56 protein-coding genes and 1 riboswitch (2 of these 57 cut by a window edge) are annotated in these 56270 nt (G+C 59.0%); of the genes, 44 read left to right on the forward strand and 12 right to left on the reverse strand.

Annotated elements, in window-relative coordinates:
* From hemE to K7A42_RS10000, 8 genes are all read left to right on the forward strand, one after another.
* Positions 1 to 414 carry the end of a uroporphyrinogen decarboxylase gene (gene hemE, locus K7A42_RS09965; RefSeq protein WP_282455097.1) on the forward strand. The gene continues 621 nt to the left of window position 1, outside the view, so only the last 414 of its 1035 coding nucleotides appear in the window; its start codon lies off the left edge, out of view; the stop codon is at positions 412 to 414.
* The gene (hemJ, locus tag K7A42_RS09970; RefSeq protein WP_282455098.1) at positions 411 to 956 is read left to right on the forward strand and encodes a protoporphyrinogen oxidase HemJ; all 546 of its coding nucleotides are present in this window, start codon (positions 411 to 413) and stop codon (positions 954 to 956) included. Before hemE ends, hemJ begins: the two co-directional genes overlap by 4 nt.
* 186 nt (positions 957 to 1142) lie before the next feature.
* Complete coding sequence (gene rho / locus K7A42_RS09975) at positions 1143 to 2408, forward strand: transcription termination factor Rho (protein WP_004444236.1); 1266 nt, start codon at positions 1143 to 1145, stop codon at positions 2406 to 2408.
* Positions 2409 to 2495: 87 nt separating this feature from the next.
* Entirely contained in the window at positions 2496 to 3821 is a 1326-nt protein-coding gene (mnmE, locus tag K7A42_RS09980; protein WP_282455099.1) for a tRNA uridine-5-carboxymethylaminomethyl(34) synthesis GTPase MnmE, read from the forward strand.
* Positions 3822 to 3877: 56 nt separating this feature from the next.
* Positions 3878 to 5761 carry a tRNA uridine-5-carboxymethylaminomethyl(34) synthesis enzyme MnmG gene (gene mnmG, locus K7A42_RS09985; RefSeq protein ID WP_282455100.1) on the forward strand — a complete coding sequence of 628 codons (1884 nt, stop codon included), beginning with the start codon at positions 3878 to 3880 and terminating at the stop codon, positions 5759 to 5761.
* 11 nt (positions 5762 to 5772) lie between these two features.
* Complete coding sequence (rsmG, locus tag K7A42_RS09990) at positions 5773 to 6390, forward strand: 16S rRNA (guanine(527)-N(7))-methyltransferase RsmG (protein ID WP_045533494.1); 618 nt, start codon at positions 5773 to 5775, stop codon at positions 6388 to 6390.
* Between the two features lie 19 nt (positions 6391 to 6409).
* Positions 6410 to 7204 carry a ParA family protein gene (locus tag K7A42_RS09995; protein ID WP_006700257.1) on the forward strand — a complete coding sequence of 265 codons (795 nt, stop codon included), beginning with the start codon at positions 6410 to 6412 and terminating at the stop codon, positions 7202 to 7204.
* 30 nt (positions 7205 to 7234) lie between these two features.
* Positions 7235 to 8119 (forward strand): ParB/RepB/Spo0J family partition protein, encoded by an 885-nt coding sequence (locus tag K7A42_RS10000; RefSeq protein ID WP_004444225.1) that lies wholly within the window; start codon positions 7235 to 7237, stop codon positions 8117 to 8119.
* 59 nt (positions 8120 to 8178) lie between these two features.
* Here the strand turns inward: K7A42_RS10000 and K7A42_RS10005 are convergent, their stop codons facing one another.
* Positions 8179 to 8379, reverse strand: coding sequence for a DUF1674 domain-containing protein (locus K7A42_RS10005; RefSeq protein WP_004444223.1), 201 nt, complete (start codon positions 8377 to 8379; stop codon positions 8179 to 8181).
* 131 nt (positions 8380 to 8510) lie between these two features.
* Here K7A42_RS10005 and htpX point away from each other — a divergent pair, with 131 nt between their 5' ends.
* The 4 genes from htpX (at position 8511) to purH (ending at position 14417) form a co-directional block, all read left to right on the forward strand.
* Complete coding sequence (htpX, locus tag K7A42_RS10010) at positions 8511 to 9476, forward strand: zinc metalloprotease HtpX (RefSeq protein WP_045533492.1); 966 nt, start codon at positions 8511 to 8513, stop codon at positions 9474 to 9476.
* Positions 9473 to 10858 (forward strand): RsmB/NOP family class I SAM-dependent RNA methyltransferase, encoded by a 1386-nt coding sequence (locus K7A42_RS10015; RefSeq protein ID WP_282455101.1) that lies wholly within the window; start codon positions 9473 to 9475, stop codon positions 10856 to 10858. Before htpX ends, K7A42_RS10015 begins: the two co-directional genes overlap by 4 nt.
* Before the next feature lie 125 nt (positions 10859 to 10983).
* Entirely contained in the window at positions 10984 to 12651 is a 1668-nt protein-coding gene (locus K7A42_RS10020; protein ID WP_072495212.1) for a heparinase II/III family protein, read from the forward strand.
* A 149-nt stretch (positions 12652 to 12800) separates the two neighbouring features.
* The gene (gene purH, locus K7A42_RS10025; RefSeq protein ID WP_006700260.1) at positions 12801 to 14417 is read left to right on the forward strand and encodes a bifunctional phosphoribosylaminoimidazolecarboxamide formyltransferase/IMP cyclohydrolase; all 1617 of its coding nucleotides are present in this window, start codon (positions 12801 to 12803) and stop codon (positions 14415 to 14417) included.
* An 84-nt stretch (positions 14418 to 14501) separates the two neighbouring features.
* Here purH and K7A42_RS10030 read toward each other — a convergent pair whose 3' ends face one another.
* Together K7A42_RS10030 and K7A42_RS10035 are read right to left on the reverse strand one after the other, a co-directional pair.
* Positions 14502 to 16034, reverse strand: coding sequence for a UxaA family hydrolase (locus tag K7A42_RS10030; RefSeq protein ID WP_282455102.1), 1533 nt, complete (start codon positions 16032 to 16034; stop codon positions 14502 to 14504).
* Between the two features lie 42 nt (positions 16035 to 16076).
* Positions 16077 to 16769 carry a FadR/GntR family transcriptional regulator gene (locus K7A42_RS10035; protein WP_004444212.1) on the reverse strand — a complete coding sequence of 231 codons (693 nt, stop codon included), beginning with the start codon at positions 16767 to 16769 and terminating at the stop codon, positions 16077 to 16079.
* A 254-nt stretch (positions 16770 to 17023) separates the two neighbouring features.
* On the opposite strand from K7A42_RS10035, the gene K7A42_RS10040 reads away from it, so the two are divergent.
* From K7A42_RS10040 to K7A42_RS10080, 9 genes are all read left to right on the forward strand, one after another.
* A complete protein-coding gene (locus tag K7A42_RS10040) occupies positions 17024 to 18589 on the forward strand; it encodes a sugar ABC transporter ATP-binding protein (protein WP_282455103.1) in 1566 nt (521 codons plus the stop codon).
* An 8-nt stretch (positions 18590 to 18597) separates the two neighbouring features.
* Positions 18598 to 19620, forward strand: a complete 1023-nt coding sequence (locus tag K7A42_RS10045) for an ABC transporter permease (protein ID WP_278067096.1) — start codon at positions 18598 to 18600, stop codon at positions 19618 to 19620.
* 75 nt (positions 19621 to 19695) lie between these two features.
* Positions 19696 to 20637: an ABC transporter substrate-binding protein gene (locus K7A42_RS10050; protein WP_004444202.1), complete on the forward strand. Its 942-nt coding sequence runs from the start codon at positions 19696 to 19698 to the stop codon at positions 20635 to 20637.
* A 66-nt stretch (positions 20638 to 20703) separates the two neighbouring features.
* Positions 20704 to 21717, forward strand: coding sequence for an aldo/keto reductase (locus K7A42_RS10055; RefSeq protein ID WP_022557032.1), 1014 nt, complete (start codon positions 20704 to 20706; stop codon positions 21715 to 21717).
* A gap of 4 nt (positions 21718 to 21721) precedes the next feature.
* Positions 21722 to 22543 carry an amidohydrolase family protein gene (locus K7A42_RS10060; protein WP_282455104.1) on the forward strand — a complete coding sequence of 274 codons (822 nt, stop codon included), beginning with the start codon at positions 21722 to 21724 and terminating at the stop codon, positions 22541 to 22543.
* Between the two features lie 3 nt (positions 22544 to 22546).
* Positions 22547 to 23557 (forward strand): zinc-binding alcohol dehydrogenase family protein, encoded by a 1011-nt coding sequence (locus K7A42_RS10065; protein ID WP_282455105.1) that lies wholly within the window; start codon positions 22547 to 22549, stop codon positions 23555 to 23557.
* Positions 23554 to 24687: a mannitol dehydrogenase family protein gene (locus K7A42_RS10070; protein WP_184288709.1), complete on the forward strand. Its 1134-nt coding sequence runs from the start codon at positions 23554 to 23556 to the stop codon at positions 24685 to 24687. Before K7A42_RS10065 ends, K7A42_RS10070 begins: the two co-directional genes overlap by 4 nt.
* A gap of 11 nt (positions 24688 to 24698) precedes the next feature.
* Positions 24699 to 25028, forward strand: coding sequence for an L-rhamnose mutarotase (locus K7A42_RS10075; RefSeq protein WP_006700267.1), 330 nt, complete (start codon positions 24699 to 24701; stop codon positions 25026 to 25028).
* A gap of 36 nt (positions 25029 to 25064) precedes the next feature.
* The gene (locus K7A42_RS10080) at positions 25065 to 26342 is read left to right on the forward strand and encodes an L-fuconate dehydratase (protein WP_107340711.1); all 1278 of its coding nucleotides are present in this window, start codon (positions 25065 to 25067) and stop codon (positions 26340 to 26342) included.
* On the opposite strand, the gene cobD is transcribed toward K7A42_RS10080, so the two are convergent.
* The gene (gene cobD / locus K7A42_RS10085; protein ID WP_282455106.1) at positions 26324 to 27370 is read right to left on the reverse strand and encodes a threonine-phosphate decarboxylase CobD; all 1047 of its coding nucleotides are present in this window, start codon (positions 27368 to 27370) and stop codon (positions 26324 to 26326) included. The two genes, K7A42_RS10080 and cobD, sit on opposite strands and share 19 nt — an antisense overlap.
* Here cobD and cbiB point away from each other — a divergent pair.
* Positions 27369 to 28334: an adenosylcobinamide-phosphate synthase CbiB gene (gene cbiB, locus K7A42_RS10090; RefSeq protein WP_072495204.1), complete on the forward strand. Its 966-nt coding sequence runs from the start codon at positions 27369 to 27371 to the stop codon at positions 28332 to 28334. The two genes, cobD and cbiB, sit on opposite strands and share 2 nt — an antisense overlap.
* Here cbiB and K7A42_RS10095 read toward each other — a convergent pair.
* Together K7A42_RS10095 and cobO are read right to left on the reverse strand one after the other, a co-directional pair.
* Positions 28321 to 29778, reverse strand: coding sequence for a cobyric acid synthase (locus tag K7A42_RS10095; protein WP_282455107.1), 1458 nt, complete (start codon positions 29776 to 29778; stop codon positions 28321 to 28323). The two genes, cbiB and K7A42_RS10095, sit on opposite strands and share 14 nt — an antisense overlap.
* A 1-nt stretch (position 29779) precedes the next feature.
* Positions 29780 to 30397 (reverse strand): cob(I)yrinic acid a,c-diamide adenosyltransferase, encoded by a 618-nt coding sequence (gene cobO, locus K7A42_RS10100; protein WP_282455108.1) that lies wholly within the window; start codon positions 30395 to 30397, stop codon positions 29780 to 29782.
* A 132-nt stretch (positions 30398 to 30529) separates the two neighbouring features.
* Positions 30530 to 30747: riboswitch (cobalamin riboswitch) on the forward strand.
* 117 nt (positions 30748 to 30864) lie between these two features.
* On the opposite strand from cobO, the gene K7A42_RS10105 reads away from it, so the two are divergent.
* The 7 genes from K7A42_RS10105 to K7A42_RS10135 are packed head-to-tail and all read left to right on the forward strand — an operon-like array spanning position 30865 to position 39180.
* Positions 30865 to 31290 (forward strand): DUF1636 family protein, encoded by a 426-nt coding sequence (locus tag K7A42_RS10105; protein ID WP_004444176.1) that lies wholly within the window; start codon positions 30865 to 30867, stop codon positions 31288 to 31290.
* The gene (gene cobW / locus K7A42_RS10110; protein WP_153776856.1) at positions 31287 to 32324 is read left to right on the forward strand and encodes a cobalamin biosynthesis protein CobW; all 1038 of its coding nucleotides are present in this window, start codon (positions 31287 to 31289) and stop codon (positions 32322 to 32324) included. The genes K7A42_RS10105 and cobW overlap by 4 nt, the downstream gene beginning before the upstream one ends.
* 2 nt (positions 32325 to 32326) lie before the next feature.
* On the forward strand, positions 32327 to 35677 hold the full coding sequence (gene cobN, locus K7A42_RS10115; RefSeq protein ID WP_282455109.1) for a cobaltochelatase subunit CobN: 3351 nt from the start codon (positions 32327 to 32329) through the stop codon (positions 35675 to 35677).
* Positions 35677 to 37029, forward strand: a complete 1353-nt coding sequence (gene cobG / locus K7A42_RS10120) for a precorrin-3B synthase (protein WP_045533473.1) — start codon at positions 35677 to 35679, stop codon at positions 37027 to 37029. Before cobN ends, cobG begins: the two co-directional genes overlap by 1 nt.
* Positions 37026 to 37658: a precorrin-8X methylmutase gene (locus tag K7A42_RS10125; RefSeq protein ID WP_004444167.1), complete on the forward strand. Its 633-nt coding sequence runs from the start codon at positions 37026 to 37028 to the stop codon at positions 37656 to 37658. The genes cobG and K7A42_RS10125 overlap by 4 nt, the downstream gene beginning before the upstream one ends.
* Complete coding sequence (locus tag K7A42_RS10130; protein ID WP_037090084.1) at positions 37655 to 38422, forward strand: precorrin-2 C(20)-methyltransferase; 768 nt, start codon at positions 37655 to 37657, stop codon at positions 38420 to 38422. Before K7A42_RS10125 ends, K7A42_RS10130 begins: the two co-directional genes overlap by 4 nt.
* Positions 38419 to 39180 carry a precorrin-3B C(17)-methyltransferase gene (locus K7A42_RS10135; protein ID WP_004444163.1) on the forward strand — a complete coding sequence of 254 codons (762 nt, stop codon included), beginning with the start codon at positions 38419 to 38421 and terminating at the stop codon, positions 39178 to 39180. Before K7A42_RS10130 ends, K7A42_RS10135 begins: the two co-directional genes overlap by 4 nt.
* Here the strand turns inward: K7A42_RS10135 and K7A42_RS10140 are convergent.
* Positions 39147 to 39929: a cobalt-precorrin-6A reductase gene (locus K7A42_RS10140; RefSeq protein WP_142186886.1), complete on the reverse strand. Its 783-nt coding sequence runs from the start codon at positions 39927 to 39929 to the stop codon at positions 39147 to 39149. The genes K7A42_RS10135 and K7A42_RS10140 overlap by 34 nt on opposite strands.
* Between K7A42_RS10140 and cbiE the strand changes: the two genes are divergently transcribed.
* From cbiE to cobM, 3 genes are read left to right on the forward strand one after another with little or no spacing between them, the layout of a single operon-like run.
* Positions 39928 to 41187: a precorrin-6y C5,15-methyltransferase (decarboxylating) subunit CbiE gene (gene cbiE, locus K7A42_RS10145; RefSeq protein ID WP_142186884.1), complete on the forward strand. Its 1260-nt coding sequence runs from the start codon at positions 39928 to 39930 to the stop codon at positions 41185 to 41187. The genes K7A42_RS10140 and cbiE overlap by 2 nt on opposite strands.
* Positions 41181 to 41603: a cobalamin biosynthesis protein gene (locus K7A42_RS10150; protein ID WP_004444156.1), complete on the forward strand. Its 423-nt coding sequence runs from the start codon at positions 41181 to 41183 to the stop codon at positions 41601 to 41603. Before cbiE ends, K7A42_RS10150 begins: the two co-directional genes overlap by 7 nt.
* On the forward strand, positions 41600 to 42373 hold the full coding sequence (cobM, locus tag K7A42_RS10155; RefSeq protein WP_184288693.1) for a precorrin-4 C(11)-methyltransferase: 774 nt from the start codon (positions 41600 to 41602) through the stop codon (positions 42371 to 42373). The genes K7A42_RS10150 and cobM overlap by 4 nt, the downstream gene beginning before the upstream one ends.
* Here the strand turns inward: cobM and K7A42_RS10160 are convergent.
* Positions 42328 to 43458 carry a cobalt-precorrin-5B (C(1))-methyltransferase gene (locus tag K7A42_RS10160; protein WP_269842374.1) on the reverse strand — a complete coding sequence of 377 codons (1131 nt, stop codon included), beginning with the start codon at positions 43456 to 43458 and terminating at the stop codon, positions 42328 to 42330. The two genes, cobM and K7A42_RS10160, sit on opposite strands and share 46 nt — an antisense overlap.
* A gap of 57 nt (positions 43459 to 43515) precedes the next feature.
* Here K7A42_RS10160 and cobA point away from each other — a divergent pair, with 57 nt between their 5' ends.
* From cobA to K7A42_RS10175, 3 genes are all read left to right on the forward strand, one after another.
* Positions 43516 to 44304, forward strand: coding sequence for a uroporphyrinogen-III C-methyltransferase (gene cobA / locus K7A42_RS10165; RefSeq protein ID WP_035208016.1), 789 nt, complete (start codon positions 43516 to 43518; stop codon positions 44302 to 44304).
* Positions 44301 to 45617, forward strand: a complete 1317-nt coding sequence (locus K7A42_RS10170; protein WP_282455110.1) for a cobyrinate a,c-diamide synthase — start codon at positions 44301 to 44303, stop codon at positions 45615 to 45617. Before cobA ends, K7A42_RS10170 begins: the two co-directional genes overlap by 4 nt.
* 199 nt (positions 45618 to 45816) lie before the next feature.
* The gene (locus K7A42_RS10175; protein ID WP_282455111.1) at positions 45817 to 47064 is read left to right on the forward strand and encodes a cytochrome-c peroxidase; all 1248 of its coding nucleotides are present in this window, start codon (positions 45817 to 45819) and stop codon (positions 47062 to 47064) included.
* Here the strand turns inward: K7A42_RS10175 and leuB are convergent.
* The 3 genes from leuB to K7A42_RS10190 all read right to left on the reverse strand — a co-directional run bounded on the left by leuB (position 47045) and on the right by K7A42_RS10190 (position 49425).
* Positions 47045 to 48157: a 3-isopropylmalate dehydrogenase gene (gene leuB, locus K7A42_RS10180; protein WP_045533463.1), complete on the reverse strand. Its 1113-nt coding sequence runs from the start codon at positions 48155 to 48157 to the stop codon at positions 47045 to 47047. The two genes, K7A42_RS10175 and leuB, sit on opposite strands and share 20 nt — an antisense overlap.
* 270 nt (positions 48158 to 48427) lie before the next feature.
* Positions 48428 to 49033: a 3-isopropylmalate dehydratase small subunit gene (gene leuD / locus K7A42_RS10185; RefSeq protein ID WP_006698323.1), complete on the reverse strand. Its 606-nt coding sequence runs from the start codon at positions 49031 to 49033 to the stop codon at positions 48428 to 48430.
* Positions 49034 to 49194: 161 nt separating this feature from the next.
* Positions 49195 to 49425, reverse strand: coding sequence for a hypothetical protein (locus tag K7A42_RS10190; protein WP_006698322.1), 231 nt, complete (start codon positions 49423 to 49425; stop codon positions 49195 to 49197).
* 110 nt (positions 49426 to 49535) lie between these two features.
* On the opposite strand from K7A42_RS10190, the gene K7A42_RS10195 reads away from it, so the two are divergent.
* Together K7A42_RS10195 and K7A42_RS10200 are read left to right on the forward strand one after the other, a co-directional pair.
* Positions 49536 to 50447: an HpcH/HpaI aldolase/citrate lyase family protein gene (locus K7A42_RS10195; protein WP_022557014.1), complete on the forward strand. Its 912-nt coding sequence runs from the start codon at positions 49536 to 49538 to the stop codon at positions 50445 to 50447.
* Positions 50444 to 50650, forward strand: coding sequence for a DUF1737 domain-containing protein (locus tag K7A42_RS10200; RefSeq protein ID WP_003505258.1), 207 nt, complete (start codon positions 50444 to 50446; stop codon positions 50648 to 50650). Before K7A42_RS10195 ends, K7A42_RS10200 begins: the two co-directional genes overlap by 4 nt.
* A gap of 19 nt (positions 50651 to 50669) precedes the next feature.
* Here the strand turns inward: K7A42_RS10200 and K7A42_RS10205 are convergent, their stop codons facing one another.
* Entirely contained in the window at positions 50670 to 51110 is a 441-nt protein-coding gene (locus K7A42_RS10205) for a metallopeptidase family protein (RefSeq protein WP_003520258.1), read from the reverse strand.
* Positions 51111 to 51443: 333 nt separating this feature from the next.
* On the opposite strand from K7A42_RS10205, the gene rplU reads away from it, so the two are divergent.
* From rplU to K7A42_RS10240, 7 genes are all read left to right on the forward strand, one after another.
* Positions 51444 to 51758 (forward strand): 50S ribosomal protein L21, encoded by a 315-nt coding sequence (gene rplU / locus K7A42_RS10210; protein WP_003492690.1) that lies wholly within the window; start codon positions 51444 to 51446, stop codon positions 51756 to 51758.
* Positions 51759 to 51798: 40 nt separating this feature from the next.
* On the forward strand, positions 51799 to 52068 hold the full coding sequence (gene rpmA / locus K7A42_RS10215) for a 50S ribosomal protein L27 (protein WP_004444127.1): 270 nt from the start codon (positions 51799 to 51801) through the stop codon (positions 52066 to 52068).
* Between the two features lie 131 nt (positions 52069 to 52199).
* On the forward strand, positions 52200 to 52832 hold the full coding sequence (locus K7A42_RS10220; protein ID WP_004444125.1) for a GNAT family N-acetyltransferase: 633 nt from the start codon (positions 52200 to 52202) through the stop codon (positions 52830 to 52832).
* Positions 52829 to 53422 carry a GNAT family N-acetyltransferase gene (locus K7A42_RS10225; protein WP_244456067.1) on the forward strand — a complete coding sequence of 198 codons (594 nt, stop codon included), beginning with the start codon at positions 52829 to 52831 and terminating at the stop codon, positions 53420 to 53422. Before K7A42_RS10220 ends, K7A42_RS10225 begins: the two co-directional genes overlap by 4 nt.
* A gap of 169 nt (positions 53423 to 53591) precedes the next feature.
* Complete coding sequence (gene obgE, locus K7A42_RS10230; RefSeq protein WP_004444121.1) at positions 53592 to 54659, forward strand: GTPase ObgE; 1068 nt, start codon at positions 53592 to 53594, stop codon at positions 54657 to 54659.
* Entirely contained in the window at positions 54656 to 55825 is a 1170-nt protein-coding gene (gene proB / locus K7A42_RS10235) for a glutamate 5-kinase (protein ID WP_282455112.1), read from the forward strand. The genes obgE and proB overlap by 4 nt, the downstream gene beginning before the upstream one ends.
* Positions 55818 to 56270: the start of a glutamate-5-semialdehyde dehydrogenase gene (locus tag K7A42_RS10240; RefSeq protein WP_282455113.1), read on the forward strand. 834 nt of this gene lie beyond the right edge of the window; only the first 453 of its 1287 coding nucleotides appear in the window; its start codon is at positions 55818 to 55820; its stop codon lies beyond the right edge, outside the window. Before proB ends, K7A42_RS10240 begins: the two co-directional genes overlap by 8 nt.

Genomic DNA, 56270 nt, shown 5'->3' on the forward strand with positions numbered 1-56270 from the left:
GTGCTCGGCGAAAAGGAGTTCGAGAATTACGCGATAAAACCGGTTGCCCGTATCATTGCTTCGGTGCGCGCGCGGCGTCCCTCCGCGAAAATAATCGCTTTCGCGAAGGGGGCGGGTTATCTTCTCAAGGACTATCGTCGTAAGACCGGTGCAGACGCGATCGGGCTGGATTGGTCCGTGCCGTTCAGCTTCGCCAAGGATTTGCAGAAGGAAGGGCCCGTGCAGGGCAATCTCGACCCAATGCTGATGGTGGCGGGCGGGAGGGCTCTGCAGGATGGTATCGACGCCGTGCTGCAGGCCCTTGGGCAGGGTCCGTTGATCTTCAATCTCGGTCACGGCATCACGCCGCAGGCTGATCCGGACAATGTGACCCGGCTGGTCGAGCGGGTGCGTGCGGGTGTGACCGTGCCATGAATGACGAAAAACAGACTTCTGCGCGATCAGGAAACAGGGCCGCCCTGCGGGCTGGCGTCGGGCTGGGCGTTTTCATCGCAGTCGTCGCCCTGTTCTTTTACGTGGATCCTGCCGATCTCTATCTCTGGATCAAGGCGTTTCACATTATTGCTGTGATCTCATGGATGGCGGCGATCTTTTATCTGCCAAGGCTCTTCATCTATCATACCGATGCGCAGGCAGGTTCGCAGCAATCCGAAACCTTCAAGGTAATGGAGCAGCGGCTGATCAAGGTCATCATGAACCCGGCGATGATGATAAGCTGGGTGCTCGGACTTTATCTCGCCTGGTCGGCCTACGGTTTTTCTGGTGGCTGGCTGCACGCAAAAATCGCTATGGTCGTGCTTCTGACTGCGACCCATGTTTATTTCACGCGTAGTGCGAAACGGTTCGCCCGGGATGAAAATACCAGGCCTGCCCGTCACTGGCGGTTGATGAATGAGGTTCCAACGTTACTGATGATCTTCATCGTCATACTTGTGGTTGTGAAACCCTTCGGTTAGAGCGGTGTAACGATAAATTTCGCGGAATTCGTGCTTTCCTCTTGCAGCAGCGATGTTCAATCGCTATTTTCGGGCCACTCATCTTCGTGGCATGTGAATTATTCAGTCATCTGCGGTCTTTCCCACAGCATCTGATTCGCGAACACGCCCTCCCCCGACATTACATTATTAAACGGTCTTCTCTTCATGGCTGAAATGAAGCTTCAGGAACTTAAGAGCAAATCGCCTACCGACTTGCTGACTTTTGCCGAATCCCTGGAAGTTGAAAATGCGAGCACCATGCGCAAGCAAGAGCTCATGTTCGCAATCCTCAAGGTTCTCGCGAGCCAGGACATCGAAATCATCGGCGAAGGCGTCGTTGAAGTCCTGCAGGACGGTTTCGGGTTCCTGCGATCCGCAAACGCAAACTATTTGCCGGGTCCGGACGATATTTACATCTCTCCCTCGCAGATCCGTCGGTTTTCGCTGAAGACCGGCGATACGGTTGAAGGACCGATCCGCGGTCCCAAGGAAGGTGAGCGCTACTTCGCTCTTCTGAAGGTCAACACGATCAATTTCGACGATCCCGAAAAGATCCGCCACAAGGTCCATTTCGATAATCTGACGCCGCTCTATCCGAACGAGCGGTTCAAGATGGAGCTTGATGTTCCGACATCCAAGGATCTGTCGTCGCGGGTTATCGATCTCGTCGCACCGCTCGGCAAGGGCCAGCGTGGCTTGATCGTTGCACCGCCACGTACCGGTAAAACGGTTCTGCTGCAGAACATTGCCCATTCGATCACGGCAAATCACCCGGAATGTTACCTCATCGTTCTTTTGATCGACGAGCGTCCGGAAGAAGTCACCGACATGCAGCGTTCGGTCAAGGGAGAGGTTGTATCCTCCACCTTCGATGAACCAGCGGTACGCCACGTACAGGTCGCTGAAATGGTCATCGAAAAGGCGAAGCGTCTCGTTGAACATGGCCGCGACGTCGTCATTCTGCTCGATTCCATAACCCGTCTTGGTCGCGCCTATAACACCGTCGTTCCCTCTTCCGGCAAGGTTCTGACCGGTGGTGTGGACGCCAACGCCCTGCAGCGGCCGAAGCGCTTCTTTGGCGCCGCCCGTAATATCGAAGAAGGCGGCTCGCTGACGATCATTGCGACCGCGCTGATCGACACTGGCAGCCGTATGGATGAAGTCATCTTCGAAGAGTTCAAGGGTACGGGTAACTCGGAAATCGTGCTTGACCGGAAGGTAGCAGACAAGCGTATCTTCCCGGCGCTGGATATTCTGAAATCTGGTACCCGTAAGGAAGACCTTCTGGTGCCGCGCCAGGATTTGCAGAAGATTTTTGTTCTTCGCCGTATTCTCGCGCCGATGGGAACGATGGACGCCATCGAGTTCCTCATCGATAAGCTGAAGCAGACTAAAAACAATTCGGATTTCTTCGAATCGATGAACACCTGAACCGGAAATTAGCCGGATTCATCTGAGGTCGTTAAAGCCGCATTCGTTTATTCGAATGCGGCTTGACTGTTTTGATCGAGGTGCGCCATGCCTTCCCCTGATACGATATATGCACTTTCGAGCGGCGCCCTCCCGGCGGGGGTGGCCGTCGTGAGGATCAGCGGACCCATGTCTTTCGCCATGCTGACAGCATTGACCGGACGAGAGCTTCCAGCGCCACGAAAAGCCAGGCTGAGTTTGGTTCGGAATCGAAACAATGAGACCATCGACCAGGCACTCGTTATGTCGTTCCCGGCACCACATTCCTTCACAGGTGAGGACTGCGTTGAAATCCAATGCCATGGAAGCCGCGCAGTCATTGCCTCGATTTTTGCTGAGTTCGAGCGGTTCCCGGATGTACGTCCCGCGGAGGCTGGGGAGTTTTCGCGCAGAGCCTTCGAGAATGGCAAGATGGACCTGCTTGAAGTCGAAGGTTTGGCTGACCTGCTTCAGGCTGAAACGGAGATGCAGCGTCGTCTGGCGGTTGAACAGAGTACAGGCAATCTTTCGGCTCTTTATGATGGCTGGGCTCAGCGCCTGACCCGTGCGCGTGCGTTGATCGAGGCGGAGCTCGACTTCGCCGACGAGGAGGACATCCCGGATTCCGTATCTGGACAGGTATGGGAGGCGATGAGACAGCTGAAAGCGGAAATTGCCTCCCATCTGGAGGCCGGCGGAAACGGCGAGATTATTCGGGATGGTTTCAAGGTGGCGCTCATCGGAGAACCCAATGCCGGGAAATCCACCCTGCTGAATTCGTTAGCTGGCCGGGATATCGCCATCGTCACCGACATTGCCGGTACGACCAGGGACGTATTGAGCGTGGACATTAACCTTGAGGGCTATCTGGTACGAGTATTCGATACGGCGGGCCTGAGGGAAACGTATGATGTGGTGGAACAGGAGGGTGTGCGGCGAGCTGTTTTGACAGCGGAGACTGCGGATCTCATTCTGGTGCTGCAGGATAACGATTCGTTTCCGAAACAGACCATCGCTTCACTGTCTGCAAAGCCGCATCTGCGCGTCAGGACCAAGGCGGCGTTGTCGTCTTCGACGACTAGAGCTGAGTTCGATCTGGCGATCTCGGCGAAAGAAGGGATTGGTCTCGATGAATTGCGGTTCTTGATAAAGCGGGAGATTGAATCGCGATTGCAAGGGGTCCAGACTTTGATGCCCGCCCGGGCGCGCCATAAAAAACGACTTGAAGAGACGCTTAACTATGTTAGTGATGCGCTCGATTCTGAAGCCATGGACCTTGCTATAAGGTCGGAATATTTGCGGCTCGCAGCGACATCGCTTGGTCGTATTACAGGACGCGTCGATGTTGAAGATTTGCTGGGCGTCATCTTTTCAGAATTCTGCATAGGAAAATGATTCACGTGAAACATGGGCCGCGGACGCGCGGTTAGATCAGAACAGGGCGCAGATAGATGCACCAGTCATTTGATGTCGTTATTATAGGTGGTGGACATGCCGGCAGTGAAGCGGCCGCGGCTGCGGCTCGCCATGGTGCAAAAACCGCGCTCGTGACCCATAAACGCGACACCATCGGTGTCATGTCCTGCAATCCAGCAATTGGCGGGCTTGGAAAGGGCCATCTCGTTCGCGAGATCGACGCCCTGGATGGTCTGATGGGGCGGGTGGCTGACGCTGCCGGTATTCAGTTTCGCATGCTCAATCGCAAAAAGGGTCCGGCAGTGCGCGGTCCCCGCACCCAGGCGGATCGCCGTCTTTACCGTGAAGCGATGCAGGGTGAAATTGCAAATATCGAGAATCTTACCATTATTGAGGGCGACGCTTTTGATATTGAGATGACGAATGAGCGAGTGGCTGCGGTCGTCATGGCGAATGGTAGCCGGATTCCCTGCGGTGCCGTGGTACTGACAAGTGGTACCTTCTTGCGTGGCCTTATTCATATCGGCTCCGAAAAGGTACCGGCCGGCCGTGTGGGTGAAGAACCGTCAATCGGCCTTTCCAACACTCTATCGCGGCTTGGTCTTCGCATGGGGAGACTTAAGACCGGCACGCCTGCCCGTCTGGACGGGCGAACAATTGACTGGAGCGGTGTTGATCGACAAGGCGCAGACGAAGATCCTGTGCCCTTCTCCTTCATGACCGACAATATCGTGAATCCGCAAATCGAATGTGGAGTTACCAGAACCACATCAGCCGGGCACAGGGTCATTCAAGAGAATATCCATCTTTCAGCAATGTATTCGGGTCAGATCGAAGGCGTCGGTCCGCGTTATTGTCCGTCGATTGAAGACAAGATCACCCGGTTTGGCGAGCGTGATGGTCATCAGATATTTCTGGAGCCCGAGGGACTGGATGATCATACGATCTACCCTAACGGAATTTCCACGTCACTTCCGGCGTCTGTTCAGGAACAGTTCATCCACACCGTACCCGGTCTCGAGCGGGTTGCCATCTTGCAGCCGGGTTACGCGATCGAATATGACTATGTCGACCCGCGAGAACTCAAGCCCTCCCTCGAGTGTCGCAAGATTGCGGGACTATTCCTTGCGGGGCAGATCAACGGCACAACCGGTTATGAAGAAGCAGCTGCTCAGGGGCTCGTCGCCGGCCTCAATGCCTCTCTTTATGCAGGCAACAGCGATCCGCATTATTTCAGCCGGACGGAATCCTACATCGGCGTCATGATCGATGATCTGACATCCAAGGGTGTCAGCGAACCCTACCGAATGTTTACGTCACGAGCGGAATATAGGCTGTCGTTACGGGTCGATAATGCCGATCTGCGGCTAACGCCAGTGGGTCAGCGGGCGGGAATCATCGGTTATCACCGTCAAAAGCGATTCGAGAATTTTATAGAAGAACTCGGTCGGGGTCGTGACTTGCTGAAGACCCTCACGATCAGCCCTTCGCAGGCAGCAAAGCAGGGATTAAAGCTCAATCAGGACGGACAACGCCGCTCCGTTTATGAATTGCTTGCCTATCCTGATATGTCGCTTGATGTCCTCAAACAGCACTGGCCCGAGTTGGGTGGGCTTCCCGAGAAAATTGCGGATGTGCTGCAAATCGAGGCTGGTTACGCTGTGTATATGCAGCGCCAGAGCGCCGATATCGTGGACATCAAACGCGACGAAGAGCGAAAGATTCCTGACGATTTCGATTTTCAAAGCCTGTCCGGCCTTTCCAATGAATTGAAACAAAAGTTGGAAAAGGCCCGTCCAGAAAACATCGCCCAGGCCGCACGTGTTGACGGTATGACGCCGGCTGCGATATCGCTGCTTCTCGCCCTTCTGCGGAAAAACTCTTCTACGCAGAATGAAAAATTGCGTCTGCACCAATAGCGAGTCGGATTATGAAGATAAACGGCCAGAGTGTTTCACGTGAAACACAGGAGAAGCTCGAGCATTTTGTTGAGCTCTTCAAGAAGTGGAATAAGACCACCAATCTGGTGGCCCCCTCCACTCTTACAGAACTCTGGAGCCGCCACATTGCCGACAGCGCCCAGATATTTCATCTCTCTCCTCATCCGCAAAGATGGGTGGATCTGGGCAGCGGTGGGGGTTTTCCCGGTGTAGTCACTGCCATATTTCTCTCTGAAATTGGCGGCGGCTGGGTCGATCTGGTGGAAAGTAACAATAAGAAGGCCGCATTTCTCCGGATAGCGCTAAAGGAAACCGGCGCGCGTGGAGCGGTGCATCCCGTGCGAATTGAGAAAGCACCTGCCATTCTCGAGACGTGCGATTCTGTGTCGGCCCGCGCACTGGCGGAGCTGGATTTGCTTTTCGACTATATCCATCCCTGGGCCACAAAAAATCCCGATCTCAAGGCATATTTCAATAAAGGCCGGGATTATGAATCCGAAGTGCAGAAAGCACATGGTCGCTGGCAGTTTGATCTGGTAAAACATCGGAGTGCCATTGAGGCAGATTCTGTTGTTCTTGAAATCAGCAACCTCGCTCCGAGGCGCTGACAAGCTGGCCAGGTGCGGCATGACTTTGGAAAAAAACCGGATTATCGCAGTAGCAAATCAGAAGGGTGGTGTCGGTAAAACAACGACTGCTATCAATCTGGCCACAGCGCTGGCAGCCATTGGTGAGCGGGTATTGATAGTTGATCTGGACCCGCAGGGTAACGCCAGTACCGGGCTGGGGATTGACCGGCGAGAGCGGAAGCTCTCCTCTTATGATCTCCTGGTCGGTGATCACAATATTGCGGAAGTCGCTGTCCCAACCGCCGTTCCAAATCTCGATATCGTGCCATCGACGATGGATCTGCTTGGTTTCGAGATGCAGGTTGCTACCGTTGCCAATCGAGTCTTTCTTCTGCGTGAAGCGATGGAGACGACAGAGGCTAGAGGCTATTCTTATATTCTTGTCGACTGCCCCCCGTCCTTCAACCTCCTGACGATGAACGCAATGACGGCCGCGCACTCCGTGCTGGTGCCATTGCAATGCGAGTTTTTTGCGCTGGAAGGCCTTAGCCAGTTGCTCGATACGGTCAGCCAGATAAGAGGGTCGGTCAATCCGCAGCTCGATATCCAAGGGATTGTTCTGACGATGTTCGATGCGCGCAATAATCTGGCGCAACAGGTTGTCTCGGATGTCAGGACGCATCTCGGAGAAAAGGTTTACCATACGCTCATTCCGCGCAATGTTCGCGTTTCCGAGGCCCCATCTTATGGTAAGCCGGCAATTCTTTATGATTTGAAATGTGCTGGTAGTCAGGCCTATCTGCAACTCGCATCGGAAGTGATCCAGAGAGAGCGTTTGCGTAAAGCCGCCTGACGTCTGCCGCAATCTACGGAGTGATATCTTATGAGTGATGATCTTTCCAAGCGCCGGCTGGGACGTGGTCTCGCGGCCTTGATCGGTGAAATGGACCAGCCTGTGCCCGTGGGTGAACCCCAGCGTACTGTCAGCGCTGATCGCACCATTCCGATAGAGTTCATTGCTCGTAGCCAACGGAACCCACGTCGTCACTTCGATGAAAATGAGCTGCAGGATCTGGCCGCGTCCATCCGGCAGCATGGCATTGTTCAGCCTGTGGTAGTGCGGACGGTCGGGGTGAATCGATACGAGATTATTGCCGGTGAAAGGCGCTGGCGCGCTGCGCAGCTGGCCGGTTTTACCGACGTGCCTGTTATCGTTCGTGATGTGGATGACCGGACGGCGCTCGAGTTGGCCATCGTTGAGAACGTCCAGCGCTCAGACCTCAATCCGCTGGAAGAGGCGATGGGTTATGAGCAGCTGATCGCGGAACACGGTTACACTCAGAACGATCTCGGTGAGATTATCGGCAAGAGCCGAAGCCACGTCGCCAACAGCCTTCGGCTATTGAAACTTCCGGACCCGGTACGCGACATGCTCGCGGATGGGTCGCTTTCCGCAGGTCATGCGCGGGCGCTTGTTTCCACTTCCGATCCGGCGAATCTCGCACGCATGATTGTTTCCAAGGGCTTGTCGGTCCGTGATGCCGAGAGGTTGGCTCAGAACGACATCAAATCGCAGGGCGAAGCTACGGAAAAGCGCCCTGCCGCGGAAAAAGATTCAGATACAGTCGCACTGGAGCGCAGTCTTTCTGATGCCCTCGGTCTTGACGTAAAGATTAACCACAAGGGCGGATCGGGGCAAATCCGTATCGCTTACCGCACGCTCGAGCAACTTGAGGCAGTGTGTCGCTTGTTGGAAAATAAACAATAAGTACTTGTTTTAATTGAAAAATACCCGCCTTTGGCGGGTATTATCGTTATGGCGACCGCCTAAAAATCTATTGCGCGGCCCTTTATTTCGTAGTCGCCGAAACGAACCGGTTCGGCGCCGCCGCGGCCACCGGTTTCCGGCGGTAACTGTAGATCTGCCTGTTGTTTGCGCCGTTCTTCTGCTTCTTTCAGGGCCCGCTCAGCCGCAGGCGATAGCCGCCTCCGCTGCTCCGCGCCGTTGTCGTTATCCGCATCCTGCATGAGAAATCCTCCCTATAACGGGATATTGAAATATGTTTGCCGTTTCCCAGATTATATACCCATAGGGATTTTTTACACCCCGGAATTATCCGGCGATGAGAATTCCGGCCACGACAGGGAGATTTCAGCGGATGAACATGATGCGCACGGCAATGCTTCTGGCCTTCATGACGGCATTGTTCATGGGCGTCGGTTTTCTGATAGGGGGCAAGGGCGGCATGATGATTGCTCTCGTCATAGCGGCCGGCATGAATCTTTTTTCCTACTGGAATTCAGATAAGATGGTTCTCTCGGCCTATCATGCCCGGGAAATCGATGAGGCGAATGCGCCTGAGTTCTTCCACATGATCCGCGATCTCTCACATAATGCCGGCCTGCCCATGCCGAAGGTCTATATTTATGACAGCCCGCAGCCAAACGCCTTTGCGACGGGAAGGAACCCGCAAAACGCCGCTGTTGCTGCTTCAACGGGTCTGCTGGAGCGTTTGACGCCCGAGGAAGTGGCCGGTGTGATGGCGCATGAACTGGCGCATGTGCAAAACCGGGATACGCTGACAATGACAATTACCGCTACGCTGGCGGGTGCGATTTCCATGCTCGGCAATTTTGCGTTCTTCTTCGGCGGCAATCGGGAAAACAATAATAACCCTCTCGGATTCATCGGCGTCCTGGTTGCGATGATCGTCGCACCGCTTGCCGCAATGCTGGTCCAGATGGCGATCAGCCGAACTCGCGAATATTCCGCCGACCGGCGTGGCGCTGAAATCTGTGGCAATCCTCTCTGGCTTGCATCGGCGTTGCAAAAGATTTCCGGCATGGCGCAGCGTATCCACAATGACGACGCGGAGCGCAATCCTGCAACAGCGCATATGTTCATCATCAACCCGCTCTCGGGTGAACGTATGGACAATCTCTTCTCCACGCACCCGAATACGGAAAACCGGGTGGCGGCGTTGCATGCGATGGCACAGGAGTTTTCCCCGCGAGGATCGACGCCGCCGCCATCGGGTGATAGACCTCAGCGCAAATCGGGTTCGGTTCCCAAGACAGGCTGGGGACGGGGCAATGAGAATGAGCGCAAGGGACCTTGGTCTTGACATCAGATATTCAAAATAGGCCGTCACGGTCCAAAAAACCGAGGTTGGCGCAAGGCAGGGGCCGTGAAGACGGCCCTTCGTCTTTCCAGGACAAACCCGGACTTCCTGCGCGCATAGCTGCCGCCCGCATATTGGCCGCCGTTCTGGAAAAGAAAACCTCGCTGGACGGTATGCTGGACAGCGAAAATGGCAATCCCGTTTATCGCGCGCTGTCGCCCGCGGACAGAGCGCTGGTGAGAGCCATCGTCAATAGCGCGCTTCGTCACCTCCCTCGGATCGAAACGGCGCTGTCAATGCTGCTGGATGGCCCGTTGCCGCAGGGTGCGCGGTCATTGCACCACATTCTCGTCGTTGGCGCGGCTCAGATGCTCTACCTTGATGTCCCTGATCACTCGGCCGTCGATCTCGCTGTCGAGCAGGCGCATCGTGATCCACGCAACAGGCGCTTCGTAAAGCTGGTCAACGCGGTTCTGCGACGGCTGGGTCGTGAGAAGGCCGAAATCGAAAAGGCCGTCGCCGTTGTGTCGGTCCTGCCGGACTGGTTCTACGCAAGGCTGGTCTCGGCCTATGGGCATGAGGTGGCGCAACGCATCTCTCACGCGCAGCTCACACCTTCTTCCATCGACCTCACCGTCAAGGCCGATCCTGCCCTCTGGGCTGAGAAGCTGGGCGGAACCGTCATGCCGAATGGCAGCGTGCGCCTGGGTGAATTTGAAGGCCAGATACCTTCTCTTGAAGGTTTTGCGGAAGGTGCTTGGTGGGTGCAGGATCTTGCAGCCAGCATGCCCGTGCGATTAATGGGGGATATCTCAGGCAAGCGTGTTGCCGATCTCTGCGCCGCTCCGGGCGGCAAGACGGCCCAGCTTGCACTTGCGGGTGCGAAAGTGACGGCGCTGGATCAGTCTGGCAATCGTCTTCGTCGCCTGAGGGAAAATCTCGACCGGCTTGGCCTTCAGGCTGAAACGGTTGAGGTCAATATGTTGAAGTATCAGCCGGAGCAGCTTTTTGACGCCGTTCTACTCGACGCACCCTGCTCTTCAACCGGGACATTGCGCAAACATCCCGATGTTTGCTGGACGAAGGACGAGGCCGATATTGCCAAGCTGGCTGCTTTGCAGGGCCAGATGTTGCGGCACGCGCTGACGCTGGTTGCACCAGGCGGTATCGTGGTGTTTTCCAATTGCTCGCTCGATCCTTCCGAAGGTGAGGCGATGATTGCCGAAGTCCTGGCGGAAAATCCTGATGTAGAACGTGTCGCCGTCCACAGTGAGGATTGGCCGGGAATGGAAGCGGCGATCAACGCCCAGGGTGACCTTCGCACCACGCCCGACATGTTCGGGGGTGTCGATGGGTTTTTTAGCAGTGTCTTGCGTAAGAAGTAGAAAAAAGCCAAGCTTTCGCGAATCATTGGATAATTGTCGATAACGTTCCGGTCATCACGGTTCACTGATAAAAACAAAACATGTGAAACGGGAAACACAGCTTGTTAGGGTCCTTTGCAGGCAGCATGAATGCCGCCGGTCTTCTTTCGCGGATGGCGTATCGCCATCTGTGTGTCGGCCTCACGCCGCTACGTCTGCATGTTTCACGTTTTGCCAATCGTGCGCCGGAGGGGCTTGTTGCGGCACCGACGGATCTTCGGGCAATCGATCCCTATTTTGCCGAGGAGTTGCTGCGCGGCCGTATCGCGCTTGCCGGCCGTGTCATGGAAACCGGTGGCCACTCGCCTTTTCAGGTGGAATATCCTTCGCTTGTTTTTGAAGAGCGGCTGCACGCGTTTAGCTGGCTGCGCCACATCCGTTCCGACAGATCGAGCGAGGCATGCAGGAAGGCCCGCCGTATCGTCGCCGAATGGATGGCCATCCATGGCAAAAAGCTTGCGGGGGTTGCGTGGGCTCCGGAAATCGCGGCGCAGAGATTGATCGCCTGGCTTTCCCACTCGCCCGTGGTCCTATACGAAGCAGATGCGGGGTTTTATCGCCGGTTTCTGAAAAGCCTGGTCTTTCACGTGCGTTACCTCGAGAAAATCGTCAGGCACGCGCCGGATGGGGAGGTGAGACTGCGGATCAGGATCGCGCTTGCCATGGCTTCTATCGCCATGCCCACCCGGATGTCGCGGATCGCGCGGCACGGAATGAAGCTGGCTCAGGAAATGGAGCGGCAAATCCTGCCCGATGGCGGGCATGTGTCCCGCAATCCGCGCGTGATGCTGGATCTGCTGCTCGACCTTTTGCCCCTTCGACAAAGCTATATCAATCTCGGCCATGACCTGCCCTCCGGGCTGGTTCCTGCGATAGACCGCATGTTTCCGGCGATACGGTTTTTTCGGCACCAGGGCGGCGATCTCGCCTTGTTCAACGGCGCGACGGCCACGCTCGCCAATGAGCTTGTTTCGGTGCTCCGTTATGATGAGACAGCGGGCCGGCCTTCCAAGGTGTTGCCGGATGTGAATTATCACCGCCTTGCCGCGGGCGAGACGGTGGTTATCGTAGATACGGGCTATCCTGGCTCGGCCGAGCTTTCACGTAACGCGCATTCGGGCTGCCTCTCTTTCGAGATGTCATGCGGAAAAAACCGCTTCATCGTCAATTCCGGGTTTCCGCGAAACGCGGCGCCTGAATATCAACGGGCTAGCCGGTCGACCGCTGCTCATTCCACCGTCACGCTCGCCGACACGTCTTCATGCAGACTGTCGCGGTCCAGATTGCTCGGACCGATCATGGTTTCCGGTGTCAGCCAGGTCGATAGCCGGCGCGAAACGGGCGCAAACGGCAATGATGTCCTGTGGGCGGCGCATGACGGATATCTTCACAACTTCGGCTGTTATCACGAACGGGAGATAGAGCTGAATGCCGCTGGCACCAAGATAAAGGGTCGTGACCTGCTGAGGGCCGATCACAATGCCGCAAACGCGCAGACCCAGTCGGTCTCGGCGGTTTCGCGTTTCCACATCCACCCCCATATCCAGCTGCACCAGCGGGATGATGAGTCAATTTATCTTGAGGCCGCGGACGGAACCACTTGGTTGCTGACGGCACCGGGGTTGGAGCTTTTCGTGACCGAGGACGTGTTCATGGCCGATGCGTCCGGCATGCGGCCATCGCAGCAGATCGAGCTACCGTTCAATCTCGCCAATACGCGGGAGATTCGTTGGCTTATTGAGCGTCAGGCCTGAGCCTTTCCCCCTGGAATTCGGCAAAAATACCCTAGTTTTTATCCTTCGACGTCCCCGCTGTTTATTCTTGCGGTAAGCTGTGTTAACGCGGCGGCAATTGCTGGAAAACCCGTTCCAGCCTGTCCTCCCCGTTTAACGGAGTATATTCGATGGCCGTCGTATCCAAAAAAATTCCCGCTCCCGACAAGGTCAAAATTCGCACGGCGCTGCTCTCCGTGTCCGACAAGACCGACATTATCGAGCTGGCGACAGTTCTGTCCAAACTCGGCGTCAAGCTGCTCTCGACGGGCGGAACGGCAAAGGCTATTGCCGATGCGGGTCTGCCGGTGACGGATGTCTCCGAGGTCACCAATTTTCCCGAGATCATGGATGGCCGCGTCAAGACCCTGCATCCCAACGTCCATGGTGGGCTTCTGGCAATCCGGGATGATGCCGAACATGTGGATGCGATGAAGGCTCACGGTATTGAGGCCATCGATCTTTCTGTCATCAATCTTTATCCGTTCGAGGACGTTCGCGCCAAGGGCGGCGATTATCCGACCACGGTGGAAAACATTGATATTGGTGGTCCGGCCATGATCCGGGCATCGGCGAAGAATCATGCCTATGTGACCGTGGTGACCGATCCGTCCGATTATCCTGATCTGGTTGAAGCCCTGCAGGCCGATGACGGACAGACAAGCTATGCGCTGCGCCAGCGCTTCGCCGCCAAGGCCTATGCCCGCACGGCTGCTTATGACGCAATGATTTCCAACTGGTTTGCCGAGGCGCTCGCTATCGAAACCCCTGACTACCGCGCCATTGGCGGCGTGCTGAAGGAAAAGATGCGTTATGGCGAAAACCCGCACCAGAGCGCCGGTTTTTATCTGACCGGAGAAAAGCGGCCTGGCGTGGCAACAGCGACGCTTCTTCAGGGCAAGCAACTGTCCTACAATAATATCAACGACACCGACGCCGCCTACGAACTGGTTGCGGAGTTCCTGCCGGAAAATGCGCCGGCCGTTGCAATCATCAAGCACGCCAATCCCTGTGGCGTCGCGACCGGTCCGACGCTTGCAGAAGCCTACCGGCGAGCGCTGGCATGCGATTCCGTCTCGGCCTTCGGTGGCGTCATCGCTCTCAACCGCACGCTTGATGCGGAAACGGCGGAGGAGATCGTCAAGCTTTTCACTGAAGTCATCATCGCACCTGATGTTACAGAAGAAGCAAAATCGATCATTGCCCGCAAACCTAACCTGCGACTTCTGGCAGCCGGCGGCCTGCCTGACCCGCGCGCGGCCGGCATTACCGCAAAGACGGTTTCGGGCGGCCTTCTGGTCCAAAGTCGCGATAATGGCATGGTCGAAGATCTGGATCTCAAGGTCGTCACCAAGCGCGCGCCGACGGCGCAGGAACTTGAAGACATGAAGTTTGCCTTCAAGATCGCCAAGCACGTGAAATCCAACGCCGTCATCTACGCCAAGGACGGCCAGACAGCGGGTATCGGCGCCGGCCAGATGAGCCGTGTCGACTCAGCCCGTATCGCGGCTCAGAAGGCCGAAGATGCCGCCAGGGCTCTCGGTCTGGCTGAACCGCTGACCCGTGGCTCTGCCGTCGCTTCGGAAGCCTTTTACCCCTTTGCCGATGGCCTGCTTGCGGCGATTGCCGCTGGCGCGACTGCCGTTATTCAGCCCGGCGGTTCCATGCGCGATCAGGAAGTGATCGACGCTGCCAATGAGCACGATGTTGCGATGGTCTTTACTGGCATGCGTCACTTCCGCCATTAAGCGCAATATGATCAGAAATGAACAAGGCCCGAAGAATCGCTCTTCGGGCCTTTTTTGTTTCACGTGGGACAGTGGCGTGAGGGCTCAGGTCACTGCGCCGACCTGCCAGGGCACGAATTCATTATCGCCATAGTCGTAGATCTCGCTGACAGTCTTGTTGCCGGAGGCCACCGCTATGATGTGTTCGAAAATTCTTTCGCCGGATTCTTCGATTGTTTCGTTCCCGGTAACGATCTCGCCGCAGTTCAAATCCATATCTTCCTTCATGTGTTCATACATTTCGGAATTTGTGGCGATCTTGATGCATGGCGCAGGCTTGAAGCCGGAAACCGAGCCGCGGCCGGTGGTGAAACAGATGACGTTACAGCCGCCGGCAACCTGCCCTGTCACGGCGACAGGGTCGTAACCGGGTGTGTCCATGAAGACGAAACCCTGCTCCGTTACTGTCTCCGCAAATTCGTACACCGCCTTCAACGGCATGGATCCGCCCTTGGCGACCGCGCCCAGCGATTTCTCCAGAATGGTTGTCAGGCCGCCAAGCTTGTTGCCGTGAGAGGGGTTGTTGTTGAGTTCATCGCCGTTACGAGCCGTATAATCCCGCCACCAGTCGATACGCTGCAAAAGCTTTTCGGCGACGGCAGGGGTGATGGCGCGCTTGGTCAAAAGATGTTCGGCGCCGTAAATCTCCGGCGTTTCGGAGAGAACTGTGGTGCCGCCATTGCGGACGATGAGGTCGGAGGCATATCCGAGGGCCGGGTTGGCGGAAATGCCGGAGTATCCGTCGGAACCGCCGCATTCCAGCGCCACTTTCAGCTTTGAAAGAGGCTGTTCAGTACGGCGTGCGGCATTGACCATCGGCAGCATGGCCTTAATCTCGGCAATTGCCGCGTCGATCGTTTTGCGGGTGCCGCCATGCTGCTGGATTGTCATGGTGCGCAGCCGGTCGCCCTCCTCCATCTTGTAATGTTCGAGGATAGGCGCGATCTGGTTGGTCTCACAGCCCAAGCCGATCAACAGGATGCCACCAAAATTAGGATGGCGGGCATAGCCCTGGATGGTGCGGATCAGCAGACGGTAGCCTTCCGATTTTGTATTCAGCGCGCAGCCCCCGCCGTGGGTCAGCGCCACGACGCCATCGACGTTGTCGAAACCATCAAGGCCGCCCTGCTTGTTGAAATAATCGGCGATATAGCGCGACACGGTGGCGGAACAGTTCACAGAAGCGATGACGCCGATATAGTTTCTCGTTCCGACACCGCCGAGGCCACGGTCATATCCCATGAAGGTACGGCGCTCGGCTTGCGGCACCATGCCCTTCTCCTCAATGTCGACGCTGAACTGATGCGCGTGTTCGGAAGGCACCATGGCAAGATTGTGCAGGTGCACGTGCCGACCAGGTTCGATGTCCTGGGTGGCAATGCCAATCACCTGCCCGTATTTCAGCACCTCATCTCCGGATCTGATGAATTTAAGGGCCACTTTGTGCCCGCGCCCAATCAATTCGAGCGCCGCCAGATCGCCCCTGCCCGTCGCGCCGCCCGCCGGGATGGACCGACGCGCCACCGCAACGTTGTCGTTGGCGTTCAGCAAAATGGTTGCCTCGGAATTCTCACTCACGGATGTTCCTCCTCCCGGTATATTGTCTGCTATGTTCCTGAATCAGTTTTCGACCCAGCGTCTCTTAGAACCTTCCAGATGGGTATGCATGGCGGCCTGCGCCAACAGCGGGTCTTTCAGTTCAAGCGCGGCGAGAATGGCCTCATGTTCCTGAAGAGCATGGGTCCAGGTATCGCGGTCTTCAAACTTCACGCGGAGCTGGGCCGAAATGGGGCTATGGCGCTCATCGAAAAGGTTGGCCACCATTCGGGCTAAAACGCTGTTACCGGATTGCTCGGCTATTGTGACGTGAAACAGCCGGTCCTGATCCAGCGGCTTGCGACCGGCCTCTATTTCCCTCTGCATGGTATTGAGTATCTGGCGCAGGGTCGCGATCGCTTCATCGGTCATCCGGCTTGCCGCCAGCACGATGGTGGCACCCTCCAATGCGGCGCGCGCCTGCATCAGTTCGGAGGGGCTGTCGCCAAGCGATTTGGTGTGGTGGGTCGTCTGCAGCGCTTCCGCCGAAACATAGACGCCGGAACCCATACGAATTTCCACTGTGTTGTCGATCTCAAGCGCAATCAGGGCCTCGCGCAACGAAGGCCTCGATACACCGAGCTTCTGAGCCAGTTCCCGCTCAGCGGGAAGCCGCGTACCGGGCAGGAATTCACCCAGATCGATGAGTTCGCGTATCTGGTCCGCAATCTGCTGATAAAGCCTGCGCGGCTCCGCTATTTTGGCCTGACCACTCATGAGTTTTACGACAAGTCCTGTCTGAAGTTCATATTTGGCCTTACCGTAGCGCCAAGCGTATCAATACGCAAGAAATTACTTAAATACTTGAAATTAAACGTTTTTTACCGAAGAAGTTTAGATATGAAATTTTCGCTATGAGTCCGGATTCGCAAATTGTCAGCTAATTGGCTTGACCATTTAAAAAAACCGGCCTAACCATTTGACCTGTTCATGACCCCGGTGGAGCGGGGATACGGGTGGGAGGTTTCCAGATGTCGCAGGGCGCATCGACAATTCGGGGCGAGTACTCGCCTGAGGAGATGGCGCGCGCGGAGCGTTCGGCCCTTCTGCGTCTCGAAAATATCAGCAAGGAATTCCCGGGCGTCAAAGCCTTGTCGAATGTGCATTTCGATCTGCGCGGCGGCGAGGTGCATGCTGTCTGTGGTGAGAACGGGGCGGGAAAATCGACGCTGATGAAAATCATCAGCGGTGTGTACCAGCCAAGTGATGGCACCATCCTGCACAAGGGCGTGAAGGTGCAATACGCCTCCCCGCTCGAGTCCGAAGCTGCCGGCATCGCCATCATCCACCAGGAACTTAATCTCGTTCCGCATCTTTCTGTCGCCGAAAACATCTATCTTGCGCGAGAACCGCGTCGCGGTTTCCTGGTTGACCGCAAGAAGCTGCGCCTCGATGCCAAGCGCTGTCTCGACCGGCTGGGTGTCGATATCGATCCGGATCAGATCGTCCGTGGTCTCTCTGTCGCCCAATGCCAGATGGTGGAAATCGCCAAGGCGCTCTCTCTTGATGCTGAAGTGCTCATCATGGATGAGCCGACCTCTTCTCTGACGGAGCAGGAAACCCGCCTTCTCTTCAAGGTCATCAGAGACCTCAAGGCTTCCGGCGTCGGTATCGTCTATATTTCTCACCGTCTCGACGAAATGGCCGAGATCGTCGATCGTGTGACGGTCTTGCGCGACGGACGTTATATTTCGACCGACGACTTCGCCTCCATCACCGTTGATGACATCGTCACGCGTATGGTCGGGCGTTCGCTGGAGGATAAATTCCCCGAGCGCACGTCGCGCCCGACGGACGATATCATCTTCTCCGTCGATGGGCTGACCCGCAACGGCGTGTTCAGCGATGTCAGTTTTTCGCTTCGGCGTGGCGAAATCCTGGGTTTTGCCGGCCTTATGGGCGCAGGTCGAACGGAAGTCGCGCGGGCGATTTTTGGGGCGGACCCGCTCGATGCCGGCAAGATCACCTTCAATGGGCGCGAGCTTTCGATCAGCTCACCGCAGGATGCGATTGAAGAAGGCATCGCCTATCTCTCGGAAGACCGGAAAAGCGACGGCCTCGCCATCAAGATGTCGGTAGCGGCCAATACGACGCTCGCCAATCTCGGCGAACTTTCCAACCGTTTTGGGCTGATCGACTTCAGGAAACACGACGAGGTCACCAAGCGATACGTCGACCTCTTGAATATCCGCACGCCTTCCATCGAGCAGACCGTGCGCCTGCTATCGGGGGGGAATCAGCAAAAGATCATCATCGGCAAGTGGTTGTTCCGCCAATCCCGTATCCTGTTCTTCGATGAGCCTACACGTGGCATCGATGTCGGTGCGAAATTCGCGATCTACAAGATCATGGATGAGCTGGCCGCTCAGGGCATCGGCGTCATTCTCATCAGTTCGGAGCTGCCGGAAATTCTGGGGCTGACGGACCGCATCGCGGTTTTCCACCAGGGCCGGATTACGGGCGTGCTCGAAACCGTCAAGACCAATCAGGAAGAAATCATGCGGTATGCGTCCGGTTACGGCCGGGCCGCGCAGTGAGGAACGACATGGCCAATATTGCAGAACCCAAAAAGGGCTTCGCTGTCAGCGATCGCCAGAAGGACATCATCCAGAAATTTGCCGCGCTCGGCAGCCTGTTCGCCCTTGTCGCGGTGTTCTCCGCCACCAGCAGCGCCTTTTTTACCGTCAATAACGGCATGACGATCGCGTTGCAGGTCACGTCCATCGCTCTGCTCGGCATTGGCGCCACCTGTGTCATCATCACCGGCGGCATCGACCTTTCCGTCGGTTCGGTGCTGGCTCTTGCAGGGGTTGTTGCCGCTCTTGCGGTGAAGGAACTCGGCATGCCGGTGCCGGTCGGCATGTTGCTCGGCATTCTGACGGGTGCGCTCTGCGGGCTGATCAACGGGCTGCTGGTCACGCGCTTCAAGCTGCCGCCCTTCATCGCCACGCTCGGCATGATGCTGATTGCCCGCGGTGTGGCATTGCAGATCACCGGTGCGCGCGCCGTGTCCGGCCTCGGCGAATCCTTCGGCGAACTTGGCAACGGCGCCCTTTTCCGCATCGTCAATATCGGTGATGACGGCTTTCCGAATGTCGTATTTCCAGGCATCCCCTACCCTGTCATCCTGATGGTGGTGATTGCGCTTGCGGTGTCCTTCATGCTCAACCGCTCGATCCTCGGCCGCCACATATACGCCGTGGGCTCCAATGCAGACGCCGCACGTCTTTCCGGCGTCAACGTCGCCCGCGTCACTAACTTCACATACATCCTCTCCGGTACGCTTGCTGGGTTGACGGGGTGCGTTTTGATGTCGCGCCTCGTTACCGCCCAGCCTAACGAAGGTGTGATGTATGAGCTGGATGCCATTGCCAGCGCGGTTATCGGCGGCACATCGCTGATCGGCGGCGTGGGCACGATTTCAGGCACGGCCATCGGCGCCTTCGTCATCGGTATCCTGCGCAACGGTCTTAATATGAATGGCGTCTCTGCCTTCACGCAACAGATCATCATCGGCCTCGTCATTCTGGTCACCGTCTGGATCGACCAGTTGCGCAACCGCCGCTGATCAAAGGGCTGCGGACCCTTTCCGCAAAAAAGATCGGCAGGGGAGGCCCGGTATGCCGACATCACGGAGGAAGAAATGAAGAAAATTGCGACTGCCCTTCTGACATCCGCAATCGCGCTGTGGAGCGTTTCCACCGTGCAGGCCGGTGAAATCGCCGTCATCGTCAAGACCGTCAATTCGACCTTCTGGCAGAACGTCCAGAAGGGCGCCGATGCGGCCATGAAGAATTCTTCAGGCAACACCATGACCTTCCAGGGTCCGGCTGCGGAATCGGCCATTGCCGACCAGGTTAACATGGTTGAGAACGCCATCAACCGTAAGGTCGCCGGCATCGTGCTTGCACCTTCCGATCCGGACGCGCTGGTGCCTGCTGTCAAGAAGGCCTGGGAAGCCCGTATCCCCGTCGTTCTCATCGACTCGCAGCTCGCCAAGGGCTCTGAGCAATATTACCAGTCGTTCCTCGCGACCGATAACAAGAAAGCCGGCGAACTGGCAGCGCAGGCGCTGATCGACAAGGTGGGCAAGGAAGGCAAGATCGCCGTCATGTCCTATGTCGCCGGGGCTGGTTCTGAAATCGGCCGCGTCGGCGGTTTCACCGATTACATCCAGATGAACTCAAACCTGAAGATCGTCGGCCCGTTCTACTCGCAGTCGCAGATGGCGACCGCGCTGAACCAGACGACCGACGTTCTGGCCGCCAATTCGGACCTGAAGGGCATTTTCGGCGCCAATGAGCCGACGGCCATCGGCGTTGGCCGTGCGCTCGCCCAGTCCGGCAAGGCCGGCAAGGTCGTCGCCATCGGCTTCGACGGCAACCAGGATCTGCAGAACTTCGTGAAGGACGGCACGCTCGCCGGAATCGTGGTTCAGGGCTCCTATCAGATGGGTGAAAAGGGCGTCGAAACCGTCACCAAGCTCATCAACAAGGAAAAGGTCGAGAAGTTCGTCGACACCGGCGTCGTTGTTGTCACCAAGGACAATATCGAAAAGCCGGAAGCAAAGAACGTTCTTTACTGATCAAGCGATGACGCGCCGCTTCACCGGCGGCGCGTCTTTCCAAAGGCAAGCTGGAAAGTCTCCGCAATGAAAGTCTCCGATACACGTAAATTGCCGCGCCGCGCCGTCGACGTTACCGTCATGGGTCTCGGTTGCGCCCAGATGGGCAATCTCTACCGCGTTACGCCCTATGAAGAGTCCAAGGGTGCGTTTGACAAGGCATGGGAAAGCGGCATGCGTTATTTCGATACCGCGCCGTTTTATGGATATACGCGGTCGGAGCGTCGCCTGGGGACCATGGTGACGGAGCATGACCGGAGCGAATATTCGCTGAGCACCAAGGTCGGTCGCGTTATGGTTCCCGATGAGACCGTTGGCCCCGAAGAGGATGCCTATATTGCGCCGCTACCCTTCCGCCCGTTCTATGATTATTCCTATGATGGCATTCTACGCTCTTTCGAGGCCAGCCAGCAGAGGCTCGGCGTTCTGAAGCCGGATATTCTTTATGTGCACGATATCGGCTCCTACACCCATGGCGAAAAGCACCAGCATTACTGGGAGCAGCTGACCGCTGGCGGCGGCTTCCGGGCGCTTGGCAAGCTGCGCGAGGAAGGTTCAACTGGCGCTATCGGCCTTGGCGTCAACGAGTGGGAAATTGTCAACGACGCCATGGATGTCTTTGACATCGACGTCGCCATGCTTGCCGGCCGCTATACGCTGCTGGAGCAGCAGAGCCTTGCTTTCATGAACCGCTGCGCCGAAAGCGGTGTCGGCATCGTTGTCGCCGGTGCTTTCAATTCCGGCATTCTCGCGGGCAACCGCAAATTCAATTATGCCGATGCGCCTGCCGATATCCTTACGCGGGTTGATGCGCTGCAGGGTGTCTGCGAAGAAGTCGGTGTGTCGCTGCAGGCGGCTGCATTGCAATTTCCGCTGGCCCATCCGGCTTCGGTCACCGTCGTCTCGGGCGCGCGGAATGCGCAGCAGCTCGCTTCCAATATCGAATGGTTCGAACAATCTATTCCGGATGAGTTCTGGGCGGAACTGCACAGACGCGGTCTGATCGCCGAAGGTGCGCCGGTGCCGGGCGGAAAGGCCTGAGGCAATGCTTATCGACGCCCACCAGCATTTCTGGTTAATGAAGGACCGTGCCGGCCAGTGGCCGCCGCCGTCGCTCGCCGCCATCTACCGGGATTTTCTTCCAGCGGATCTATCGCCATTGCTGGCCGCGGCCGGAATTTCCGGCACCGTGCTGGTTCAGACGATGGAGACGGCTGCCGATACGGATTTCATGCTGGCGCTGGCGGAAGAAACAGATTTCATCAAAGGTGTGGTCGGCTGGGTGGACATGAAGTCTCCCGATGCTGCAACGGAAATCGCCCGCCGGGCAAAACATCGGGCGTTCAAAGCCGTGCGCCCGATGCTGCAGGGCATGGAAGACGTGGCATGGATCGATGATCCGCTGCTCGATCCCGCCGTGGCGGCGTTGGTGAACCACGGCCTGGCGTTCGATGCGCTGGTCCTGCCACCCAATCTGCCGCATCTCCTCGCCTTTGCCCGGCGTCACCCGCAATTGCCTGTCGTCATCGACCATGGTGCCAAGCCGCTGATTGCGACCGGCCACTACAGCGCCTGGCGCAAGGATATGGGCGCTTTGGCGGCACTTCCCAATGTCCATTGCAAGCTCTCCGGCCTCCTGACCGAGCGCGGCGATCAGCGACCGGAAGCAGTGCGGCCCTATGCCGAGACGATTCTGGAGTTGTTCGGCGCAGACCGGGTGATTTTCGGCAGCGACTGGCCGGTTTTGCGACTGGCGGGCGATTATCAGGAATGGCTGGGCTTCTGTCGCGATATCGTGCCGGCAGCGGACCATGCGGCAGTCTTCGGCGGTAACGCCATTCGTTTTTACTCCCTTTCCCACAGGTGATCCATGCTGGCGATTTTCTGCGACACTCCCGGTCAACTCAGCGCCAAGGATCTGCCTAAACCTGTGCGTGGCGAAGGTGAGGTGCTGGTGCGCGTCCGTCGCATCGGGGTTTGCGGTACGGATCTCCACATCTTCACCGGCAATCAGCCTTACCTCTCTTATCCGCGGATCATGGGCCATGAGCTCTCCGGTACGGTTGAAGAGGCGCCGCAGGGCAGCCATCTGTCCGCCGGCGACGTTGTTACCATCATTCCGTATATTTCTTGCGGAAAATGCAGCGCCTGCCTGAAGGGCAAGAGCAATTGCTGCCGCAATATCGGCGTGCTCGGCGTTCATCGTGATGGCGGCATGGTGGAATATCTGAACGTGCCGCAGCAATTCGTGTTGAAGGCTGAAGGGCTGAGCCTCGACCAGGCGGCGATGACCGAATTTCTGGCTATCGGCGCGCATGCGGTGCGCCGTGGCAATGTCGAGAAAGGACAGAAGGTTCTGATCGTCGGCGCCGGACCGATCGGCATGGCGGTAGCGGTTTTCGCGGTTCTCGATGGCGGCGAAGTCACGATGATCGATGGCCGCACCGACCGGCTGGATTTCTGCAAGGAGCATCTCGGCGTCGCCCATACAGTGACGCTTGGGGACGGCGACAAAGATCGTCTTTCCGAGATTACCAACGGTGATTTCTTCGATGCGGTCTTCGATGCCACCGGTAATCCTAAAGCCATGGAGCGCGGCTTTTCCTTCGTCGGCCATGGCGGTTCGTATGTGCTTGTTTCCATCGTCGCGAGCGATATCAGCTTCAACGATCCGGAGTTCCACAAACGTGAAACGACACTGCTCGGCAGCCGAAATGCGACGCCGGAGGATTTCGAACGCGTGTTGCAGGCATTGCGGGAAGGGAAAGTACCTGAGGCGCTGATTACGCACCGTATGACGCTTGCCGACGTGCCATCGCAGTTCGCAGGGCTGACCGATCCGAAAGCCGGAGTCATCAAAGGCATGGTGGAGGTCGCATGACGCCCGAGACGCCCATCCTGCAATTCGGTACCAGCCGCTTTCTTCTGGCGCATGCGGACCTCTTTGTCTCGCAAGCGCTGGAAAAGGACGAGGCTATCGGTCGCATCGCGATTGTCCAGACAACCGGCAATGCGGAAAGCCTGAAGCGTGTCGCGGCGCTGAATAGTGGCGCGCCCTACCCCGTGCGCATTCGCGGCATCCGTGACGGCCGGAACGTGGATGAGGAAATTGAGGGCAAGGCTGTCGCGCGGGCCCTGACCTCGGCAACTGAATGGGCCGAAGTACGCCGCCTCGCCTGCGAAGCTGCTGTCATCTTGTCCAATACCGGAGACCGCGGTTATGAGCTTGATTCTGCGGATGGCGCAGATCTCGCGGCGGATTTTACGGCCGTCCCGAGGAGCTTTCCGGCGAAACTCTGCATTTTGCTGCTCGAACGTTTTCAGCGCAATCCGGAAGCGCCCGTGTCCATCTTTCCTTGTGAACTTGTGCCGCGTAATGGCGAAAAGCTGAAAGAGGTCATTCGCCGGCTTGCCGATGAATGGCAATTGCCGGCGGGTTTTGCCTTTTACCTGAACGAAAAGTGCCGTTTCGCTAATAGCCTGGTCGATCGCATCGTTTCCGAGCCTATCGATCCGGTAGGTGCAGTGGCGGAGCCTTACGCGCTCTGGGCGATCGAAAAGCAGGAAGGGCTTGTCCTGCCCTGCACTCACCCTGCCGTGGTGCTGACGGACGATCTCGATCACTATGAAAAGCTGAAGCTTTTCCTGCTCAATCTCGGCCATTCCTATCTGGCGGAACGCTGGCTGCAGGATGCGCGGGCGAAGGACGAGACGGTGCGCCAGGCAATGGACGACAGTGCACTCGTCGCGGATCTGGAAACGTTATGGCGCGACGAGGTTCTGCCGCTCTTTATTGCTGAAGGCATGGGAAATGATGCGCAGGCCTATATCGGCGTGCTGCGGGAGCGTTTGCGCAATCCCTTCCTTGCCCATCGACTGGCCGATATCGCCGGTAATCACGATGAGAAGAAGCGCCGACGCTTTGCTCCGGTCATTGCCGCAGCGGACCGGCTGGGATTGAGCCTGCCGCAATCAAAGCTGCGCGCGGCGCTTGCCACCATCAGAAAGTAACGGAGTTTTTTATGCAGCGTATGGGAATGGTCATAGGCGTCAAGCCGGAGATGATCGCGGAGTATAAAAGGCTGCATGCCGCCGTCTGGCCGGAAGTTCTGGCGCTGATCAGCGATTGCAATATCCGTAACTACACGATTTTCCTGCGGGAGCCGGAAAACCTGCTGTTTGGCTATTGGGAGTATCATGGCACCGATTTCAGCGCCGATATGGCGAAGATGGCGGCAAGCCCCAAGAACCAGGAATGGTGGTCTTTTACCATTCCCTGCCAGAAACCGCTCGAAACCCGCAGGGACGGCGAGTGGTGGGCTATGATGGAAGAAACCTTCCACCACGACTGAACGATTTCCATAGGCACTGACCGCGAGTAAACGGCCATGACAAAAATTACTGATCTGCGTGTTTTCGACCTGCGCTTCCCCACATCCCAGAGCCTGGACGGCTCCGATGCGATGAACCCCGATCCGGATTATTCGGCGGCTTATGTCATTCTCGACACGGATGAGCCGGGGCTTAAAGGCCACGGCCTGACCTTCACCATCGGCCGGGGCAACGATATTTGCTGCATGGCCATCGAAGCGATGCGTCACCTCGTCGTCGGCACCGATCTTGCCACGGTCACCGAGAACCCCGGCAAATATTGGCGGCATCTGACCAGCGACAGCCAGCTGCGCTGGATCGGCCCCGACAAGGGTGCGATGCATCTCGCCACCGGCGCCGTTGTCAACGCAGTGTGGGATTTGCTGGCCAAGAAAGCCGGTAAGCCGGTGTGGCAGCTGGTGGCTGATATGAGCGCCGAAGAAATCGCCGATATCGTTGATTACCGTTATCTCACTGACGTGCTGACCCGGGACGAGGCGCTCGCAATTCTCAAGAAAGCCGAAAGCGGCAAAAAGGAACGCATCGAGACGCTGAAGAGCGAAGGTTACGCCTGCTATACGACCTCTGCAGGCTGGCTCGGTTATGACGACGACAAGCTGCGCCGTCTTTGCCAGGAAGCCATCGATGCCGGTTTCAACCATGTGAAGATGAAGGTTGGACGTGATCTGGAGGATGACATTCGCCGTCTCACCATTGCCCGCGAGGTGATCGGCCCCGATCGTTATCTGATGATCGATGCCAATCAGGTGTGGGAAGTGGACCAGGCAATCGAGTGGGTGAATAAGCTCGCCTTTTCCAAGCCCTTCTTCATCGAAGAACCGACCAGCCCGGATGATGTCGCCGGCCATCGCAAGATTCGCGCAGCCATTGGTTCCGTGAAGGTGGCGACGGGCGAAATGTGCCAGAACCGCATCATGTTCAAGCAGTTCATCGCTGAAGGCGCGATCGATGTGGTGCAGATCGACAGCTGCCGTATGGGTGGCCTCAACGAAGTGCTGGCGGTGCTGCTGATTGCCGCCAAATACAATCTGCCGGTCTGGCCGCATGCTGGCGGCGTCGGGCTTTGCGAATATGTGCAGCACCTGTCGATGATCGACTATCTGGTGGTTTCAGGCACCAAGGAAGGTCGCGTCATCGAATATGTGGATCACCTACACGAGCATTTCATCGAGCCCTGCGATATCAGAAACGCCGCTTATATGCCGCCGAAACTGCCGGGTTTCTCCATCGAAATGAAGCCGGAGTCGATTGAAACCTACACTTTCGAGGGATGATCGAAAGAGAGCAGCGCCGCTTGAAGGCGCTGCCACTCAGCGTCGTTACCCGGAAGGCCGAAACGGATGTCGTCCGGCCTTTCATCGAAAATGCGCACGAGTATTCCGAGACGGCCGAGATGGTCGAACAGGGCCTTGGCACGCTCGTCCCGCACCAGTGTGAACAGAGGCGTGCCGCCAACCCCGTTCAGACCCGCTTTTTCCAAAAGGCAATTCATGCGCCGTGCTTCATCCGCGAGACGCAGCCGCATCGCAGATTGCCACGTTCCATCCGCCAAGGCTTCCGTTGCAATGTGCAGCGCCGGGCCGGAAACCGCCCATGGGCCGAGCCTCGCCTCCAACCCCGCAGCGATATCAGGGTGCGCAATTGCAAAACCAAGCCGGATTCCCGCCAGGCCATAAAATTTGCCGAAGGAACGAAGGACGACCAGAGCATGCCGATCAACGCTATCCGCAAGGCTCTCGGCGCCTCCTGTTTCGATGAAGGCTTCATCCACCACCAGCAGGCCGCCGTTTCGATGCATTGAATCGGCGAGCCGCAAAAGAGTTTCGCGATCGATGATACGTCCGTCGGGGTTGTTGGGATTGACCACCACCACGTAGTCGTGAGCGATCAGGTCGCTGACATGCTCCACTTCCCTCATGGTCAGCCCGGCCATGCGTGCGGTGCGGGCATGTTCCGCGTAGGCAGGTGACAGCACCGCGCCGCTCTTGGCGCCCCGGGCAAGTGCGGTTTGAGCCAGCAGCGGCATGAGCATCTGGGTGCCGGGCGATAGCGTGACATGTCGGGCGGAGGGTGCGCCAAAATGGAGTGCGGCCAGCCGTTTCAGATAGTCGGCCGTCTCGGGCTCCGGCAGGCGAGCGAATGCGCTGGCGGGAATGGCAGAATACGGATAGGGATGCGGGTTGATTCCGGTCGAAAGGTCGATCCACGGTTCAGACGCGTCTGGAAACATCAGGCGCGCTCTGCCGAGATTGCCGCCGTGGCGGATCGCAGCCTGTGCCATTTCTGATATTGTCTCGCCCATGTTCCTCGCTCTCGCTTTCCTGTCGCTCGTGATCGAACGCCTGACCGGTTATCCGGACTGGCTGTTCAAACATATCGGCCATCCTGTCACCTGGGTCGGTTCGCTTATCGCGCTGCTGGACCAAAAATGGAACCGGGGCAGCGCGTCATTTTCACGGCGCAAGGCCGCGGGTGTTGTGGCGCTGGTTGTTTTTGTCGGGCTGACGGTGATCCTTGCATGGTTTGCGCAATCTGTTCTGCTTTTCCTGCCCTTCGGACTTCTGGCGGTCGCCATCCTCGGTGCTTCGCTTCCGGCACAGAAAAGTCTGGAGCAGCATGTGGAGGCGGTTGCGACTGCGCTGGAGCGTGAAGGAGTTGAGGGTGGCCGCAAGGCTGTCTCGATGATCGTCGGCCGCGACCCGCAAAAGCTGGATGAGGCGGCGATCTGCCGGGCGGCGATCGAAAGTCTCGCCGAGAACTTTTCCGATGGCATCGTCGCCCCTGCCGTCTGGATGGGGCTTCTGGGCCTGCCAGGTGGCGCGGCTTATAAGGCGGTCAATACGGCCGACAGCATGATCGGTCATCGTTCGCCTCGCCATGAAGCGTTCGGCTGGGCTTCGGCCCGGCTTGACGATCTCATCAATCTGCCCGCTTCGAGATTGAGCGGCAGCCTGTTTGTCGTCGCCGCATTTTTTGTCGAGGGCGCGTCGCCAAAAGCGGCCATTGCCGCGATCCGTCGCGATGCGCGCCACCACCGCTCTCCCAATGCAGGCTGGCCGGAGGCGGCGCTGGCCGGCGCGCTGGGTTTTGCGCTTGCCGGACCGCGTTCTTACGGCGGACAGATGATCGAAGCGCGTTTCATGGGGGACGGCGGAAGGTCTGCGCTGGTCGCCGGCGATATTCGCACGGCGTTGCGGCTGGCACGGATTGCGGACCTGTTGCTGATCGGCCTATTCGGGCTTCTGGCGATCCTTATCGCGCTATAGCCAGCAGACCGTCGAGATCGAGGTGCTGTTCCATATGCGCAGCCAGACGGTCGAGAACCGCATCCACCTGCGCATCATAGTTCAGGTCGGTGCCGCACCCGCCGAGACGCTCCAACCATGCGCCGCGCTGGCTATCATGAGCAAAAAGGCCATGAATATAGGTGCCGAAGACACGGCCGTCGGGTGAGATGCTTCCATCGTAATGGCCGTCGATCGTCGAAAACGCCAGATTGCCTGCTGCTCCCGTGGTTTCCCCGACATGCATTTCGTAGCCGGATAAACCAACACCATCAAAGCTCACGCCTTGAACGGAAACGAGTCGCTTGTCACCCGTCAAAACCGTGTCGACATCAAGCAGACCGAGCCCGTCGACAGTCGCAGGTGGTCCCTCGATACCGTCAGGATCCGCAACGGTTTTTCCGAGCATCTGGTAGCCACCGCAAAGGCCGAGAACGTAGCCGCCGCGGCGCACATGCGCCTTTATGTCGATGTCCAGACCCGCATCTTTCAGCACGGCGAGATCGGCAATGGTGGATTTCGAACCGCACAGCAAAACCAGCCGGCAATCGGCGGGAATGGTCTCGCCCGGCCGCACGCGGATCAGTTCCACGTCCGGCTCCATGTCCAGAGGGTCGAGATCATCGAAATTGGAAATGTGCGGCAGGATCGGCACGGCGATGCGGATCTTTGCGCCGGGTTTTCGCTCAGCCGGGCCGGAAAGACCGAGCGCGTCTTCAGCCGGCAGTTTCGTGGCATCGGAGAAATGTGGCAGAAGGCCTATCGAGGCCCAGCCTGTCCTTTTCTGAATCATCCGCATGCCGTCCGAAAACAACGCGGGATCACCGCGAAAGCGGTTGACGATGAAACCTTCGATCATCGCCGCATCGTCAGGTTCGAGGACGGCTTTGGTACCGACAAGGCTGGCGATGACGCCGCCGCGGTCAATATCGCCGATGAGGATCACAGGCGCGTCAGCAGCTCTCGCAAACCCCATATTGGCGATATCATTGGCACGCAGATTGATTTCGGATGCGCTGCCCGCCCCCTCCACCAGCACCAGATCGGCCTGTTGTTTCAGGCGGTTGAAGCTATCCAGCACGCGCGGCATCAACCCGGCTTTCAGGTGCTGGTAATCGGCTGCCCTGGCATTGCCGGCGATTTTGCCCTGAACCACCACCTGTGCCCCGGTCTCGCTCTGCGGTTTCAGAAGAACCGGATTCATGTGGACAGAGAGGGGTACGCCAGCGGCCCGCGCCTGCAGCGCCTGTGCTCGGCCGATCTCGCCGCCGTCGGCGGTAACGGCCGCATTATTCGACATGTTCTGTGGTTTGAACGGCATGACGGACAGGCCGCGCCTGACGAAGGCGCGGGCTAGACCGGCCACCATCAGCGATTTGCCGACATCCGAGCCGGTTCCCTGAAACATCAGAACCCGTGCGGCCATGTCAGAATTCTATCCCTGGCTGTGCTTTCACGCCCGCCTTGAAATGATGTTTTACCAGCGTCATCTCCGTCACCATGTCGGCGGCGTCTATCAGCGGTTGCTTGGCATTGCGGCCGGTGACGATGATGTGCAGATCGGGCCGGCGGCTGGCCAGCGCCGTCACGACCTCATCAAGCGGCAGGTAATCATAACGCAATGCGATATTCAGTTCGTCGAGTATCAGCAGGCCGATCGTCTGGTCAGCCATCAGTGTCACGGCTTCTTCCCACGCCTTCGCGGCAGCGGCAACATCGCGCTTCAGATCCTGCGTATCCCAGGTGAAGCCTTCACCCATGGTACGCCACACCACCTTGTCACCGAACAGAGCCAGCGCCTGCTGTTCGCCGGTCGACCATGCACCCTTGATGAATTGCACGACGCCGACCCTGCGCCCGATGCCGAGCATACGCAACGCAAGGCCGAAGGCGGCCGTGGACTTGCCCTTGCCGGGGCCGGTATTGATCATCAGTAGACCTTTTTCGATGGTCTTTGCCGCGACTTCGGCATCCTGCACCGTCTTGCGGTTGACCATTTTCTGCCGATGGCGCTCGGCTTCGTTGTCGCTGATGTCGCGTGTCATCGCATATTCCTTCTTCACTCCAGCAGCCGGGAACTTATCCCTGCCCTTCGGAGCGGCGACTATACCCAATTTGCCGCACCCGGCAATGCGCGAGCCACGGGGGGCGGCATTGACCCCAAAGCCCGTTCGGCCTAAGGGTAAGGAACTGACGGTCTTTCCCCGGCAACGGGAAAAGCTAAGAGGGAACACGGTTCCACCCTGAAACGGGTCATTCCGTGGCTGCCCCCGCAACTGTAAGCGGCAAGCCCGCACCGTAAAGCCACTGGACCAGAGAGACGGTTCGGGAAGGCGGTGTCCGGGCGCTCATCGAGCCGCAAGCCAGGAGACCTGCCGCTTCAGGAAAAACGTCTACCGGGCGGGGTGCTCCGGTCAGTCGATAACGTCGAACAGCCGGTCTGTGCCTGTGCGCATACCGTTTTCGATATCCGCACCCCGAAGAATTTGACTTGGCGCGGGAACGATACGGTTTGGATATTTCAGCGACATCTTCATTTGCTGGTGGAAACGCGCAGGATGAAACGGCGTCCGGTGTGGTCGTTTTCGTTTGCCGAAGCTGTCGCGACGAAGCTGATCCCAGCGCCGAGCCACGTGCCGGTTCACGTCTTGCCGAGGCCGTCACCGCAGAGGCGGAAGCGTCCGGCATCGCGGTCCGTTCCGTCAATTGTCTCGCCAACTGCAAACGTGGCCTCAGTGCCGTGCTGCGCAGCGCCAATGGCTGGTCCTATGTGTTTGGTGGGCTGACACCCGACGATGCAGGGGACCTGCTGACCGGCGCGCGGCTTCTTTCTGCGTCTTCAGATGGCCTGATGCCCTGGCGCGGCCGCCCCGAACCATTAAAGCGCGGCATGGTGGCGCGCATTCCCCCATTCGATTTTACCGAGGAGAGATCATGAGCAACCATCTGGACCGCGTTCCCTGCACCATCGTCACCGGTTTTCTAGGGGCGGGAAAAACGACGCTGTTGCGGGGTCTTCTGGAAAAGCTGGACGGCAAGCGGCTCGCAATCATCGTCAATGAATTCGGCGATATCGGTATCGACGGCGAAATCCTGAAAGGCTGCGGCATTGAAAGCTGCCCCGAAGAAAACATCGTCGAACTGGCCAACGGCTGTATCTGCTGCACGGTGGCTGACGATTTCCAGCCCGCGATCGAACAAATTCTCAGCCGCCAGCCGAAGGTGGAGCATATCCTGATCGAGACCTCTGGTCTTGCCCTGCCTAAGCCGCTGGTCCAGGCTTTCCAATGGCCGGCCATCAAGAGCCGCGTGACCGTGGACGCCGTCGTGGCCGTGGTGGATGGCGCCGCCCTTGCTGAAGGAAAGGTCGCGCACGACATGGAGGCGCTCGCTGCTCAGCGGGCCAATGACGAGGCGCTTGATCACGATGATCCGGTTGAGGAAGTTTTCGAGGACCAGGTCGCCTGCGCCGATCTCATCGTTCTCACCAAGGCCGATCTCCTTGATGAAGCCGGCCTCGACAAGGCGAGGGCGCATGTGCTCGAACATCTGCCGAAGGCGGCGAAGATCGTTGTGGCCGCCAATGGCGCCATCGACCCCGCCGTGCTGATCGGTCTTGGTCTTGCCGTTGAAGAGGATATCGAAAACCGCCGCACCCACCATGACGGTGAACTCGACCATGAACACGACGATTTCGACAGCTTCGTCATCGACCTGCCGGCCGTGGCCGATCCGGAAGCACTGGCGGCGCGCATTGCCGAAACGGCTGCGGCTGAAAACGTCCTGCGCATCAAGGGCTTTGTCGAAGTTTCCGCCAAGCCCATGCGTCTGCAGGTGCAGGCGGTCGGAAGCCGGGTCAATCATTATTACGACCGCCCCTGGGCAGCGGGCGAGCAGCGCCGCAGCCGACTGGTCATTATCGGCGAAAAGGGCATCAATCGCGAAAAGATCGAACAGATGCTGGCCGCCTGACGATGCATATTCTTGCCACCACATCCTCGTCTCTTGACGATCTGATCGAGCCGGTTGACCTCAACCAGCCTCGATCGGATGTGGTGATGCTGTCGTTTTCGACGAGCGATCTTGCCGGGCTTGAGCAGGCGTGGCGACAGGCGGACAGTGTGCTCCCCAGCCTGTCCGCCGCAAACCTCGCCGAGCTTCGCCATCCCATGTCGGTTGACCTGTGGATCGAAAAGACAGCGGAGCATGCCACGGTCATCCTGGTCCGAATCCTCGGTGGAGCGGAACGCTGGCGTTATGGAGTTGATCAGCTTTCCAGCATGGCGCGCCGACGTGGCATAAAGCTTCTGCTTCTGCCCGGCGAATGCAGTGAAAGGGACGAAAAGCTCGAAGCGGCGTCGACCGTGGACACACACATCCTGGCATCCGTCCTTTCCTTTTTCCGCGAAGGTGGAAGAGAGAATATGGGTCGCCTTGCCGGTGGCCTCGCCGTTCTGGCAAGAGATGACGCATGGCCGATGATAGAAGCTGAGCCATTGCCGAAAGCCGGCTTTTATCGGCCGGGGTTGGGGGTGTTGGGGCAAATGGAGGCCTGCTCTGGCTTCCCGGCTGCCGCGCCCGTTCTGCCTATTGTCTTTTATCGCTCCATGTTGCTGGCTGCGGATGCAGCGCCGGTGGATGCGCTCTTTCACGCGCTTTGCGAGCGCGGTTTCTCTCCGGTGCCGATTTTTGTCAGCGGCCTGAAGGATGGCGACGCCCTTCGCTTTCTCGAAAAGGCGCTGAGAGATATTCAGCCCGCTGCCATCCTTGCTGCGACGGCCTTTGCCAGTCAGAGCGATGCCGATGGCCATACGCTGTTCGATCGGCTTGGCGTTCCTGTTTTCCAGGTCGCCATGGCGACGACCCGCCGCGACGGCTGGGCGGCGAATGCGCGTGGACTGAACCCGTCCGATCTAGCCATGCATATTGTGCTGCCTGAACTGGATGGCCGGATTTTCGCAGGCGTGATTTCATTCAAACAGCCTCGGACCGATGGCGGTATCAGTCTCGTAAACATGCCGGAGGCGGATCGTGTCGAACAGGTGGCAAGCCGCATCGCGGCCTTCCTGCGTCTGAAAAATACCTCGCCGGAGGAGCGGCGCATTGTCGTTCTGATGCCGGATTATCCGGGTGCAGCTCCGGGGCGAACCGGTTATGCCGTTGGTCTGGATGTGCCGCAAAGCGTGCTCGAAATGCTGCGAGATCTTGCTGATGCCGGCTATTGCGTCGAAGATATTCCCGAAACGGCAAGGGCGCTGCTCGATCGCCTTGAGCAGCAGGAAGCGGCGATCGATCTTGCGGACTATCGAGGTTTTCTTTCGGGTTTGCCTGACGATGCCGCGGCCTCCTTGAGTGCGACATGGGGAGCTGCGGAAAGTGATGAAGCTTTCGCCGATGGCGGGTTTCGTTTTCGCGTCGCGCGTTTCGGCCAGGTCTTCGTGGCGCTTGCGCCGGACAGGGGGCGCAATGAGGACCGCCGGGTTGACTATCACGATCCCGCCCTGCCTCCGCGCCACGCGCTTGTTGCCTTCGGCGCATGGATGCAGCGCGTGGCATCCGCCCATGCCATCGTGCATGTGGGCGCGCACGGTACGCTGGAATGGCTGCCCGGCAAGACAGTGGCGCTTTCCCGCAAGTGCTTTCCGGAAATTGTCACTGGTCCGCTGCCGGTGATTTATCCGTTTATCGTTTCCAATCCCGGTGAGGCGGCGGTGGCGAAACGGCGTATTGCAGCCGTCACCATCGGCCATATTCCGCCGGTGCTGGTTAATGCCGGGCTTTCGCCGGAACAACTGGCGCTTGAACAGCTGGTCGACGAATATGCGCAGGCCGATGGGCTCGATCGGCGCCGGCGCGACCGGCTGGCGAAGCTGATCATTGAAAAAGCGCAGGAAACCGGGCTTGCAACCGAGGCCGGCGTGAATACGAAAGACGATGCCGACGCCGCCCTCTCACGCATCGACGCCTTTCTCTGTGATCTCAAGGATTTTGCGATCAAGGACGGCCAACACATTTTCGGCCGCTGCGCCGAAGGTGAGGCTGATCCTCTGAGACTTCAAAGCGCCCGGGCCGAGAAGGCGGCCTTGCTTGCCGCACTCGATGGCCGGCACGTTCCTCCCGGTCCTTCCGGCGCACCGGCACGGGGCCGGGTCGATGTACTTCCCACGGGCCGCAATCTTTATGCAGCGGATCCGCGCACGATGCCGACGCCCACCGCTTTTGAACTAGGGCGCATGGCCGGCGAAGAGGTGCTCCGTCATCATCTGCAGAGCCACGGGGATTGGCCGAAACATCTGGTGTTCGATCTCTGGGGAAGTGCCAGTCTTCGCAACGGCGGCGAGGATGTGGCGCAGGCGCTGCACCTGATGGGAGCGCGGCCGATTTACGACGCCGGCACCGGCCGCGTGACCGGCATCGAGGTGCTGCCGCCGGCCAGCCTCGGCCGTCCACGCGTTGATGTCACGTTCCGCATTTCCGGTCTGTTCCGGGATATGTTTCCTGCGCTGATCGCGCTTCTCGATGCTGCCGCCAAGGCCGTGGCGCGGCGTGAAGAAGCGCCGGGCGACAATCCGCTTGCGGAAGAGGCGGCTCTGCTCGGTCATATACCACCGCGGATTTTCGGCTCTGCGCCCGGCACCTATGGTGCCGGTATTGAGGAGAAGCTCGCCAGCGGCAAATGGGACGAACGCGAGGAGCTGGGTAAAGCCTACTTAGATGCGGCAAGTCACGCATTCGGGGGTGCGGACGGGCTGGAGATTTTCGAGGATGCCGGATTTGCGCAGGCGGTGCGCCGGGCTGATCTTCTGGTTCACACCGGCGATGATCCCGGCCGCGATCTTCTGGACGGTTCTTCCGATGTCGCTTTCATTGGCGGCTTTTCCGCTGCCAAGGCTGCACTTGGAGGCGTTGCCGATATCGTGGCGCTGGATACGACCGATCCGGCGCGCCCACGGGCAAGATCGATGACACAGGCCCTGACGCGGGTGGTGCGGGCCCGTGCCGTCAATCCGCGCTTCATCGAAGGCCAGATGCGACACGGCCCACGCGGTGCGGCGGAGTTTGCCGAGACGGTGGACCGGCTGGTCGGCTTTGCCGAAACCACCAATGCGGTGTCGTCATCGTTGATCGAAGCCCTTTACGATGCCTATTTCGGCAATGAAGCGGTGCGCGATTTCATCCTGCGCGAAAACCCGAAGGCAGCGCGGGTGATGGCGGAACGTTTCTTGTCCGCCCGCCGCCGCGGCCTGTGGCACAGTCGCCGAAACGCGGTGGATGCGGAGCTTGAAATGCTGCTTTTGCCCCGTCCGGAAAGGGTCGGCGCGTGATGACGGCCTTATTCAATCCCGTTCAGCCAGTCAGCCGCCGCGGCGCATGCCCGGCTCTCTCTGCACCCATGCCCACCGGCGATGGTCTCCTGTCACGGATCGCATTCGAAGAGGATATCACGCCCCTTGAGATGAAGAGGCTTTGCGATCTTTCGGATTTCCATGGCAATGGCTTGATGGACATTACCGCCCGGGGCAGCCTGCAATTTCGCGGTCTGTCGCCCGAGAGCGCGCGCTTTCTGGAAAAAGAGGTTCTGGCGCTTGGTCTACCGCTTCGCGATGGGCTGGCGGTTGAGGTGTCGCCCTTATCCGGTCGTGACGAGACGGAAATTGCCGATGGCCGTTCTCTTGCAGACGAGATTCGCCGGGAGGCAAAAGCGCCGGGACTTGCTGAAAAACTCGCCGCCAAAATGTCTGTGGTGATCGACGGTGGCGGATATGTTTCCATGGGAGATTTGCTCGCTGACATCCGCCTGAAAGCACAGCGTCTGGAAGGGCAGGTCTTCTGGCGCCTGTTTGTGGGCGGTCCGGAAAGCAGCTCAGTGGATGCGGGGCTGGTTGGCGCCGGCGCCGCAGCTGGTGTCGTCCTTGAATTGCTCGCGCTTCTGGCAAAAAAAGGTCCGCTCGCCCGCGGTCGCGATCTGGATCGGAAGATGATTGAAGCGATCTGTGGTGATCATCTGGTGGATCTGGCCGGAAGCGAGGCATCCCGGTCCCTCGTGCCTTTGGGTTTGATGGCCGCAGGCGGGGCCGGTTTTGCTGCAGGCGTCGCGCCTGCCTTCAGTCAGATCAAAGCCGCTGATATAGCGCGTCTCTGCGAAGCGGCCGCCGTGCTCGGTATTCAGTCTCTTCGGCCAGCGATAAATCATAGCCTGCTGTTTTTCGGTTCCCAGCGCGCGTGCGGCGCACTGCTTGCGAGTGCCGGAACATCGGGTTTCGTCACGGCTGCCGGCGACGGGCGATCTTCCATAGCAGTCTGTCCCGGCGCTCCCGGTTGCGCGTCGGCCTTTTATCCTACTCACGAACTGGCTTCCTTTGCGGCAGGCGCTTGCGCCCCGCTGCTCGACGGTTCCGTGAACCTGCATATTTCCGGATGTGGCAAAGGCTGCGCCCATCCCGCGCCGTCGCTTCTGACCTTTTCAGGTTCCGATAATGGCATGGCTTTTTCGATTTTTGGCCGCGCCGGTGATTCGCCGGACGGCATTTTACCCTTTGCACAACAAAGAGCGGCGCTTTCGCGGCTTGCCCGTCTTTATGAAAAAGAACATAAGCCCGGGGAAAACGCCGCTGGCCTGTTTGCCCGTCTGGGCAGGCAGGCAATTGTCGCGGCGCTTCGACAGGATGACCGATGACCGACTATGACTATATTCGCGATGGCAATGCGATCTATGAGCGCTCCTTCGCCATAATACGCGAGGAAGCGGATTTGTCCGCTTTTGCCGAGGATCAGGCGGACATCGCCATTCGCATGATTCATGCCTGCGGGCTGGTTGAGGCCGCCGCCCATTTCCGTTTCTCCCCGGATTTTGTCTCTGCCGCGCGTGGCGCACTCCTTGCGGGCAAGCCTATCCTTTGCGATGCGGAAATGGTCGCCCATGGTGTGACGCGCGCGCGCCTGCCAGCCGCCAATGCGGTCATCTGCACACTTCGTGATCCGCGCACGCCCGACATTGCGAGGTCCATCGGCAATACACGTTCGGCCGCCGCGCTTGATCTCTGGGCGGAGCACATGGACGGTGCTCTGGTGGCGATCGGCAACGCGCCAACAGCCCTGTTCTATCTTCTGGAGATGCTCGAAAAGGGCGCGCCTCGCCCCGCCGCCATCATCGGCATGCCGGTCGGTTTCGTCGGCGCAGCGGAATCGAAGGATGCGTTGGAAGTCAGTACGCTCGGCATTCCCTATGCCATCGTCAAGGGACGCATGGGCGGCTCGGCCATGACGGCTGCCGCCGTCAACGCGGTTGCGAGGGCGGGCCTGTGAGCGCGGCTCTTTTTGAACATCGTAAGGGGAAACTCGTCGGCGTCGGCACCGGTCCCGGCGATCCTGAACTGCTGACGCTGAAAGCGGTGCGTGCCATCGAGGCAGCCGACGTTCTGGCTTTCTTCTGCAAAAAGGGCAGTAGCGGCAACGGCCGTGGTATCGTCGAGGCCTTTATCCGTCCGGGCACGCTTGAAATGCCGTTGGTTTACCCCGTCACGGTTGAAAGCGACAAGAACGGTGAGGATTATCGCGATGCGATCGCCCGATTTTTCGATCAGTCGGCGAAGGACATTGCAGCACATCTCGAAGCCGGCAGGAATGTTGCCGTGCTCTCGGAAGGCGATCCGCTGTTCTATGGCTCCTATATGCATCTGCATCTGCGGCTTGCGCCGTCCTATCAGGCGGAAGTCGTAGCCGGCATCACCGCCATGTCCGGCTGTTGGTCCATGGCTGGGCTGCCGCTGGTGCAGGGAGACGATATTCTGAGCGTGCTTCCTGGAACGCTTGCAGAAGATGTTCTTTCTGACCGTCTTTCCGGCACGGACGGGGCGGTCATCATGAAAGTCGGGCGCAACCTGCCCAAAATCCGCCGTGCACTGGAAAAGGCCGGCAGGCTCGAACAGGCGCTTTATGTCGAGCGCGGCACCATGGCCAACAGCCATGCAGTGCGGCTCATCGAGCGGGATGCTTCGCCTGCACCCTACTTTTCGCTGGTTCTTGTACCTGGCTGGAAAACGAGGCCCGGCCCGGGTGAAGCACCATGACCGGCAAGCTCGTCGTCGTCGGACTGGGACCCGGTAATGCTGCACAGGTGACGCCGGAGGCGCTCGCCGCTGTCGCGGCATCCGACGATTTTTTCGGCTATATTCCTTATCTCGACCGGCTGTCGCTTGGTCCCCATCAGCGCCGTCATGCCTCCGATAATCGTGAGGAGATCTCCCGCGCTGAACAGGCTCTTCGGCTTGCGGCCGAAGGTGGCAGGGTCTGCGTGGTTTCCGGTGGTGATCCCGGTGTTTTCGCCATGGCGGCGGCCATCTGCGAGGCAATCGAAAATGGTCCATCCGAATGGCGCGATATCGATGTTTCCGTCGTGCCGGGCGTGACGGCGATGCTGGCGGTGGCGGCAAGAGCTGGTGCGCCGCTTGGGCATGATTTTTGCGCCATTTCACTGTCGGACAATCTCAAACCATGGGGAATCATCGAGAAACGACTGATCGCAGCGGCGCAGGCGGGTTTCGTGATGGCCTTCTATAATCCTGTCAGCAAGGCGCGGCCGCATCAGCTCGGCACGGCGTTTGACCTGTTGCGGGTGCATCTGCCCGGATCGGTGCCGGTGATCTTCGGCAGGGCGGCAGGCCGCCTGGATGAGCGCATACGGGTCGTGCCGCTATCGGAGGCGTCGAGCGACATGGCAGACATGGCGACCTGTGTCATTGTCGGTTCGGAAGAAACGCGTTTGATCGAACGTCCCGGAAAAGAACCGATCGTTTATTCGCCTCGTTTTTCGAAAAGAGAAAACTGATGGTGGATGGCGGTGAGCGCAGTCGCTATATCCGGCACCGTTACGCTTGTGGCGGCCGTGTCGTGCGACTGCCTCGGCCGCTCGATCATGATAACCGGCAGATGGAGTTGTCTGGCCGCTTCGATCTTGCCGTAACTTGCTGCGCCACCCGAGTTCTTCGATATCACGACCTCAATGCGGTTTTCTTCCAGCATACGGATTTCGTCCTCCGTTGCGAAAGGACCGCGTGCAGTGATGTAACGCGCATCCGGCAACTTCAGCGGCGGTTCCACGGGATCGACGCTGCGGATGAGATAGTTGTGCTGGGGCGCGGCCTCAAAAGGAAGAAGCTCCTGTCGACCGAGCGCCAGAAAAACGCATCTGCCTTGGCCGCCAAGCGCGACGACCGCCTGATCGATGCTCTCGACACTTTGCCAGTTATCGCCCGGCTGACGCTGCCAGGCGGGACGCGAAAGCCTGATGAGCGGAACGCCGGCGCGCTTCGACGCCTCCACGGCATTGGCGGAAATTCTGGCGGCATAGGGATGGGTCGCATCCACCAGAATATCGAAATTCCCGGCGCGGATGAAATCCGCCAGCCCCGCCGCACCGCCGAAGCCGCCACTGCGCATGGGTACGGGCTGTTCCACCGGGGAGATCGTGCGCCCCGCCATGGAGAGCAGGATACGATAGCTGGAATCTTCGCCCAGCCGGCCGGCCAGGAGGCGGGCATCGGTCGTGCCGCCAAGAATGAGTATGGAGCGTGTCATGACCTCTGAATATTCCGGAACGGGCAAGGCTTCCACCGAAAAGGAAGCAACGCGCTGGCTTTCCATCGTCGGCATCGGCGAGGACGGGCTTGACGGGCTCGGTAAAAATGCGCTGCGGGCAATCGAGGCCGCCGAAATTGTCTTTGGCGGCAAACGTCATCTGGACCTGGCAGCTGCGGCCATTCAGGGCGAGGCGCGGGCCTGGCCCGTGCCATTCGACGTGGAGATGAGGGACGTTCTGGCGCTGCGCGGCAGGAGGGTTTGCGTGCTGGCATCCGGTGATCCATTCTTCTACGGTGTGGGCGTCACGCTTCTGAGAAACGTCCCTGTCCGAGAGGTTGCATCGTATCCTTCGCCTTCGGCCTTTTCTCTCGCGGCTTCCCGGCTCGGCTGGCCGCTGCAATCGGTCGAGTGCGTTTCGCTGCACGGCCGACCCATCGACCTTTTGCGGCCGCATCTCCATCCCGGCACCCGCATCATAGCGCTGACGTCGGACGAGCGTGACCCGGCTTTGATCGCAAAATTGCTGTCTGCCTCCGGTTTCGGCCGATCGGAATTCACTCTGCTCGAGGCTTTGGGAGGAGAACGGGAAAGATCGCACCGCGTCCCGGCGAGCGATTTCGCCGTTGAGGACGTCAATGCGCTGAATGTCGTGGCAATTGACGTTGTTGCGGATCAAGGCGCACGTATCCTGCCCTTTGCGCACGGACTTGACGATGGCCTGTTCGAACATGACGGGCAGATCACCAAACGCGAAATCCGGGCTGTGACCCTGTCCTCGCTGGCGCCACGCCGCGGCGAACTGCTGTGGGATATCGGTGCGGGTTCCGGCTCGATCGGCATTGAATGGATGCTGTCGCACCCTTCGCTCCGCGCCATTGCCATAGAGCAGCACCCGGCAAGGGCGGAACGCATAACGTTTAATGCCGACGTCTGCGGTGTTCCCGGGCTTGAGGTCATGATCGGTTCCGCTCCCGACGCTTTTGAAGGGTTACCCCGTCCGGACGCAATCTTCATTGGCGGCGGCGGCAGTGAAGCGGGTGTATTCGATGGGGCCGTGGGGGCATTGAAATCCGGGGGGCGTCTGGTCGCCAATGCCGTGACGTTGGAAATGGAGGCAGTTCTGCTGGCCGCGCATGCGAGGCTCGGCGGTTCGATCGTAAGGCTGGATGTGTCGCGGGCGGCGGCTGTCGGTTCAATGTCGGGGTGGCGTCCGGCCATGCCGGTGACCCAGTGGAGCTGGGTGAAGCCATGGTGATCGTGGCTGGCATAGGCTGCCGCAAGGGAGCGACGGCGGGGATGATCATCGCTGCCTTGCGGGCTGCCGAGCAGGATTTTGGCGTCAAGGCCGACCGCCTGGCAACTGCGCCACTTAAATCGCGGGAAGCCGGCCTTGCGGAAGCGGCGAAAACTCTTTCCCTGTCGCTCGAAATCGTCGCGCAGCATCGGCTTGATGCCGTTATCTCGAAAACGCTGACGTTTTCACGCGCAAGTTTCGAGCGGTCCGGTTTGCCGAGCGTGAGCGAAACCGCGGCGCTTGCGGCAGCGGGAGAGAATGCAAGGCTGGTCGCGCCGCGGCTCGTACACGGCGATGTGACGGTGGCCATCGCAACCGCTGACGGTGCCGCCCCAGAGGATGGCGGCTGCGCGATCGAACATGGAGAACACGAATGACGGTTCATTTCATCGGTGCCGGTCCGGGCGCCGCCGATCTCATTACGGTGCGCGGGCGCGATCTTATCGCGGCGTGCCCGGTCTGCCTTTATGCCGGCTCGCTGGTTCCGAAGGCGCTGATCGACTATTGCCCGCCGGGCGCGCGTATTGTCGATACGGCCGCACTTTCGCTGGATGAGATCGAGGCGGAATTCATCGCGGCAGCAAGGGAAGGCAAGGACGTTGCACGGTTGCACTCCGGCGACCTTTCCGTCTGGAGCGCAATGGGCGAACAGATCCGCCGTCTGGAGCAGCTGGGGCTCGATTACAGCGTGACGCCCGGGGTTCCTTCCTTCGCCGCCGCCGCGGCAGCCTTGCAACGCGAACTGACGGTGCCGGAAGTGGCGCAGAGCCTTGTGCTGACGCGGATTTCCGGGCGTGCATCGAAGATGCCCGATGGTGAGACGCTGCAGGCTTTCGGCGCGACGGGCGCGACGCTTGCCATCCATCTTGCCATTCATGCCATCGGCAGGGTCGTGGAAGAATTGACGCCGCTTTATGGTTCCGATTGCCCCGTCGCCATTGTCGTGCGGGCGTCCTGGCCGGATGAGCGGGTCATTCGCGGTAGCCTGTTCGATATCGAAGGCAAGCTTGCGGCCGAGCCTGTCGAGCGCACGGCGCTGATCTTCATCGGTCGTGGTTTGGCCTCGACGGATTTTCGTGAAAGCGCACTCTACAGTGCAGACTATGTACGCCGCTTCCGGTCTCCAAAGGAGGATGCGGCGGGCTGATGCGACGGGGTGGAGGCGGTGCGTCCCTTCAACGCGCCCTGACGATCGAAAACAAGGATATCCAGTGCTATGGCCGGCGTCCTCAGCGCCGCCGCCGCGGTCACCCAGGCTTTTTCCGCAACGATCGCGCCAAGATCGATAGCGTTGCGATCGGCCAGCTGGAAAGCATGGGCGACGGTGTTGGCGCTGCGAATGGCGTCAGCGAGTTCCCCATCGCCACCTGCCTCCCCTGCCAGCGCCGCCAGCGCATCGAGATCGGCAAGACCTTTTTTGGAGTGCACGTCGAGCATCCCCTGGGCGAGCTTCGTCATCTTGGCGACGCCACCAGCAATCGTTACCCGCTCGACCGGGTGGCTGCGCAGATATTTCAACATGCCGCCGATGAAATCCCCCATGTCGATCAACGCGGTCTCGGGCAGTTCATACAGCGCCTGTCCCGCTTTTTCAGAGGTGTTCCCGGTAGCGCCGAGCACGTGAGTGCAGCCGGTCGCACGCGCCACGTCAATGCCTCGCCAGATGGAGTGGATCCAGGCCGAGCAGGAAAAAGGGATAACGACGCCCGTGGTGCCGAGAATGGAGATACCCCCGAGGATGCCGAGTCTGCCGTTGAGGGTTTTTTCCGCAAGTTTCTCGCCGTCCCGAACGGAAATTTCGACTTCGAAATCAGCCTCCGCACCAGCCACCTCGTGAATGGCGGTTTCGATCATCTTGCGTGGCACGGGATTGATGGCGGGTTCTCCTGGCGGCAGGGGCAGTCCGGGCCGCGTGACGGTGCCGACGCCCGTGCCGGCCTTGAAGGTGATACCGCTTCCCGGCTGACCGCGCCGCACCGTGCTTTCGATCAGTGCGCCGTGGGTAACATCAGGGTCATCGCCCGCATCCTTGATGACACCTGCGCGGGCGAAGTTTTCACCCTTTTCCTCGGTCGCGAGGGAAAATGCGGGCCTCGCGCCGCTTGGAAGTTCGACCTCGACAGGGTAAGGAAACTCGCCGGTCAGAAGGGCGGCGCAGGCCGCCTTCGTGGCGGCTGCCGCGCAGGTGCCCGTGGTCCAGCCGCGGCGAAGGGTCTTTCCATCCGTTTCCATATGAATTCCTATAGCCGGGACGGCTTTTTCCGTCATCGTTAAAAAGCAGCCAAGAGAATGTCGATACCGCAGATTTTGAACAGTATTGCCGCAAAAAGTCCGGCCTTCGAAGCGGGGCACGTCTGGCTCGCGGGCGCAGGGCCGGGCGATGTGCGTTATCTGACGCTCGAAGTGGCGCTGGCACTCTCCCAGGCCGAGATCATCGTGCGTGATGCGCTGGTGAGTGACGATGTCGTGGCGCTCGGTCCCCAGGCGGAGATCGTCTTTGCCGGCAAGCGCGGTGGCAAGCCCTCTGCGACGCAGGACGATATTACCGCCTCGCTGATCGATTTCGCCCGGCAGGGAAAAAAGGTGCTGCGGCTGAAGGGCGGCGATCCCTTCATTTTTGGCCGTGGCGGCGAAGAAGCGGAGGCGCTGGTCCGTGCCGGCGTTCCGTTTCGCATATTGCCGGGCATGACATCTTCGCTGGCGGCGCTGGCTTCTGCGCGTATTCCAGCCACGATGCGTGGGATCAGTCGCGCCGTGACGCTCGCCACCGGTCATGCGGCTGGCACGGAGGAGGACCTGGACTGGCTGGCGCTGGCAAAAACACAGGAGCCCATCGTCGTTTATATGGGTCTGAAGAATATCGGCGCGATTGCAAAGCTTCTGATGCAGGGCGGACGTGCGGCGACGACGCCGGTCGCTGTCATCATGTCGGCGACAACTGAACAAGAGCGCATCTTTATTAGCAAGCTGGAAAGTATAGCTGGCGATGCAATGCGGGAAAATTTCGAAGCGCCGGCCTTAATCGTCATCGGAGAGATTGTGTCGATGCGCGAGCGGCTGGGAGTTTCGCAGGCATGACGGCGCGGGCGATCATCATCGGCGCAGCGCGCTCGGGATCCGGCAAGACCAGCGTGACTATCGGCCTGCTGCGGGCTTTCGCCAGACGCGGTATCAAGGTACGCGGCATCAAGACGGGACCCGATTACATAGACCCGGGTTTCCATGCCTTCGCCACCGGCTCATCAGGTCTTAATCTGGATAGCTGGGCAATGAGGCCAGAGCTGCTGCGGCACCTGTTTTCACAGCACACGCAGGACGCCGATCTCATTCTGATCGAGAGCGCGATGGGCCTGTTCGACGGCATTTCGGTGGCGGAAAACCGTACCGGTTCGGCTGCGGATCTGGCACGGCTATTCGGCATTCCCGTGCTGCTGGTCCTCGATGTGTCCGGTCAGTCGCAGACCGCCGCCGCGGTTGCTCACGGTTTTGCCCATTACGATCCCGCCGTAACCATGGCGGCGGTGGTGCTGAACCGGGCCGGCAGCGAAAGGCACAGGCTCCTGTGTACGGAAGCCATCGAAAAAATCGGATTGCCGGTTGCCGGATGCGTGCTGCGCGATCCCTCCCTCATCCTGCCGGAACGTCACCTGGGTCTCGTGCAGGCGAGCGAACATCCGGAAATCGATGCACATATCGAAAAGCTCGCGGACGCGATGGAAAAATCCATCGATCTCGATGCCGTGTTGTCACTTGCTGCACCGGTCGAGCTGCCTCCGGGTTCGAAAGCAGCAGCCATCGCGCCGCCCGGCCAGCGCATTGCGCTGGCGGAAGATGCAGCTTTCACCTTCCTTTACCCGCATCTCAAGAAGCACTGGCATGCATCCGGCGCCGAAATCGTGCCTTTTTCTCCGCTCGCCGATGAGGCTCCGGATGGGAGCTGTGATATCTGCTGGCTGCCCGGCGGGTATCCCGAGCTTTTTGCCGGAAAACTCGCGAATGCCGCTGTTTTCAAGGCCGGCATTACCCGCTTTGCCGCGACAAAGCCCGTGCATGGCGAGTGCGGTGGTTACATGGTGATGGGGGCGGCGCTGGAGGATGCCGATGGGGTGACCCATGCCATGACAGGTCTGTTGTCGCATGCCACCAGCTTTGCCACGCGCAAGATGAGTCTCGGCTACCGGCAGGCAACAATTGCGGTGAATGGTCCGCTCGGATCGGCAGGGGAAGTTCTGCGCGGCCATGAATTCCATTATGCCCGGGTCATCGACCCCGGCCAAGACGCGCCTTTTGCTGAGATAGCCGACGGGCAGGGTCGCCCGCTCGGGCCATCGGGCGGCAGGCGAGGCCTCGTTTCGGGCACGTTTTTCCACGCCATTGCCCGGGGCGGTTGATCCCCGTGCGGCAAAGTGGAGCAAGCTGTGAAAGTTTGTAGGCTCCGACCGTGAGAAAGTGTTATAGGGTCCTCTCAGAGGGCATGGAAAGACGGAAATACTTCCGGCGCTCCATGTTCCGTGAAGTCCGGGCCGGAAGCCGTTCTGTCTGCCGCGGCCCGGATCTGCTATCGCGCATTTATCTCGAGCGTGCCTACCGATGACGAAACCCGGATTTTTTCTCTCCGCCGCTCTGGCTGCATCCGTTCTGCTCGCTCCTTTCGGTGTCGGGTTCGATGGCGTGGCTGCTCATGGCGGCGAAGATTATGCGACGCTGGAAAAGCTCGGTGCGGCGCTCTTTGACGATCCCAATCTTTCCATGAACCGGACGATGGCCTGTTCCACCTGCCATATGCAGGCGGCCGGTTTTTCCGATGGACGGGAAAACGATAAGGTTGGGCGCGATGTTTCGCTCGGCGATGACGGTTTCTCACTGGGCGACCGCAACGCGCCGACCGCGGCCTACGCCCGGTTCTCACCGCCTTTCGGCAGGAATGCGGCGGGAGAGTATGTGGGTGGCCAGTTCTGGGACGGCCGCGCCTCGCTGCTGGAGGATCAGGCAGGTGGACCGCCGCTCAACCCCGTCGAAATGGGTATGCCGGACAAGCCCTCGGTCGTGAAGCGACTCAAGGAGAATCCGGATTATGTCGCGGCGTTCGGCACGCAGTTCGGCAAGGATGTTTTTGAGAACGACGACACCGCCTATGCCGCAATGACGAAGGCGCTGGCGAGCTTTGAGCGATCGGACGAGTTCTCGACCTTCGATTCCAGATATGACCGCTTCCTGCGTGGCGAGGAAAAGCTGACTGATCAGGAAGAGCTGGGGCGGGTTCTTATCTCCTCGACGCAATTCACCAATTGCAATACCTGCCACGAAATCCGGGGCGCCAAGGGTCTGGAAGACGGCCTCTTCACCAACCACAAATATTTCAACATCGGTGTGCCCGCCAATACACCTGTCCGGGCCGTAAATGGCTCGAAGCCGGGCGCAGTCGATCTCGGTCTTGCGCAGAATCCGATCGTCGCCGGTGATCCGGCTGAGCGCGGCAAATTCAAGGTGCCGACGTTGCGCAACGTCGCCGTGACCGGCCCTTACATGCACAATGGCGTGTTCAAGGATCTGCGCACGGTCGTGCTGTTTTACGTGAAATATAAGAGCAAGAAGCCGAGCCGTCAGATCAATCCTGAAACCGGCAGAGCCTGGGACGCGCCTGAGGTGCCTGAGAATATCGCCATGGCGGAACTGACATCAGCGCCGGCGCTGGACGACAAGCGGGTCGACGCCATTGTCGCGTTTCTGATGACACTGACCGACAGGCGCTACGAGCATCTTCTTACGAAGGAAAACGGGCAGACGGCTATGCCGCCTGCCCAGCCTGTATCAAGCCTTACGCCGAAAGCGCCTTGAATTCGGCAAGAACCGCATCACCCATTTCGGACGTGCCGACTTGGCGGCTGCCTTCTGCCATGATGTCGGCGGTGCGGATGCCCTTGTCGAGCACATTTGCAATCGCTGTCTCGAGTTTCGTTGCCTCATCCACCATGTTGAACGAGTAGCGAAGGCACATGGCGAAGGACGCGATCATGGCGATGGGGTTGGCGATGCCCTTGCCGGCAATGTCAGGCGCCGAGCCGTGGACCGGCTCGTACATCGCCTTGCGTTTGCCGGTCTTGGCGTCCGGTGCGCCAAGCGAGGCAGAAGGCAGCATGCCAAGCGAGCCAGTGAGCATGGCGGCGACGTCGGAAAGCATGTCGCCGAAGAGATTGTCGGTGACAATAACGTCGAACTGCTTGGGTTTGCGCACCAGCTGCATGCCGCCGGCATCCGCCAGCATATGCTCCAGCTGAACATCCCTGTACTTTGCAGCATGGGTTTCGGTAACCACCTGGTTCCACAGCACGCCCGACTTCATCACGTTGCGTTTTTCCATCGAGCAGACGCGGTTGTCGCGGGTGCGGGCCAGCTCGAAAGCGACACTGGCAATGCGCTCGATCTCGAAGGTGTCATAGATCTGAGTGTCGATACCGCGCTTCTGGCCGTTGCCGAGGTCGATGATCTGCTTTGGTTCACCGAAATAAACGCCGCCCGTCAGCTCGCGAACGATGAGGATATCGAGACCTTCGACAAGTTCCGGCTTCAGGGAGGAAGCGGCGGCGAGTGCCGGGTAGCAGATGGCGGGGCGCAGATTGGCGAAAAGTTCAAGATCCTTGCGCAGGCGAAGAAGGCCGGCTTCCGGGCGATGCTCATAGGGAACGCCATCCCATTTCGGGCCGCCTACGGCGCCGAACAGTATAGCATCGGCAGCGAGCGCCTTTTCCATGTCCGCATCGGAAATCGCAACGCCATGGGCGTCATAGGCGGAACCCCCGACCAAGCCTTCGGAGACTGTGAAACCGGCACCTTCAGCGCTGTTCATATAGTCGATCAGCTTGCGGACTTCGGCCATGGCCTCAGGGCCGATACCATCACCGGGCAGAAGGAAAAGCGAACGAACTGTCATAGGAACCCTCCTTGGGCGGCGCGCCGGAAAACATCCAGAAGGGTTTTCGATGGCGGCGAGCACGGCGTCAAACTCGTTCCGTCCTGCATCTGCAAAGTCTTATTGCAGCCGGACGGGATCGGGGGCTTCTTATCTCTGCCTCAGGGGCTTTTCAAGCAAAGCAAAAGCCGATCCGGTACGGTTTTGTACGGGATCGGCTTTTTAGTCTTTTACCTTGACGCATTTTCCTGACGGGCCCGCTTGTGCGAATGCCCGACGTAGAAAGTGGGATCAGGCCCAGGGCCGCGCGGAGGCGTTGGTCTTTTCGAAGGTATCGATTGCGCCGCGATGTTCCAGCGTCAGGCCAATATCGTCGAGGCCATTCAGCATGCAGTGACGCTTGAACTCATCGATTTCAAAACTGATCGTACCGCCGTCGGGACCGCTGATCTCCTGACGTTCAAGATCGATGGAAAGAACGGCGTTTGATCCGCGCGACGCGTCGTCCAGCAGTTTTTCCAGGTTCTCGGGGCTGACGACAACCGGAAGAATGCCGTTCTTGAAACAGTTATTGTAAAAAATATCCGCAAAGCTGGTGGAGATCACGCAGCGGATGCCAAAATCGAGCAGCGCCCAGGGTGCGTGTTCGCGCGATGAGCCGCAGCCAAAATTATCGCCGGCGACGAGGATCTGGGCGTTCTGATAGGCGGGCTTGTTCAGCACGAAATCGGGATTGGGCGAACCGTCTTCGAGATACCGGGATTCAGCAAAAAGGCCCTTGCCAAGACCGGTGCGCTTGATGGTCTTCAGATAATCTTTCGGAATGATCATATCGGTGTCGATATTGACGACCGGCATGGGCGCGGCAACGCCTGTCAGCTTGGTGAATTTTTCCATCTGTCGCTTCCCGTGTTTCCCTGAACAAAATCTGGCGCTGGCTAAAGCCGGCCGGAGTTAACTGGGGAAATACTGCAAAAAGGGTCGCTTTAGAAGCGCAAACCCGCATTCATCGGTACGCCTTGCGCGCACCGCCGGTGCTTTTTCCGAATTCATCGACCTCAGAGATCGATAATCGTACCCTTGCCGTCGTTCCAGACGCGCATGTCGCGCTGGCTGCGGGGCTTCACAGGGATCGGAGCCGGCTTCAGACGCGCGGACAGAAGGCGGGCTGCGCTGAGAACCGCGAGCACGCCAATGAAAGCGACCGTAAGCGACGCCGTGAAAAGAGCGGCCATGGCCAGAATTGCAATGCCGGATGCGGCGATGAAAAACGAACGTATGCCTTGCATGATCCAAACCTTTCTTTCCAGACGAATGTGGGCCTTCTTCTTCCGGCTTGCAAGAGGATTCAGTGGATTGTCGGCTTGCAGATGTCACAAAAGCTTGACACAAGTGCGGCATGGTCAGTTTTTCCGAAAATATTCCTGTCCAACCGCGCCGTTCGCTGCTGTCTGTCCCCGCGATCAACGTCCGGGCACTGGAAAAAATTCGCGATCTCGATTGTGACGGGGTGATCCTCGATCTGGAAGATTCGGTAGCGCCCGACATGAAGGGCAAGGCGCGGGAGAATCTGAAAACCTTGTTTTCGGAAGCCCCTTTTTTCGGCGGCGAGACCATTATTCGCATCAATCCCCTCTCCACATCTGAGGGGAAGGCGGATCTGCAGCTTGTTCTTTCCTGTCGGCCGAACGCAGTCCTGCTGCCGAAGGTGGAACAGCCGGCGGATATCAATGACGTGGCTGATCTTCTGGCCGAAGCAGATGCGCCCGAAGCCCTGAAAATCTGGGCGATGATCGAGACGCCGCTCGGTGTCCTGAACGCCGCCTCGATTGCAGACGCGGCCCACACGCCGGATGCACGGCTGGCGGCTTTTGTCATCGGGCTGAACGACCTCCGCAAGGAAACGCGCGTTCCAGCGCTGACAGACCGCATGTATCTCGTACCCTGGATGATGCAGGTTGTGCTTGCCGCCCGTGCGTACCGTCTGGAAGTCATCGACAGCGTTTCAAACGACTTTCGTAACATCGAGGCCTTCGAAGCTGAATGCGAACAGGGGCGCGCCATGGGGTTCGATGGCAAGATGTTGATCCATCCTGCTCAGATCGAGCCGGCTAACCGGCGTTTCGCCCCGGACGAGACTGCGGTCGCGGAAGCGCGTGAGATCATTGCGGCTTTCGCAAAACCGGAATATGCGAAATTGAATGTCATCAACATGAATGGTCGGATGATAGAACGGCTGCATGTAAACCAGGCCGAAAGGCTGGTCGCCATGGCCGATATCATCGCGCAAAGAAAGGTAAAAACGACGTGAAGGTCTATCGTTTCATCACCGGACCGGACGACGCGAAATTCTGTCACCGGGTTACCGAGGCGCTGAACAAAGGCTGGGAACTCGCGGGTTCGCCAAGCTATGCCTTTAATGCGGCAAGTGGCGTCATGCATTGCGGCCAGGCCGTGACCAAGGTGGTCGAGGGCAAGGAATACCATCCCGACATGAAGCTCGGCGAGCAGTAAGCAGTCATGGCCGCCCCGATCAGCGATCGGCGGCGGCCTCGTCGGCGCTTTCTTCAATCCGCTCCATGTCGTCATCAGACAGGCCGAAATGATGGCCAATCTCGTGGATGAGGACATGAGTGATGATATCACCCAGCGTTTCCTCGTTCTCGGCCCAGTAGTCTAGAATGGGACGTCGATAAAGCGTGATACGGTTTACCATCTCGCCCGTTTCCATGGTGAAACGTTCGGAGATGCCCCGGCCCTCGAAAAGCCCCAGGAGATCGAAAGGCGTTTCGAGCGCCATGTCTTCGAAGACATCGTCGGTCGGGAAATCGGCGATCTCGATGATGAGATCTTTCGTCAGTGCGCGAAATTCTTCCGGCAGGTGGCCATAGGCCTCGATCGCAAGCGATTCGAAGGCGGAAAGTGTCGGCGCATGGCGGTCCCGCCAATCGTCGGTCTGGTCTATGCGGGCCATTTCTGCTCCTTGTTGGAAGGCCCATATAAACACTTGCTGGGCAAATTTCGAGACCTGACTGCCGCGCCTGCCGAAAAAGCATGAAATTCTTGGCGTTACAGTTATTTTTCGAGCCGTCTTCATCTTGACATAAACCGGCGTCTCGCGTAATCGGCACCCAAATTGATGGCGTAGTGCGCCTTCTTTTAAATACCGCCTTCAGAAAGGCGGCTTCACCGGCAGACATTCAAAGGGACATCCTGTCCCGACGGGTTTCTACCAAATTCCGACTGATAAAAAGACGGCCAGCTTGCTTAGGCGGGCAGAGCCGGAACGAACATGAAAGGATAAAAAATGTTCGCAGTCATCAAGACCGGCGGTAAGCAGTACCGCGTAGCGGCCGACGCCGTGCTGACCATCGAAAAGCTGGAAGCAGAGGCAGGCGCAACTGTAGAATTCACCGAAGTTCTCGTTGTTGGCGAAGGTGCCGACGCCAAGTTCGGTGCTCCCTTCGTCAAGGGTGCCATCGTCAAGGCGGAAGTTGTCGAGCACAACCGCGGCAAGAAGGTCATCGCCTTCAAGAAGCGTCGTCGTCAGAACTCCAAGCGTTCGCGCGGCCATCGTCAGCATCACACTGTCGTCCGCATCACGGACATCGTTGCTGCCTGATCGGCGCGACACGGGAAACAAGGTTTAAAGGAGAACTCCAATGGCACACAAAAAAGCTGGCGGTTCCTCGCGTAACGGTCGCGATTCCGAATCCAAGCGCCTTGGCGTAAAGAAGTTCGGCGGCGAAGCTGTCATTCCAGGCAACATTATTCTGCGTCAGCGCGGCACGCAGTGGCATCCCGGCGCCAATGTTGGCATGGGCAAGGACCACACGATTTTCGCACTGACCGCAGGTAACGTGAACTTCCGTACGAAGGCCAATGGCCGCGTATTCGTATCCGTGGCACCGAAAGCGGAAGCCGCAGAATAAGCCGGTAAGCGTCATATGCAGCCGGTGTCCCATCGACCCGGCTGAGGCGTATCAGGTTCAGTCAAGAAAACAGGGGAGATGGGGCACCACCCAACTCCCCTTTTTCTTTAACCCCAAGGAGGGACTGAACCATGCAAGCTGAATTGTTGAGGGTTGACCAATCACGGTCACCCGAGGAACGGCCGAGGCCCGATCGGTCGAGGAGCGATTGCCCCGTTTTACTGTCGCAGAGGCTGGTTTTGCGCAAGCCTCACGAAGAAGACATCGACGCCCTTGCCCATCTTGCCAACAATGCCAATATCGCGACCATGGTATCGCGTATGCCGCACCCCTACACGGCCAAAGACGCCGCGGATTTTGTGCGACGCTCCAAAGCTGGCGAGATTGGCAAGTGCGTCTATGCGATTACCCGCATGGACAATGGCGAGTTTCTGGGCTGCTGCGCGCTCGAACCCCAGGAAGACGAAAAGACGCTGGAGATCGGTTACTGGCTGGGGGAACCCTACTGGAACCGGGGATACATGACCGAAGCGGCGCATGCGCTGATCGACATGGCCTTTCGTACGCGTGAAATCGACCAGATCGATGCCCGTTGCCGGGTCACCAACATCCCGTCGCGCCGTGTCATCCAGAAGTGCGGTTTCCAGTTCCAGGGCTCCGGCATGGTCGGTTCGCTGGCGCTCGGTGGCATGGTGCCGGTCGAATGGTACAGGCTGGACCGCAAGACCTGGGTTTCGCTGAAGAGCTGGGGGGACATGGGATGAGCACGCTCGAACTGAGCCGCCGCCGGGCGGCCCCTGTGATAGCGCCGCCAGGCCCCTGCCCCGTCATCGAGACATCGCGTCTGGTGCTGCGCCCGCAGCGCCTTTCCGATGCCGGCAGCATTGCGGAATCGCTTGGCGATTTCGCCGTGACGAAGATGCTGGCCCGCGTTCCCACGCCCTACCACAAGCAGGATGCGCTGGAGTGGCTGGTGTTGCGCACCTCCGGCACCCTGCCTGACTGGGATTTCGCCATTACCAGCGGCGACGATACGCTGATCGGCGTCGTCTCGGTGGAATTGCGGCATGGCGAGTGGCATCTCGGCTATTGGCTCAACCGCTTCTACTGGGGCAAGGGTTACATGACCGAGGCGGTGGCCGCCGTCGTCGAGCGGTTCTTTCGCCGCATGCCGGGAGTGACCCTTCACTCCGGCGTGTTTGCGGATAACCCCGCCTCGCTGCGTGTGCAGGAGAAGCTCGGCTTCCGGGTGACCGGTTGTCATCAGATCTACGCCACGGCGCGTGCCGCCATGGTGGCGCATATCGACACGATGGTCACGGCTGAAGATTTCATTAAGCCGCATCGCATTTGAGGAGCATTACAAGGCCGGTTTGATCCAGACCGGCCTTGTCTCGCGCATGAGCTTCCCGCACGATAGTCTTTGACCTTGTGAAGAAGCGCTTGTATTCGAAACGACGATATTTTTGTTTGGCGCAGCACGATTGGTTGTTGTGCCCGCAAACCGACAGAACGGCAGTCCGATGAAATTTCTCGATGAAGCAAAAGTCTATATCAAGTCCGGTGATGGCGGCGCGGGTGCCGTGTCGTTCCGGCGTGAAAAATTCATCGAATTCGGCGGCCCCGATGGTGGCGATGGCGGACGCGGCGGCGACGTCTGGGTTGAGGTGGTCAACGGTCTCAACACGCTGATCGACTTCCGTTTCCAGCAGCATTTCAAGGCCTCGATCGGCCAGCACGGCATGGGCAAGACCCGCACCGGCGCCAAGGGTTCCGACGTGGTGCTGCGGGTGCCTGTTGGCACGCAGATTTTTGAGGAAGACAACGAGACGCTGATCGTCGACCTCACCAAGGAGGGCCAGCGCTTTCGCCTGGCCGCGGGCGGCAATGGCGGTTTCGGCAATGCCTATTTCAAATCGTCCACCAATCAGGCACCGACGCACGCCAATCCGGGTCTTCCGGGTGAAGAAAAGACGGTCTGGCTTCGTTTGAAGCTGATTGCAGACGCTGGTCTCGTTGGCCTGCCTAATGCGGGCAAGTCTACATTCCTTGCAACCGTGACGCGCGCGCGGCCAAAGATTGCCAACTATCCGTTCACGACGCTGCATCCGAACCTTGGTGTCGCGACCATCGATGGCCGTGAATTCGTGCTGGCGGATATTCCCGGGTTGATTGAAGGCGCGCATGAGGGGGTCGGCATCGGTGACCGTTTCCTCGGCCATGTCGAGCGCACCCGCGTGCTTCTGCATCTCGTTTCCGCGCAGGAAGAGAAGGTCGGCAAAGCCTACAAGACCGTCAAAGCTGAACTCGATGCCTATGGTGGCGGACTGACAGACAAGCCGGAAATCGTCGCGCTGTCACAGATCGACGTGCTGGATGAAAAGGAACTGAAAAAGAAGGCCAAGGAACTGGAAAAGGCCTGCGGCCGTCCGCCGCTTCTTCTGTCCGCTGCCGCGCATATCGGCATGACGGAAGCCCTTCGCGCCCTTCGCGACATCATCGTGTCGGCAAGCAATGGCGGCGAAACCGCCCTTCCCGATCGGTCCATGCCGCATGAGAGCGAGGTCGAGGAAGAGGACGACCGCCTATGAGCCTGACGCGCAAGCCGCTGGGCAGCCACCACCAGATCGTCATCAAGATCGGATCGGCGCTTCTGGTGGACCGCAAAAGCGGCCTGAAGAAAGACTGGTTGGATGCCATCTGCGAAGACATCGCGGCGCTGAAGAAAAACGGTGCGGATGTTCAAGTGGTGTCTTCGGGCGCTATCGCTCTTGGCCGCACCGTGCTCGGCCTGCCTTCGGGCGCGTTGAAGCTGGAGGAAAGCCAGGCGGCGGCGGCTGTCGGCCAGATTGCGCTGGCGCGGGCATGGTCGGAGAGCCTGTCGCGGCATGACATTGTTGCCGGCCAGATTTTGCTGACGCTCTCCGACACGGAAGAGCGTCGCCGTTATCTCAATGCGCGCGCCACCATCAACCAGCTTCTGAAGATCGGCGCTATTCCGATCATCAATGAAAACGACACGGTTGCGACTACCGAAATTCGTTATGGCGATAATGATCGGCTCGCTGCGCGCGTGGCGACCATGACGGGCGCCGATTTACTGGTTCTGCTGTCGGATATTGACGGCTTGTACACAGCTCCGCCGCATCTCGATCCGGACGCCAAATTCCTTGACACGATTGCGGACATCACCCCCGAAATCGAAGCCATGGCGGGCGGCGCAGCTTCCGAGCTTTCGCGCGGCGGCATGCGCACCAAGATCGATGCGGGCAAGATTGCCACCGCTGCCGGCTGTGGCATGATCATCGCGTCAGGCAAGACGCTCAATCCGCTGAAGGCCATCGAAAACGGTGCGCGCTCCTCATGGTTCGCGCCATCCGGAACCCCGGTGACGGCACGCAAGACCTGGATTGCCGGGCAATTGCAGCCCGCTGGCGAAATCCATGTGGATGCCGGCGCGGAAAAGGCTCTTTACGCCGGTAAAAGCCTGCTTCCCGCTGGCGTGCGGCAGGTCAAGGGCAATTTCGGGCGCGGCGATGCCGTTGCCATCATCGGCTCGGAAGGCCGTGAGGTCGCCCGCGGTCTCGCGGGTTACGATGCGGAAGAGGCGCGTCTCATCATCGGCCACAAGTCCAATGAGATCGAGGCGATCCTTGGTTATGTCGGACGGGCGGCGATGATCCATCGCGACGACCTCGTCATGACCGGGGCCGCCGTGAAAGTTAAGAGTGCAGAGAAGGATGAGGCCCATGCCTGAACAGGCCGTGAAGCAGAGCCATGATATTGACGCGCTGATGATGACCATCGGCGCTCAGGCGAAAGCTGCTTCACGACCGTTGTCCATCGCTGGCGCGGACCAGAAGAACCGTGCGCTGCTCGCCATGGCCTCCGCCATTGAAGCCTCGAAAGAGGCGATCCTTGCTGCTAACCGCAAAGATCTAGCCGCGGCGGATCAGGCTGGTCTTGCGCCCTCCTTCATCGACAGGCTGACGCTCAATGATGACCGGATTGCCGGTATCGCTGAAGGCATTCGTTCCGTCGCGGCGCTGCCCGATCCGGTCGGCGAAGTCATCGCCGTATGGGACAGGCCCAATGGCCTGAAGATCGAGCGCGTGCGCACGCCGCTTGGCGTCATCGGTGTGATTTACGAAAGCCGCCCGAACGTGACGGCGGATGCCGGCGCGCTATGTCTCAAGGCGGGT

The organism is Agrobacterium sp. InxBP2 (genome assembly GCF_026191755.1).
GTDB lineage: Bacteria > Pseudomonadota > Alphaproteobacteria > Rhizobiales > Rhizobiaceae > Agrobacterium > Agrobacterium pusense.

Bases quoted from the DNA above. Each gene is read 5' to 3' on its own strand.
- hemJ (WP_282455098.1), top strand. From the start codon at position 411: ATGAATGACGAAAAACAGACTTCTGCGCGATCAGGAAACAGGGCCGCC.
- rho (WP_004444236.1), top strand. From the start codon at position 1,143: ATGGCTGAAATGAAGCTTCAGGAACTTAAGAGCAAATCGCCTACCGAC.
- mnmE (WP_282455099.1), top strand. From the start codon at position 2,496: ATGCCTTCCCCTGATACGATATATGCACTTTCGAGCGGCGCCCTCCCG.
- mnmG (WP_282455100.1), top strand. From the start codon at position 3,878: ATGCACCAGTCATTTGATGTCGTTATTATAGGTGGTGGACATGCCGGC.
- rsmG (WP_045533494.1), top strand. From the start codon at position 5,773: ATGAAGATAAACGGCCAGAGTGTTTCACGTGAAACACAGGAGAAGCTC.
- K7A42_RS09995 (WP_006700257.1), top strand. From the start codon at position 6,410: ATGACTTTGGAAAAAAACCGGATTATCGCAGTAGCAAATCAGAAGGGT.
- K7A42_RS10000 (WP_004444225.1), top strand. From the start codon at position 7,235: ATGAGTGATGATCTTTCCAAGCGCCGGCTGGGACGTGGTCTCGCGGCC.
- K7A42_RS10005 (WP_004444223.1), bottom strand. From the start codon at position 8,379: ATGCAGGATGCGGATAACGACAACGGCGCGGAGCAGCGGAGGCGGCTA.
- htpX (WP_045533492.1), top strand. From the start codon at position 8,511: ATGAACATGATGCGCACGGCAATGCTTCTGGCCTTCATGACGGCATTG.
- K7A42_RS10020 (WP_072495212.1), top strand. From the start codon at position 10,984: ATGAATGCCGCCGGTCTTCTTTCGCGGATGGCGTATCGCCATCTGTGT.
- purH (WP_006700260.1), top strand. From the start codon at position 12,801: ATGGCCGTCGTATCCAAAAAAATTCCCGCTCCCGACAAGGTCAAAATT.
- K7A42_RS10035 (WP_004444212.1), bottom strand. From the start codon at position 16,769: ATGAGTGGTCAGGCCAAAATAGCGGAGCCGCGCAGGCTTTATCAGCAG.
- K7A42_RS10040 (WP_282455103.1), top strand. From the start codon at position 17,024: ATGTCGCAGGGCGCATCGACAATTCGGGGCGAGTACTCGCCTGAGGAG.
- K7A42_RS10045 (WP_278067096.1), top strand. From the start codon at position 18,598: ATGGCCAATATTGCAGAACCCAAAAAGGGCTTCGCTGTCAGCGATCGC.
- K7A42_RS10050 (WP_004444202.1), top strand. From the start codon at position 19,696: ATGAAGAAAATTGCGACTGCCCTTCTGACATCCGCAATCGCGCTGTGG.
- K7A42_RS10055 (WP_022557032.1), top strand. From the start codon at position 20,704: ATGAAAGTCTCCGATACACGTAAATTGCCGCGCCGCGCCGTCGACGTT.
- K7A42_RS10060 (WP_282455104.1), top strand. From the start codon at position 21,722: ATGCTTATCGACGCCCACCAGCATTTCTGGTTAATGAAGGACCGTGCC.
- K7A42_RS10065 (WP_282455105.1), top strand. From the start codon at position 22,547: ATGCTGGCGATTTTCTGCGACACTCCCGGTCAACTCAGCGCCAAGGAT.
- K7A42_RS10070 (WP_184288709.1), top strand. From the start codon at position 23,554: ATGACGCCCGAGACGCCCATCCTGCAATTCGGTACCAGCCGCTTTCTT.
- K7A42_RS10075 (WP_006700267.1), top strand. From the start codon at position 24,699: ATGCAGCGTATGGGAATGGTCATAGGCGTCAAGCCGGAGATGATCGCG.
- K7A42_RS10080 (WP_107340711.1), top strand. From the start codon at position 25,065: ATGACAAAAATTACTGATCTGCGTGTTTTCGACCTGCGCTTCCCCACA.
- cbiB (WP_072495204.1), top strand. From the start codon at position 27,369: ATGTTCCTCGCTCTCGCTTTCCTGTCGCTCGTGATCGAACGCCTGACC.
- cobD (WP_282455106.1), bottom strand. From the start codon at position 27,370: ATGGGCGAGACAATATCAGAAATGGCACAGGCTGCGATCCGCCACGGC.
- K7A42_RS10095 (WP_282455107.1), bottom strand. From the start codon at position 29,778: ATGGCCGCACGGGTTCTGATGTTTCAGGGAACCGGCTCGGATGTCGGC.
- cobO (WP_282455108.1), bottom strand. From the start codon at position 30,397: ATGACACGCGACATCAGCGACAACGAAGCCGAGCGCCATCGGCAGAAA.
- cobW (WP_153776856.1), top strand. From the start codon at position 31,287: ATGAGCAACCATCTGGACCGCGTTCCCTGCACCATCGTCACCGGTTTT.
- cobN (WP_282455109.1), top strand. From the start codon at position 32,327: ATGCATATTCTTGCCACCACATCCTCGTCTCTTGACGATCTGATCGAG.
- cobG (WP_045533473.1), top strand. From the start codon at position 35,677: ATGACGGCCTTATTCAATCCCGTTCAGCCAGTCAGCCGCCGCGGCGCA.
- K7A42_RS10125 (WP_004444167.1), top strand. From the start codon at position 37,026: ATGACCGACTATGACTATATTCGCGATGGCAATGCGATCTATGAGCGC.
- K7A42_RS10135 (WP_004444163.1), top strand. From the start codon at position 38,419: ATGACCGGCAAGCTCGTCGTCGTCGGACTGGGACCCGGTAATGCTGCA.
- cbiE (WP_142186884.1), top strand. From the start codon at position 39,928: ATGACCTCTGAATATTCCGGAACGGGCAAGGCTTCCACCGAAAAGGAA.
- K7A42_RS10140 (WP_142186886.1), bottom strand. From the start codon at position 39,929: ATGACACGCTCCATACTCATTCTTGGCGGCACGACCGATGCCCGCCTC.
- K7A42_RS10150 (WP_004444156.1), top strand. From the start codon at position 41,181: ATGGTGATCGTGGCTGGCATAGGCTGCCGCAAGGGAGCGACGGCGGGG.
- cobM (WP_184288693.1), top strand. From the start codon at position 41,600: ATGACGGTTCATTTCATCGGTGCCGGTCCGGGCGCCGCCGATCTCATT.
- K7A42_RS10160 (WP_269842374.1), bottom strand. From the start codon at position 43,458: ATGGAAACGGATGGAAAGACCCTTCGCCGCGGCTGGACCACGGGCACC.
- cobA (WP_035208016.1), top strand. From the start codon at position 43,516: ATGTCGATACCGCAGATTTTGAACAGTATTGCCGCAAAAAGTCCGGCC.
- K7A42_RS10170 (WP_282455110.1), top strand. From the start codon at position 44,301: ATGACGGCGCGGGCGATCATCATCGGCGCAGCGCGCTCGGGATCCGGC.
- K7A42_RS10175 (WP_282455111.1), top strand. From the start codon at position 45,817: ATGACGAAACCCGGATTTTTTCTCTCCGCCGCTCTGGCTGCATCCGTT.
- leuB (WP_045533463.1), bottom strand. From the start codon at position 48,157: ATGACAGTTCGTTCGCTTTTCCTTCTGCCCGGTGATGGTATCGGCCCT.
- leuD (WP_006698323.1), bottom strand. From the start codon at position 49,033: ATGGAAAAATTCACCAAGCTGACAGGCGTTGCCGCGCCCATGCCGGTC.
- K7A42_RS10190 (WP_006698322.1), bottom strand. From the start codon at position 49,425: ATGCAAGGCATACGTTCGTTTTTCATCGCCGCATCCGGCATTGCAATT.
- K7A42_RS10195 (WP_022557014.1), top strand. From the start codon at position 49,536: ATGGTCAGTTTTTCCGAAAATATTCCTGTCCAACCGCGCCGTTCGCTG.
- K7A42_RS10205 (WP_003520258.1), bottom strand. From the start codon at position 51,110: ATGGCCCGCATAGACCAGACCGACGATTGGCGGGACCGCCATGCGCCG.
- rplU (WP_003492690.1), top strand. From the start codon at position 51,444: ATGTTCGCAGTCATCAAGACCGGCGGTAAGCAGTACCGCGTAGCGGCC.
- rpmA (WP_004444127.1), top strand. From the start codon at position 51,799: ATGGCACACAAAAAAGCTGGCGGTTCCTCGCGTAACGGTCGCGATTCC.
- K7A42_RS10220 (WP_004444125.1), top strand. From the start codon at position 52,200: ATGCAAGCTGAATTGTTGAGGGTTGACCAATCACGGTCACCCGAGGAA.
- K7A42_RS10225 (WP_244456067.1), top strand. From the start codon at position 52,829: ATGAGCACGCTCGAACTGAGCCGCCGCCGGGCGGCCCCTGTGATAGCG.
- obgE (WP_004444121.1), top strand. From the start codon at position 53,592: ATGAAATTTCTCGATGAAGCAAAAGTCTATATCAAGTCCGGTGATGGC.
- proB (WP_282455112.1), top strand. From the start codon at position 54,656: ATGAGCCTGACGCGCAAGCCGCTGGGCAGCCACCACCAGATCGTCATC.